Genomic DNA, 55,944 nt, shown 5'->3' with positions numbered 1-55,944 from the left:
GTCCCACGTCTTCCAGCGACGCGCGCGCGCCTTTCAGGATATGGGGCAGTTGCTCGCCCAGCAGCACGAACATCACGCCGTTCAGCGAAAATTGCACGGTATCCCAGACGGCGGAGCGCTGGATGCGGGTGGCCGCGTGGGCATGGCCGCTCAGTTCAACGTAGCTCATGGCGATGCCGGCCGCCACGGCGGCCAGGATGCCCGACGCGTGCACGTGTTCGGCCGCCAGGTACGCGCCGAACGGCATCAGCAGGTTGACGAGGATGGGCGAGCCGGGCGGTTCGCCGAAATGGCTGGTCAGCCAGCGCTGTATCCACGTGATGCCGGCCGTGACGGTCACGCCCATGGAAATCCCGCCCACCACCAGCCACACGAAGCTCAAGGTCGCGGAGGCCAGCGAAAATGCGCCCGTGGTGGCGGCCAGCACGGCAAAGCGGAAGCACACCAGGCCGCTGGCGTCGTTCAGCAGCGATTCGCCTTCGAGGATGTGCATCAGCCGCTTGGGGATGGGCGTGCGCGCGGCAATGGCGGACACGGCGATCGGGTCGGTGGGCGACACGATGGCGGCCAGCGCAAACGCGACCGGCATCGGCATGGCGGGGATCAAGAGGTGGATCAGCAGGCCGGCGCCAATGACAGTGAAGATGACCAGGCCCAGCGCCAGCTCCAGGATCACGGTCTTGTCGCGCAACAGGCCGGTCTTGGGGATGCGCCAGCCATCGAGGAACAGCAGGGGCGGCAAGAACAGCAGGAAAAAGAATTCCGGATCGAGCGCGATACCGTGGGTGGAAAAGGCGGCAATCCAAAAACCCAGGCCGATCTGCACCAGCGGCAGCGGGACGCCCACCGGCAGCAGCCGCACCAGGTACGCGCTGGCGACCACGGCCAGCAACATGGCCAGGACTGTTTCTATTGCATCCATTCTGTGTCGTGCTGGAAAAAGAAGCTTGCATTATAAAGGCAGCAAGCTTGCCTCGCCGCCAAACCCCAGCGGGGATATGCCGCACTGACTTTCATTTTGCTCTGGTAATTTTTTTCCGGCGCTGGCATAATGCGGCCTCCCAAGCGGGAGTAGCTCAGTTGGTAGAGCGCAACCTTGCCAAGGTTGAGGTCGAGAGTTCGAGACTCTTCTCCCGCTCCAGAATTTCATAAAAGGCAGCCTTCGTGGCTGCCTTTTTGCTTTTCCGTCACGCCGGTGTTGTGCGCGCGCTTCTCATCCATGGTGCAAAGGGGGGAAATGTTCCGTTACACAAGGCAATCTCGTTATACTGGAGCCCTGCCGCTATCAGTACTTGAGAGCCCCGACGGAGAAATCACACATGAATTCAGTTCAACAAGAAATTGACGAACGCAGTAACTTAACCAATTCCAACAAGTTTGAACTGCTGCTGTTTCGCCTGGGCTGCGACGCCAATGGCGATCATTCGGAGCTGTATGGCATCAACGTCTTCAAGATCCGCGAAATCGTCGCCATGCCGGAAGTGACGGCGGTGGCGGGTTCGTCGCCCCACATGCTGGGCGTCGTCAACCTGCGCGGCCAGATTATCTCCGTGATGGACTTGCCGGCGATTGTCGGCGTGAAGCCGAAGACGGGCCTGAACATCATGCTGGTGACGGAATTTGCCCGCACCACGCAAGCGTTTGCCGTGGAATCCGTCGATGAAATCGTGCGCCTCGACTGGGGCCAGGTGCTGTCCGCCGAAGGCAGCACGGCCGGCGGCATGGTAACGTCGATTGCCCGCCTCGATGGCGATGTCAACAACACCCGCCTGGCGCAGGTGCTGGACGTGGAAACCATCTTGCGCAAGATGATCCCGACCGAAGGCAAGGACGTCGATCCGGACACCATCGGTCCGAAACTGTTGCTGAAGCCGGGCACCATCATCCTGGCCGCCGACGATTCCGTGGTGGCGCGCAGCCTGATCGAACAGGGCTTGAACGCGATGGGCGCGCCATATGCGATGACCAAGTCCGGCAAGGAAGCGTGGGACAAGCTCAATCACATTGCCGATGGCTGCAAGGCCGAGGGCATCGGCATCGACGAGCGCGTCGCGCTGATCCTGACCGACCTGGAAATGCCGGAAATGGATGGCTTCACGCTGACCCGCCTGGTCAAGCAGGATGCGCGGTTCTCCAAGATTCCCGTGGTGATCCACTCGTCGCTGTCCGGCAAGACCAACGAAGACCACGTGCGCGGCGTGGGCGCGGACGCGTATGTCGCGAAATTCGTGGCGGAAGACCTGGCGGAAACCATCCGCAAAGTGCTGAACAAATAAAGAGCTTTCTTCTGCGATGAAAGGCGGTCAGGCGCGAGCCTGCCGCCTTTTTGCTTTTTATGCATGATTTTTCGCGCCGGGCTATCATGGTCCCGCTTGTCCAACCCTGATACCACCCTGATAGGAGATGACGATGGCTGCGAAAAAAATCCTGCTGCTGACCGGCGACTTTGCCGAGGATTACGAGACGATGGTGCCGTTCCAGGCGCTGCTGATGGTGGGCCATACCGTACACGCCGTGTGCCCGGGCAAGAAGAGCGGCGACAAGGTCAAGACCGCGATCCACGATTTCGAAGGCGACCAGACCTATACGGAAAAGCCGGGCCACCAGTTCGCGCTGAACGCGGATTTCGACCAGGTGGCTGTCACCGCCTATGACGCGCTGGTGGTGGCGGGCGGCCGCGCACCGGAATACCTGCGCCTGAACGAGAAAGTCATCGCCCTGGTGCGTGGCTTTGCGCAGGCGGGCAAACCGATCGCCGCCATTTGCCACGGCGCGCAATTGCTGGCGGCGGCCGATGTCATCCGTGGCAAGAAAATTTCCGCCTATCCCGCCTGCGCGCCGGAAGTCAAAATGGCCGGCGCGGAATATGCGGATATCCCCATCGACGGCGCCGTCACGGACGGCCAGTTCGTCACGGCGCCCGCATGGCCCGCGCACCCGCAATGGCTGGCCCAGCTGCTGCAAAAGCTGGGCACGGAAATCAAGCTGTAATTACGTTTCGAACGCGAGGTTTTGCGCGTGAAAACGTAAATGGTCTTCCATGTAAGTTGAAATGAAATAGTAGCCGTGGTCATAGCCCGCATGCCGCCGCAATTGCAGCGGCTGCGCGGCCGTGCGGCACGCTTCCTCGAACGCTTCCGGGTGCAATTGTTCGGCAAGGAATTTGTCGCCCAATCCCTGGTCGATCAGGATCCCGTGCGGGAACGGCGTCTGCCGCGACGCCATCAGCGCGCTGGCGTCATGCTGCAGCCATGCGCTTTCGTCGGTGCCCAGGTAACCCGTGAACGCCTTGCGCCCCCATGGGCAGCGCGCGGGCGCGGCAATCGGCGCGAAGGCGGAGACGGAACGGAACAAGTCCGGCCGCTTCAGCGCGATGGTCAGCGCGCCGTGGCCCCCCATCGAGTGGCCGAAGATGCCGACGCGCGCATCGTCGACCGGCAGTTCGCGCGCCACCAGTTCGCGCAATTCCAGGATATGGCTGTACATGCGGTAGTGCGTGCTCCACGGCGCCTGCACCGCATCGACATAAAAGCCCGCGCCCACGCCGAAGTCCCACGCATCGGCTTCGCCCGGCACGCCCGCGCCACGGGGGCTGGTATCGGGCGCCACCAGGATCACGCCCAGTTCCGCCGCGATGCGCTGCGCGCCCGCCTTGATGGCGAAGGTCTCTTCCGTGCACGTGAGGCCGGCCAGGTAAAACAGCGCCGGCAGGCGCGCGCCGTCCGCGTGCGGCGGGATGTACGCGGCAAAGCGCATGGGCAGGCCGATGGCCGTGCTGGCGGTCTGGTAAAAGCGCTGGACACCGCCAAAACACGCGTGTTCGCTGAGCAGCTGAAGCATGGGATTCCCTTTACGTTGAATGCAGGTTGGGATGGAATTCGCAGCGATTGTACAAGCGAAGCGGACCGGATGGCATGCCAACGGTGCGACACGATTGCCTTCGATCACCTACAGTTCAGTCAGATTTTTTTGCAAGGAGGGAACATGCCAGATATCCTGGTCTTGTCCGCCGAGCTTGCATGGCCGTTTGCAATTGCGCTGGCCTGGCTGGCTGGCGAAATCATTCACCGCTGGATCAATGTGCCCCGCATCAGTGTCTACGGCCTGGTCGGTTTCGCGGCCGCACAAGCTTTCCCGGACCTGTACGTCAGCGACAGTTCCAGCCCCGTCACATTGCTGGCCAATGTGGCGTTCGGCTTGATCCTGTTCGAGTTCGGCTACCGCATCAACCTGCACTGGCTGCGCATCAATCCGTGGATCACCTTGACCGCCGTGGCGGAATCGGCCGCCACGTTTGCCGTGGTCTATGCCTTCAGCCACGCGGCAGGCATGCCGCCGCTGACCTGTGCACTGCTGGCGTCGCTGGCCATGTCGACGTCGCCGGCCGGCGTGCTGCGCGTGATTAACGAACAAAACAGTTCGGGCCAGGTCACGGAGCGGGTGCTGCACATGGTCGCCATCAATTGCGTGCTGGCCGTGTTCGTGTTCAAGGTGGTGGTGGGCGTCTGGGTGTTCCGCACGTCGGGCAGCCTGGCGCAAGCCATTTCGCACAGCGCGATCGAATTGCTGGCGTCGGCCGTGATGGGCGCCGTGTTCGGCGTGATGGTGCCGGCCGTGCTGCGCCAGCTGGGGCAGGTGGGCCGCGAAGGGTCGGTGGCGTTCGCGCTGGCCGTGGTATCGCTGGTGGCGATTGCCCATGCGGCGAATCTGTCGCCGGTACTGGGCACGTTGACGTTCGGCCTGATGGCGCGCCACCGCCGCGTGGTGATTACCCGCACCGAGCGCAACTTCGGCGCCATCGGCGAATTGCTTGCCGTGCTGCTGTTCGTGTTCGCCGTCACGACCCTGGACTGGGACCGCGTGGTATCGGGCGCCGCGCTGGCCGCCGTGCTGGTGCTGGCCCGCTTCATCGTCAAGATCGGCGCCGTGGCGGTGTTCTCGCACCCGGGCGGCGTCTCGTGGCGCAAGGGGGCTTTGACCGGCGTGGCGATGGCGCCGATGTCCGTGTTCGTGATCCTGCTGCTGGAGCAGACCAAGTACATGGGCATCGTGCTGGTCGACGAGCTGGCGGCGCTGGCCGCGATGACACTGTTCATGGAAGTGCTGGGTCCGGTCATCACGCAATACGCGCTGGTGTGGGCGAAAGAAGCGTCCAGCAAGGACCATTGAGAAGGAGGGCACCATGCCATTGGAACCATTCAGTCTGTCCAATCCGCTGACCATGGGCGTCGAGCTGGAGTTGCAATTGATCAGTAATTCGGACTTCGACTTGTCGGCGTCCAGCCCGGACTTGCTGCACCTGCTGGCGCGCAAGCCATTCCCCGGCAACGTGACGCCGGAAATCACGGAAAGCATGATTGAAATTAACACCGACGTGCACACGAATTTCACGGAACTGGTGGCGCAACTGCGCCTGATCCGCGATACGCTGGTGCAGGCCTGTGAACACTTGAATATCGGCATTTGCGGCGGCGGCACGCACCCGTTCCAGCGCTGGTCGGAGCGGCGGATTTTCAGTAAGCCGCGATTCCGCGAAGTATCCGAACTGTATGGCTACCTGGCCAAGCAATTCACGATTTTCGGCCAGCACGTGCACATCGGTTGCGGCAATGGCGACGATGCGTTGTTCCTGCTGCATTCGCTGTCGCGCTACGTGCCGCATTTCATCGCGCTGTCGGCGTCGTCGCCGTTCGTGCAGGGCAATGACACGCTGTTCAATTCGGCCCGCCTGAATTCCGTGTTCGCGTTTCCGATGAGCGGTCGGGCGCCGTTCCTGCTGTCATGGGAAGAATTCGAACACAGTTATTTTTCCAAGATGGAGCACACGGGCGTCATCAAGAGCATGAAGGATTTTTACTGGGACATCCGGCCCAAGCCCGAATACGGCACCATTGAATTGCGCGTGTGCGATACACCGCTGACGGTCGAGCGCGCCGCCGCGCTGGCGTGCTACCTGCAGGCGCTGTGCCGCTACCTGCTGGAGCGCCATGAACCGATGCCGGCCGAAGACGATTACCTGGTCTATAACTACAACCGCTTCCAGGCTTGCCGCTTCGGCCTCGATGGCGCCATCGTGCATCCGAAGACGTATGAAAACCTGTCGCTGCGGGAGGATATCCTGACCACCTTGCGCAAGATGGCGCCCCATGCGGAAGCGCTGGGCGGCATGGCGGGGCTGGACCATCTGACGGCCGTCACGCACATGGGCAGCGATGCGCACTACCTGCGTGACCAGTACACCGCCAGCGGCAGCGTGGAAGGCGTGGTCGACGCGGCGATCCGGCGCTTCAAGGACTAGAACCGGCGGTCAGAACCGTGTTTCGCGGGCGACCCGCAGGAAATTGTCGAGGATCGCCGTGCAATCGAGCAGTTCCACGCCGCCCGCGCGGTGAAATTCCGGATGCCATTGCAAGCCCATGACAAACGGCGCCTTGGTATAGCGGATCGCTTCCACCATGTTGTCCGGCGAGGAGCGCGCTTCCACCACCATGTCGCGCCCCAGGTCCTTGACGGCCTGGTGGTGGATGGAATTGACCAGCGCCTGGCTGCCCTGGCTTTTCAGCATGCGCGCCAGCGACGACCCCTCGGGAAAGTGGATGACGTGGCGGTGGCGGTCGTAATCGTCGTGCACGTGCGCCATCGCGTCCGGCACGTCGGTGGCGATGTCCTGGTACAAGGTGCCGCCAAAGGCCACGTTGAGCAACTGGCATCCACGGCAAATGCCCAGCACCGGTTTGCCCGCCTGGATGAATTCGCGCAGCAATTCCAGTTCATAGCGGTCGCGCGCCGGATCGCCGCTCCATTCGGGACGGGTCGGCGTTTCCGCATAGCTTTGCGGCGACACATCCGCGCCCCCTTGCAGCACCAGCCCGTCCAGGTGTTCCGCATAATGGCTGAGGCGGATGTTCGACGGGTGGATCAAGCCTTCCGTGTTGACGGTGGGGATCATGAACACCAGCACGTCGCGCGTCATGACCCAGTGTGCGATGGATTCTTCCAGGTATTGCAAATTCTTGCTGCGCAGTCCCGTGGCGCCGGCTTCCGGGTGGAAAATACGGGCCGAAATACCGATGTGCAGCGGCCGTTGCATGACACGGCTGGCCAGCGACGCGGCAACGCGGCGGTAGCGCGCGGCGAGCACGCGGCCCCACAGGCTGAAGATGGTTTCACCGGGATCGAGATAACGGGGATTGCCGTGACGGTCGCGCTGGCGCCGGTCGGTGCGGCGTTTCTCTTCGTCGGTCATGCGTACTCCTGCAATGCTGCTGTGGCGATACCGAGCGTTTTAGCACAGCGGGCGCAATCCGGTCGCCCGCGTGACGGCGGGAAATTCAGGCCAGCCCGAAATATTGTTCGTGCAATTGCGCCAGGCACACGTCCGCCGCCCGCTGCGACAGCACGACTTTCCCGCTCTGCATCAGGTGCACGTGATCGGCGATGGCCACCGCCCGTTCCGTGTGCTGTTCCACCAGCACGATGGTCAAGCCTTCCTGCCGCAAATGCGCGAGGATGCCGAACAATTCGTCGACCACCACCGGCGCCAGCCCCAGCGACGGTTCGTCGACCAGCAGCACCTTCGGGTCGGCCATCAGCCCCCGCGCCAACACCAGCATTTGCGCTTCGCCGCCGGACAGCGAGCCGGCCAGCTGCCTGCGCCGCTCGCGCAATTTCGGGAACATCGCGTACGCCGCGTCCAGCCGGCGCAGCGCGTGGCGGCGCTGGTCCCGGGGAAACGCGCCGATCAGCAGGTTTTCTTCCACGCTCATCGCGTCGAACAGCATGCGGCCTTCGGGAATCAGCGCGATGCCCCGTTGCGCCAGCCGCCAGGTCGGCATGTGATCGAGCCGCTGCGCACCCAGCGCCACCGTGCCGGCGGTCAGCGGCAGCAAGCCCATGATGGCGCGCAGCAGCGTGGTTTTACCGGCGCCATTGGGGCCGATGATGGCGGTCAGTTCGCCCGGATTTGCCGTCAGCGACACGTCCCACAGCACATTGATGGCGCCATAGCCGGCGCGCACCTGGTTCACCTGCAGCGCGTCAGCCATGGGCTGCGCTCCCGTTTTCCGCCGTCCCGGTATAGCAGGCAATCACGGCGGGTTCGCGCAGCACCAGGTCCGGCGGGCCCTGTGCGATCAGCCGGCCGGAATCGAGCACGGCGATGCGGGGGCACAGGGTGCGGATCGCGGCGATATCGTGTTCGATGACGATGATGGCCACGCGGAAGTGCTGGTGCAAGCCTTGCAGCATCGTGATGAAGCGCAGCCGGCCCGCTGTTTCCAGCCCGGCCAGCACTTCATCGAGCAACAGCAGGCGGGGATGGGTGGCCAGCGCCTTGGCCACTTCCAGCGCTTTCAATTCGGCCAGCGCCAGGCTGGACGCCGCATCGGCGTCCGCCTTGTCCGCCAGTCCCGTCATGCGCAGGATCGCATCGAGGCGCGCCGCATCGGGTTCGCCGGCGCCATAGCGCTGCGCCACCACCAGGTTTTCCCGCACGCTCAAGCCGTGCAATGGTTGCGGCGCCTGGAACGTGCGGCCGATGCCGATGCGCGCGCGGCGGTGCATCGGCATGCGCGTGATGTCCTGTCCGTGCAGGCGCACCTTGCCGTCGGTCGCGCGCACCAGTCCGGAAATCGCGTTGAACAGCGTGGTCTTGCCGGCGCCGTTCGGCCCGATCAATCCCAGCACTTCGCCTTCGTGCACGGTCAGGGTCACGCCTTCGAGCGCGGCCAGGCCGCCGAAACACACGCGCAGGCGGTCCAGTTCAAGCATGGCCACCGCCTTTGCCCGCCGTACGCAATCGATGCAGCGCCGATACCGCCAGCGGCAGCATGCCGCCCGGGCTGGCCATGATCATCGCCACCAGCAGCACGCCCAGCAGGAACTGGTGGCCGACCGGCAGCCATTCCTTGAACAGCAACTGGTCCGCCAGCGACACCACCAGCGCGCCCGCCACCGGGCCGGCCAGGGTGCGGTAGCCGCCGAAGATGGCCGCCACGATCGGCAAGGTCACCCACATGGCGCCGAACGCGTAATCCGGTTCCAGAAAGCCGATGTAATGCACATTGAATGCGCCGACGGCGCCCGCCATGGCGGCGGACACCAGCAGCATCATGCCCTTCAGCAGCGTGCTGTTGACACCCAGTACGCGGGTGGCGTCTTCGCTGTGGTGCATGGCGCGCAGCGCCAGGCCCGCGTGGCTGGCGCGGATGGAACGGTAGGCCAGCGCAAAGGCCAGTACCAGCAGCGCCGCCAGCAGGCAGGCCGACGCTTTCGGTTGCAGTCCCGGGATCACGGGCAGCGGGGGAATGCCGGACAGGCCGGCGGCGCCGCGCGTGACGGACGTCCACTCGGTGGCGACGATGCGGAAGATATGCGCGTAGGCCAGAATGGCCAGCGCAAAGTACGGGCCGCGCAGCCGCAATGCCGGCAGCATGACCAGCGCGCTGGCTGCCGCGCCCAGCGCGCCCAGCACGATGCCCAGCGCCACCGGCACGCCCAGCTGCAACGTGCAAAGCGCCGACACATAGGCGCCCGCGCCGACAAAGGCGGCGTGGCCGAAGCTGACCATGCCGCCCAGGTTGCCCAGCAGCGCCCACGCCAGCGCCACGCCGCCCGTCATCAGCGCGGCAATGGTGATGCTCATGACATAGGGATTGCCGCCCCATGCCAGCAGCACAACCGCCAATGCGGCGAGGGTGGCCAGTACGCCGGCGCGGTTGCGCAGCCTCGTCATCCGCGCCTCAGCTTTGCGCCGAACAAGCCGTTCGGCATCACGAACAGCACCAGCAGGAACAAGACCATGCCGGTCAGTTCCTGCAACGCGGAACTGGCCAGGGTGACGGTCAGCGCTTCGCAGATGCCCAGCAGGACGGCCGCCGCCAGCACGCCGGGGATGGAACCCAGTCCCGCCAGCACGGTGATGATGAAAGCCTTGACGGTCAGCGCGCTGCCATACGCGGGCTGGATCACGCCGTAGCAATACAGCGCCACGCCGGCAAAGGCGGCCAGCGCGCCGGACAGCAAGAACGACAACAGTTCGGTGCGGCCCGGTGCGATCCCCATCAGCATGGCGGCGTCGCGGTTGGCCGCCACCGCGCGCAGCGCGCGGCCCTGCCAGCTGCGCGCCAGCCACCACCACAGGAGCGCCAGCAACACGACGCTGACGGCAAACGACAGCGCTTCGCTGTGCATGCTGTACAGCGGACCGAGCACCAGCGCATCCTGCAGCCACGGCGACGCCGCGCTGTGCACGTCCGCGCGCCACAGCAGCAGGAAGCCGTTGGCCAGCACCACGGCGAAGCCGAACGTCAACAGCAGCGAATTGATTTCACGGTCGGTGCGGATGCGCGACACGGTCCAGTGCATGCCCGCCGCCGCCACGCAGGTGGCGGGCAAGGCCAGCACGATCGCGGCCAGCGGATGCCAGCCCAGCGCGGATTCGGCCGTATAGGCCAGGTATGCCGCCATCAGCACCAGGTCGCCGTGCGCCAGGTTGATGACTTTCATGGCGCCGAACACCAGCGCCAGTCCCAGCGCGATCAGCGCATACGAGCCGCCTTGCAGCAAGCCGGAATACAGGGCCTGGAGCAGCAGTTCAATCATGGGTGCGCGGCCAGGCGTCCGTCACCATGGCACGCCGGGATAGACCTTGGTCCCGGTGGCGTACTGCTTCGGCCACACGATCACGACCTTCTTGTCCTGGTGCTGGCCCATGCGGTGCACGAAATGCGGGTTATCGCCGTTGGCGGCAAATTGCACGCGGCCGATCAGCGTGTCGCGGTCGGTCTTGCGCAATTCGTCGGCAATGCCGCCCTTGGCCAGGGTGCCCTTGTCGGCCGCGCGGGCAATGGCTTCGAACAGCAGCATGCCCTGCACATAGCCGAACTGGCCCAGGTAATCGGGTTCCTTGTGGTACAGGTGGCGATACGCTTCCGCAAACGCCTTGCCGTCGGCCGTGTCGAACGTGGCGGGGAAGGGCAGCAGCGCGGTGCCGTAGACGTGCGGCATCAGGTCGGGAAATTCCGCCGCCATTTTCGGCGTGGCCAGCGACCACACGCCCACCATGGCCTTGACCGGCGGCTTCAGCACGCGGGCGGCGCGCAGGATGCCGACGTAATCGTTTTCATAGCCGGCCATCAGGATCACGTCCGGCCTGTCCTGCAGGCGGATCTTGTTGATGATGGGCTTGAAATCCGTGATGGCGGGGTCGAACGAATGCAGGTCGGCGCGCACGCCGGACGCCGCCAGCGCTTTTTGCACGGACAAGGCGAGATCGGTGGTCGCATCCTTGGTCGAGTAAATGATGGAGACGGATTTTGCACCCATGTCGCCGATCAGGCCCAGCACGGCCCGTTCATACCCGGCCGTATTGTTGATGCGGAAAAAATTCTTGCGGCCGGCCGATACCAGGCTGTCGTCCACGCCGCCGGACGTCATGTACACCAGGTTCAGGCGGTTGGCCGCTTCCGCCGCCGGCGCGATATTGTTGGACCCGTAGCCGCCGGTGATGGCCACCACGCCCTGGCTGGCCAGTTTTTCCACCGCCGCGATGGCCTTGGCGGGCGTCGATTCGTCGTCCATGCTGACCAGGCGGATCTTGTGCTTGCTGTTGCTCTTGTTGAACACTTCCGCCGCCACATTGACGCCTTCGTGCATGCCGTTGCCGACGCGCGCCAGCGCCCCTGTCAGCGGCAATTCCGCGCCGACGAGGAATTCAGCGGCAAAGGCGGGGGAGGAGGCGAAGCTGCCGGCAGCCAGCAGCGCAGGGAGCAGGGTACGGCGCAGGGTACGGCGCAAGGTGCGGCGATTCGTCATGAGTTCCTTTTCTTAATTTTCCCGGCCCAGGTTGCAATTGATTTGGCGCACCAGCCGCACCAGCCGGGGGCCCAGGTCTTCTTCCAGGCGTTCGCGCGGCAGCAGGTAGGACGGGCCGCCGCAATTGAACGACATCGGCTGTTCGCCGCCGATGCCGGCCACCGGCACGCCGACCGCGTGCACGTCGCCCTGCCATTCGCCGGCCGACATGCAAAAGCCCCGCTCCTGGTAATCGCGCTGGGCCTGTTCGAAACCGGCCCGCACCAGCGGCCAGTTGTTGGGGTCGCGCTGGCGCACGTGGTCCATGATCTGGTCGCGTTCCGCCTCGGGCAACACGCACAGCAGCGCCTTGCCCATGGCCGTGGTGGCCAGCGGGATGCGGGCGCCCACGTCGAGGCGCAGGGTGATGTGCGAGCTGCTGCGGCAGGTTTCCACGTAGACCATGCTGAGGCGGTCGCGCGTGCCCAGCGACACGGTGGCCTGCGCATGTTCCGCCAGCTCCTGCATCAGGGGCCGGGCCATGGTGCGCATGTCCAGCGACGACAGCATGCGGTAACCCAGCGCCAGCACGCCGGCGCCCAGCTGGTATTTGCCGGTCGATTCGGAATAATGCAGGTAGCCGAGGCGGGTCAGCGTATAGGTGAGGCGGGAAATGGTGGGTTTGGGCATGCCGGTGCGGCGCGCCAGGTCGGCATTGCTGAGGGAAATGTCGGCCGGGCCGAAACAGCGCAACAATTCCAGCCCGCGCGCCAGCGCATTGACAAACTGGCGGTCCTTGCTGTCGTCTTCGTTTACGTGGACATCGTCCTGCATGGCGCGCCTCCCCGGAGTCGTCAAAAGCAAGTTTGACGATTTGCTTACTTTCTGTCAATGATCGGATGGGCCGTGTGTCGGCCCCGCACCATGCGGATGGCGTCGTCCTCGTCCACCTGGGGGAAGTCGCGGTAAAACTGCCCCACGGCATGAAAATCGGCCGGCGCATGCAGGCAGACCACGCGGTCGGCCAGTGGCGTAATCAAGTCCAGCGCTTCCTGCGATGCGACCGGGGCGGCGGCAATCAGCGCCAATGGCAGCGCCTTGCGCGTGGCGCGCAGCGCGGCGGCCATAGTGGCGCCCGTCGCCAGGCCATCGTCGACAATGATGACGGTGCGCCCCCGTGGATCGGGCAGCGGACGGCCCGCGCCAAAGATGTCGCGCCGCCCCCGCAACACCGCCAGCTGGCGCGCGCTTTCTTCGCGCACCCACGCGGAGTCCGGGTCGGTTCCCGCCGCCAGTTCCACGTGGCCTTGTTCATCGATGGCGCCGATCGCAAATTCGCCGTTGAAGGCGGCGCCCAGCTTGTGCACCAGCACCACGTCCAGGTCGCCTTGGAGCGCATCGGCAATCACAGCGCCGATCGGCACGGCGCCACGGGGAATGGCCAGCACCAGCGGATTGTGCAGGCGTAATGGCAACAGTTGTTCCGCCAATTGTCGAGCGGCATCGAGCCTGTCGTCAAAGAAAATGGGAGAAGAAAAATACATGGTGGCCTCCATGTGAGGACCGATGCCACCAGCATAGCGCAGCGGGTACCGTGCGTCAGGCTTTTATGTCGATCAGTGTGCCGACCCGTTCATTTTCGAACTGGATGACTTTGGCGTTCAGCGCGAAGCTTTGCTTGTAGACCAGCGAATTGGTGAGGTCGGTGGCCAGGTCTTCGCTGTTCAAGCCTTCGGGCCGGGCCAGGCCGCGGCCTTCGACCGACAGCGTGACGCCGCTGCCGGCCGGCTGCGCTTCGTGGAAGCTGGCTTGCTGCGGCTGGAAATTTTGCGTGCTGGTGTTGGCGATGTTGTGCGCCGACACGCCCAGCGCTTGCTGGTTCGCGTACAGGCCGGACAATCCCGCGGTCGTGCTCATGCTATTTCCTTGTGGTAATGCCCGCAGTTTACTATGGAATAGCGCCGTGTGAGCGTTATTGCCGCCATGGCTGTTGTATCTGGCGCTGTTGTCCTTGCTTCAACATTAATCGCTGCGCTACCCTTGATGGTCACAAAAGGAGGGGCAATGCCCGATGACTTGCACACCGATCCGTCGAAGCTGGGCGCGCTGCTGATGGCGACAGCGGGGCGTGACGCGCATGCGTTCCGTGCGCTGTATGACGCCACGTCGGCGAAACTGTTTGGCTATGCGCTGCGTATATTACGTAAGCGGGAGCTGGCGGAAGAAGCGTTGCAGGAAGGATTCGTGTCGATCTGGCACGGCGCCGCCGGCTATCACGGCCACCTGGCCGCCCCGATGACGTGGATGACGACCGTGGTGCGCAACAAGGCGCTCGATATCCTGCGCCGCAGCGTGGCGGCCGCCGATGGCGATGCCGTGCCTTTTGATGGCGATATCATGGATGCAATGCAGGATTCAACCTCCGGGCCGGACGGCCAGTTGCAACTGAGCAGCGATGCACAGGCGCTGGCGCGCTGCATGGCGCGGCTGGAAGGCTTGCACCGGCAAGCAGTGGGGCTGGCGTTCTTCCATGACCTGTCGCACGGCGAAGTGGCAAAACAGCTGGCGCTGCCGGTCGGCACCGTGAAAACGTGGATACGGCGCAGCCTGGAAAAACTCAAGGCTTGCCTGGCGCACGGAGGGTTGCGTTGAATATCCGGGACAATGCGCCGTTGCGCGACCGGCTGGCCGCCGAATATGTGCTGGGCACGCTGAAGGGCGGCGCGCGCCGCCGCTTCGAAGGGTGGCTGCGGCGCGACGCGGCGCTGCGCCGGATCGTGGATGAATGGCAGGGCCGCCTGGTGCCGATGGCGGAATTCGCCACGCCGGCCACGCCGCCGCCAGCCGTGTGGGCGGGCATCGAGCAACGCCTGCGGCTGGCGCCCGCGCCGGACGCGGACAACACGCTCTTGCCGGACTGGCTGGCCCGCATGGTCGATTCGCTGGCGTTCTGGCGCGGCCTGAGCCTGGCTTCCGGCGCGGTGGCGGCGATCCTGGCCGTCACGGTGGCGCTGCGCTCGCCGGTCGCTCCGGTCACCATGGTCGACCAGGTGGCCACGCTGTTGGACGACAAGGCGCAGGCGGCGCTGGTGGTGACGGCCGATACCGCGAAACGCACGATGGCGGTGCGGCTGCTGGCCGGTGCGCCCGTGGCGGACGACAAGACCTTGCAATTGTGGGCCATCACGAAGGCCGGCAAGCCCCGTTCGCTGGGCATCTTGCCGGACAACCGCAGCGCCGCGCTGGCGCTGACGGCCGCCGCCATCGGCGACGACGTCGCGCTGCTGGCTGTCAGCCTGGAACCAAAGGGCGGATCGCCGGACCCGAACGGCCCGACCGGGCCGGTGCTGTACAAGGGGACGTGGGTTAAAGTAATGTGACCGGCAGCCGGATATCGAAGGCGCGCTCGGTCAGCCACACGGCGGCCAGCAGCGCGATCGCCACCGACCCGCCATGCAGCGCGAGCCTGGTGTACCAGGGGCGGGTGCGCCAATACCAGGCAAGCGGCACGAACAGCGCAACGATGGCCAGCTGGCCCAGTTCCACGCCGAGGTTGAATCCGGCCAGCGCCAGTGCCCGTGCGCCGGGCGGCAAGCCCAGGTCCGCCAGCACGCCGGCAAAACCGAAGCCGTGCAACAGGCCGAACCCGCATGCCAGCGCCCAGCGCCGTCCGTGCACGATGGCGAATACGTTGTTGAGCGCGGCGGCGATGACGGACGCGGCGATGGCTGATTCCACCCAGCGCGACGGCGGCGACACGAAGCCCAGCGCGGCGGCGCTCAGGGTGACGGAGTGCGCGGCGGTAAACGCCGTGACGGTTTTCATCACGTCGGCCAGCGCGGGGCGCAGGCCCGGTATCGCTTGCCATCCGCGCGGGCCGCGCGCCAGCACGGCGGGCAACAGCAGCGACAGTAAAAATAAAATGTGATCGTAGCCGATCCAGATGTGCCAGGCGCCGTGCGCCACATAGGCGCCGAACTCGCGCCAGGGCGCCGGTGTGGCGAGTGCGATCGCCTGTTCCGGCTGGTCGGCGCCAAACAGGGCGGTGCGCACCGTGCCGCCATGTTCGAGGCGCAGCAAGCCTTTGTGCTGCGGGTCGATATCGGCGAAAGCACCATAGCGGATGTGCAGCGTGTGCAGCGGCGCCGTGCAGGCGGCGGTCAAGCGCAGCACCGTGTAGGCGCCGTCCGTGTGGTGGTCGATTTGCTGTTCATGCGTACTGGCGGTGATGGGGCAGGGCGCGCCGCTGCCGTCGGCCAGTCGCAGGCGCGCCAGCGCATAGGCCGCAATCGCGCCGTGGCGGGCGCGCAATTCCTCCCAGGTCAGCTGGCCGTCGCCATCGCCATCGAGGCCGATGGCATCGTCCAGGTCGCGCAGCGCGAGGTCCCACTGGCCGTCGATGCGGTTACCGTCCACGCGCAGCGCCAGGTAACTGTCGCTGGGTTTGTGGGCGGACGCGGGCAGGCTGGCGCAGCCCAGCACCAGCAGCACGGCCAGCATCAGCCGGCGCAGCCATGCGTGTGGGGTGCTCATGCCGGCCTCTTGAACTGATTGGATAATGCACGCAGCCGCTGGTCTTCCAGCCCGGTGCGCATTAACCATTGCTGCACCGTATCGGCGGCGCCGGCGTCGCGCGTGGCCAGCGCCGCTTCCAGCAGGATGCGCGTATCGGCCGCTTCCTTTTGTACCGCCCAGTTTTCCCGCGCCAGCGCCAGCGCGGTGGGTGCATCGCCCAGCAAGTGCAGCGTGTACATGGCTTGCTCGCGCTGGTGCACGCGGTCGCCCCGGCGCTGCGCCGCGTCGAAGCGGGCCGCCAGTTCCGCGATGTCGGCGCGCAGCCGCGGGTGGAGGGAGGGGCCAAGCTGTTGCAGCGCCAGCGCGCGCCGCAACAGCAGCGCGTCGGTGCGCGCGTGGGCGTCGACCAGCGCCAGCGCTTCGGCGGGGCGGCCGCGGGACAGCAGGAAATCGGCGCAGGCCGCCAGCAGGTAGGTGTCGGCGGGCGCGGTGGCCAGCGCGGCGCGGTAGCGTGCATCGGCCGCGTTGGCATCGCCGCGCCGCTCCGCCAGTTCCGCCCACGCCGTTTGCGCCCATGCCAGTTCGTCTGCTGTCACATCGCCGGCGCGCGCCAATGCCGTCCCCAGCAAGCGCTCGCTGGCGGCCACCTGTCCCGCCGGCCCGGCGCTGCCGGCCAGGCAAGCGGCCGTCGCCAGTTCGCCGGCCATCGTGGCCAGGTGGGCGCAACTGGCCGTGGCGGCGGCATGGCTGCCCGTGACGGCCAACACCGTGGCGCGCGTCAGCCACGCCTGGACATTGCCGGGATCGGCGCGCGTGATGGCGTCGAGGTCGGCCAGCGCTCCGCCGTAGCGGTGCGCGGTTTGCAGCAAGGTGGCGCGCAGCAGGCGGATCGCGGCCGGCGGCGCGGGTTCGTTCCACCACGGCGCCAGCGCCGCCTGCGCCTGGCCAAAGTGGCGGGGATCGGCCTGCGCGCGGCCCAGCACGATGTGCTGTTGCGCCAGTTGAGCCGCCAGCGCCGCGTTGCGCGGGTTGGCGGCCAGTTGCGCGCGCAGCGCCTGCAACGCCTGCCGCTGCGGGTCGGCGCGGCGCGGCAGTGTCGTGATGATGTCGCCGCCGTTGGCGGGTGTATAGGGCGCCGCGCCGGCGGGCAAGGCCGCACAGAGCAGCAGCAAACTCAGCAGCAATGTGATGGGCTTCATGATGGGCTTCCAGGCAAGGCGCGCGGCAATAGCGCCGCGCGCCGGTTCGGTTACTCGACTTTTTCCGGCTCCGTGTTGTCCGGCCCGGTGACGGCGACAGCGGCGATGTCGGCCGGTTCCTGGTCCTCGGACGCCATGCCGATGGCGCCTTGCACCGCCTTGAAGAAGGCGTCCAGGGTCACGATGGGCGGTGTCACCACGGGCGGCGTGGTGCTCATGTCCTTGCCGGAACCGCCGCCTCCGCAGGCGGCCAAGGCCAGCAGGGCGCCGGCGGCAATCAAGTGTTGGATTTTCATGGCGGCCTCCGTTATTGCTGCGGCGAACCGGGCAGCGGGGTTTTCAGGTAGGGGAAGGCGGCCGTGAACGCGCTGTCATCGAGGTAAGCGCCATCCGTGAAGCGGATCGCGCCGGCCGGCGCATCGGCCGGCGCGCAACCCAGGTTCAGCGTGCACAGCTTGCCCATCACCACGCGCAGCGCGATGTCGACCACGTCGTCGCCGGGGCGGCGGCCGTTGGGGAAGCCGGCATTGTCGCCATCGATGACGCCCAGCCGTTTTTGCGCGCCCATCGCCACCGGGGCGATCGATGTATTGAGGCGCAGCATTTCCGACGGTGTGACGGCGGCCGGCTGGTTCAAGCCCTTGACGCCTGTGAGGAACGCCGCCACCAGGTCGTTGCGGGGGAAGTTGGTCGGCGCTTTCGCCCCGGCCGAACCGTACAGCACCTCGACCAGCGCCGGCAACGTCGGGTTGGTCACGTAGTCGGCAAATTGCGCGTCGCCGGATGGCTTGCTGTGGTTGAAGCGGTCCTTGTCTTTCAGGCCGATCACCACTTCATTGACCAGCGGCATGCCCAGCCGCGACACTTGCGTCCACGCGCCACCTTCCTTCGACGCGCCCGCCGTGGCCGACGGTGTCGGGTTCAGCAGCCGCCCCTGGCGCAGGCTGGCCGTGGTCCAGCCGCCGATCACGGGGTCGTTGCCGCCGGACGCGGTCAGGCAGCTGGCCGCCACTTCCAGCGCAATGGTGGTGACGTTCTTGTCGGCGAGGTCGTCGCGCGCGGCGCGCTCGGCGTTGGCGGCAAATTCCACGGCGGGCGCCTTGATGTTAATCAGGTCGAACGTTTCGCCCAGGTTGACGGCGAACGGATCCTTGCGCTGGCCGACAAACATGCGGGCCGGCTTGGCGCAGCCGGGAATGTTGACGTCATATACGTGCTTGTTGGCATAGGCGGCGTAGTTGGGGATGGCCTTGTTGCCGATATTGTCGAGCGGCTTGTCGAACGTGGTGGCGCCGCCGCTGGCGTTGGTGACGGCGCCGCGCGTGCCGCCGCGGCGGTCGCCCCGCACCGCGGTGACGCTGTAGGTTTCCCGCACGTTGGCGCCGGCGGCGTTGACGTCGGCCACGGCGCCGCCATTGATCACCAGCGGGATCGACACTTTCTTGCCGCCCACGGTGAGTTGCGCATCCTTGTTGGCATTATTGAAGCGGAACTGGAAGGTCAGGTCTTCCTTCGCGTCGCCATTGTTGTCGATGTGGATTTCATACAGGGCGTCCGGGTCCAGTTGAAAGTAATTCGGTCCGCCATATGCATCCTGCAGCGGTGCGTAGTTGGCGATCAGGGTCACGTAATCGGCGCGGCCTGGCTCGTAGCTGCGGAACATGTAAAAGTCGGTGGCGTCGGTTTTCGGGTGCTTCGTGATGAATGGCGCTTCGCGGTGGCTGGAAGCGATGGCTGCCGGCGCGCAGACGGCGGCCAGCAATGGGGCGAGCAGCAGGGCCCGCGCGGTATGACTGGTCATTTCTACCCCCATGTCGGTGTGTGGTTGCAAAGGACTGCACCTGCTTAGACGCGGCATGGGCGGCAGTGGATTCAAAAAACGCAAAATTATTTTTCAGGCATGCGGCATGTGCGTTGCGGAAAAAATTTTGCGGAAATTTCCCTTCTGGTATTGCCTTGAAAAAAGGCAGACGGCATCATCGGGATTCTCTGCCTCAATCAATTTCCGGAGCGAATCACCGACATGTTTGCCGCCATCCGACGCTTAGCCGCCGCCCTGGCCACGTTGTCCGCTGTCCCTGCGATTGCAGCATTGCCGCTGACGTTGCCTGTGACGCATTTGAACGAGGAAGTGATCCGCGTACCGGCCGGACCGACCCTGGCGGTGTCGCTGGAAACCACGGTGTATAAACCGGATGGTCCCGGTCCGTTTCCCTTATTGGTGATTAACCACGGCAAGGCGCCGGGTGATCCGAAATTGCAGTCGCGCGACCGCTTCGTCTATATGGCGAGCGCCTTCGTGCGGCGCGGCTATGCCGTCATGGTGCCGATGCGCACGGGTTTTTCGAATTCCACCGGTAAATATGTCGAACATGGCTGCAACATGACGGCCAATGGTTATACGCAAGCCAACGACGTGCGCGACGTGATCCGCTACGCCAGCCGACAGGACTGGGTCGATGCGCAACACATCGTGGTGGCGGGCCAATCGTATGGCGGCCTGGCCACGATGGCATTGGCCACGCAACCGGTGGCCGGCGTGCGCGGCGTGATGAATTTCGCCGGTGGCCTGAAAATGGTCGGCGGCAATTGCGACTGGCAGGAAGCGCTGGTGCGCGCGTTTGGCGAATATGGCCGCCGCGGCAAGGTGGCCAGCCTGTGGATGTATGGCGCCAATGACCAGTATTTCCCGCCCGCATTGGCGGGCCGCCTGCACCAGGCGTATACGGGCGCGGGCGGCCGCGCCGAGCTGGTCGCGTTCGGCCCATTCAAGCGCGACGCGCACACCATGCTGGCCAGCCGCGATGGCGAAGCCGTGTGGCTGCCACAGGCGGCCCGTTTCCTGGAAAGCATCGGCATGCCATTCCAGGAACGCTACGCGCTGGCCGATCCGGGCGTGCAGGCGCCCAGCCAGTACGCCGCGCTGGAAGACGTGTCCGCCTTGCCTTACCTGCAGGCCAATGGCCGTGCCGCTTATAAAGACTTCCTGAACCGGCAAATGCCGCGCGCCTTTGCCGTGTCGGCCAGCGGCGCCTGGGGCTGGGCGGAAGAGGGCGAAGACCCGCGCCACAATGCGCTGGCCGCGTGCCAGTCCAAGAGCGCGCAGCCATGCCAGCTGTACACGGTCGATGACGCCGTGGTGTGGCAGGGCGCCGGCCGCACCGATTGAATCTCCGTGTCCGTGGCATGCTGCTATGATGGCAACATGTGCGGACGCTTCGATCAAAACGATATCGCGCGGCGCTTTGTCGCCGCGTTCGGCTGGGCCGATGCGGCGATCCGCAGCGACGCCGCGCCGACCGTCAATGCCGCGCCCGGCACATACCGCCCCATCATGCACATGGAAGACGGGCAATTGGTGGTGGACGATTTGTACTGGGGCTACCGGGCCCGCTGGGCCGCCGAGAAATTGCCGGTCGCTTACAACGCGCGGCTGGAAAAAATCACGAACAATTACTGGGGCCGCCTGCTGAAGACGGGACGGGCGCTGGTGCCCGCCTACGGCTGGTATGAATGGACCGGCGAAAAGGGCCACCGCCAGCCGTGGCATATCCACCGCAAGGACCGCGAACCCATCTTCATGCTGGCGCTGGCCAACTTCGGGCCGTTCAAGGAACACAAGGCGGAATCAGGCTTCGTACTGGTCACGGCGGACGCTTCCGGCGGCATGGTCGATATCCACGACCGCCGCCCCGTGTGCCTGAATGCGGCCGATGCGGCTGTATGGCTGGACCCGGCGCTGTCCACCGAACAGGCGGAAATGCTGGCCCGTTCGATGGCGCTGGGGCCGGAAGCGTTCGAGTGGTTCAAGGTCAGCCCGGAATTGAACCGGGCGGGGAATGAAGGCGAGTACCTGATTGTGCCGCTGGCGGAGTGATACCTCTGCCAGCGGCAGTACGTCACGCTTTTCCCATGTTTTGCGTGATGGTCGATTCCAGGTCCTTCATGCTCCCTTGTAGTAATTGCAACGTGTTGCACAGGTCGGCGTAGAACTGAAAAATTTCCCGAGTTGTTTTCGTGCCCTTCACGGACATTTGTGTCATGGTACCCAGGACCGCGGGACCGCTGAGCGTGGTAATGGTTGAATTAAGGAAGGGCGTCATGTCGCGTTGGGTGGCATAGACGCTGGAATAGCGTTGCAGTGCGGCGGTATCGATCCAGCTGGCGGCCTGGCTTGCCACGGCAACTTCCCACGCCTCGCGCCGCAGGACGGGGGTGCCGACTTTCAGATCGAAGTGGCCCCGCGTTTTTTCCTTGTGTCGGCGGTTCAGTTCTGCGGTAAATGCCGCTTTGTCCTGTCCGGTTTTATCGTCGCCCTGTTCGATGGCGTCGCGCATCAATTCGCGGAGTTCGCTGAATTTTTTAATTTCAAGCTCGTTCCTTGCGATGTTCTTACGTAACTCCGCGAGGTTATAGGCTATTTCCGCCTTGATGCGGTCTTCCGCCTCGTGCGCCTGGTGCTTGCGGTGCCAGCTGGTCGCCGCGTGTTCCAGCGCCAGCGCCGTCAGGATACTGACGACAATCATCGCGTACTCGGCAGCAAACGTTTTCAACGACGCCAGCGCGCCTTTTTTCGGTACTTCTACATGCATCTTCCGACCCTGATTGTTTCTGCTCGACAATGAGCGGAAACAATCTTACACGAAAAGCATGCAAATTAAGTAACCTTGTATCGAAATAACAGGCCGCCGTTGCGGCGGCCCCACGGGTGTCAGTATTTGGCCGGCTGATTGGCGGCCGGCAAGGTCGAGCGGATAAAGTCGCGCAAGTCGTCGGTGGATTTGGCCAGGTCTTCCGATCGCAAATACATCATGTGGCCGCTGCGGTAACCCTCGAAGCGCAGGCGGTCGCGCATCTTGCCGCTGGGGTCCAGTTGCCACATCGTGTATTTCGCATCGAAGTATGTGGTGGCGCCATCGTAATAGCCGGATTGCACCATGACTTTCATGAACGGGTTCATGGCCATGGCCTTGCGCAGGTTTTCCCCGGTGGTGTCGTTCTTGTTGTCCCACGGGTGCACGGAGCCGAACACGTTGTACTTGATGTCGGTCTTGTATTGCAGCACATCGCGCAGGTAGTGGTTGATCGCCGGCGTGAACGAATGCAGCCATGACGTGAGTTCCGCGTTGTAATCGACCTTGTCGCCGGCGTCGGTCCGGTCGATACCCTTGTAGCGGGAATCGAGGCGGCCCACCGTGTAACCCTGGTCGCGCAGCAATTCCTTCCAGAAGAATTCGGTGGGGACCACGAGGTTGTGCTGCAATACGGCTTTTTCACTGATGCCGGCATAGCGCGCGACCTTGGCGGCCATCAGCGCTTTCTTTTGCGGATCGAGGAAGCCGCCCTTGGCCAGCGCGGGGATCAGTTCATCCACCGTGAACGCTTCCGCTTCGGGCAACACGTCCTTCAAGTCCCTGGCCTGCAAGTCGGCCGGCAGCTTTTTCTGGTACCACGCGGTGGCCGTGAAATACGGCAGGTTCAGCGCATCGCCGACAATGCCGTCGCGTTTCAAACCCAGCTCGGTGGGCGAGACCAGGATCACACCGTTCAGATACATCCAGTGCGCATTCTGCAATTCCAGCGCCAGGCCCGCCACGCGCGTGGTGCCATAGCTTTCGCCGATCAGGTATTTGGGCGACGTCCAGCGGCCTTCGCGCGAGACAAAGGTATTGAGCCACTCGGCCAGGTAGGCCACGTCGGCATTCACGCCAAAGAAGGTGGCGCGGTCGGCCTTGGCGTCGAGGATGCGGGAAAAGCCCGTGTTGACGGGGTCGATGAAGATGATATCGGCCACGTCCAGGATCGAATGAGGATTGTCGCGCACACCGTACGGTTGCAGCGGGTAGCCTTCGTCATCGATGTTCAGCATTTTCGGGCCCGTGTAGGCGACGTGCATCCACACCGAGGCGGAACCGGGACCGCCGTTGAACGACAGCACCAGCGGCCGTTTCGCCTTGTCCGCCACGTCGCTGCGCTGGTAATACGTGTAGAACAGCGAGGCGATGACTTTGCCATCCTTGTCCCACACCGGCTGCGTGCCGGCCGTGACTTTATACGGCACCACCTTGCCCTTGATGGTCACCTGGCCCGTTTTCGTCACCGCCGATTCCGCTTTCAGCGCCCGCTCGAACTGGGCCGGCGCCGCGGGTTTGGCTTCCGCTTTGACATCGGCCTTGGCTTCGGCTTTGGCGTCGGGACCCTGCTGCGCATACGCGGTGGACAGGGCCAGCATCAACATGGGGGCGAGGCGGGTAAGCGGTTTCATCGGTGAGAAACTCCTGATTGTGAAGCCGCATAGTTTTCCACAAAAGCAACTGTAAAAGTTGCCGGGTTACAAACCCGATACATTTCCGTAGTATCGCCATCCATCGCTGTTTCGCTCCCCGATTTCCCGCTTTCGTCGCACGCGGGTGGCCGGCGCGGGGCGCCGCAGGCACAGTACGTCCATCGCAACCCACTACACGGAGATCACCATGCTGCAGCAAATCGTCAGCCACACCCCGGTTTATGTCTGGGCCATCCTCGCCTTCCTCATCGTGCGTGGCGTTGCATCGAGCCGCGACCGCGTGGTGTCGTACCGCAGCCTGTACATCATGCCGGCCGTGATGCTGGTGCTGGGCCTGACCAGCATCGCGGGCCGCTTCGATGGCGGCGCCACGGTGCTGGCCGCGTGGCTGGCCGCCATGGCGGCAGGCACGGCGCTGGCGTGGCGTCTGTCGGACGGCCAAATGGCCGGCGTCGACCGCGCGGCCCGCACCGTGCAATTGCGCGGCAGCTGGACACCGCTGGCGCTGATGATGGCGGTGTTCCTGGGTAAATACGTGGTGGCCGCCGCGATGGGCATGCAGCCGGCGCTGGCCCATAACACGGATTTCGCGATGGCGGCGTGCGCGCTGTTCGGGCTGTGCAACGGCGTATTCAATGGCCGCCTGCTGCGCTGCATCACCACTTACCACGGCGCCGGCGTGGCGGCAGTGCCCGCCGTGTAAGACGGCGACACGCAGGCCCGCGCTGCCGGGCCCGCATTTCTGTTACATTGGCGGCATTTTGTAACAGGAAGATGATTGGCCATGGAATCACAAGTCCCCGACAACCTGCACATCGTTTGCCCCCATTGCGACGCCGTCAACCGGGTGCCCGCAGTCAAGCTGTCCCATACCCCCGCGTGCGGCGCGTGCCATCGCGAACTGTTTGCCGGCAAGCCGGTGGACTTGACCAGCGCGCGGTTCGACAAGCACATCAGCCGCAGCGATTTGCCCGTGCTGGTGGACTTCTGGGCGCCGTGGTGCGGCCCGTGCCGGCAGATGGCGCCATTCTTCGAGCAGGCGGCCATGGGGCTGGAACCCATGTACCGTGTCGTCAAGGTCAACACGGAAGAAGCGCAAGACCTGGCGGCCCGCTACGCGATCCGCAGTATTCCCACGCTGGCGCTGTTCAAAGGGGGACGCGAAGTGGCGCGCCAGCCGGGCGCGATGGATGCGCGCAATATCATGACGTGGGCGCAGCAAGCGAACGGCCAGCACTGAAGCCAACCTTGAAGCGCCCTAACATATCTTCATCAAAAATGCATCTTTGCAACATCCATGACCACAAATGGATGCTTGTAAGCAACAGTTGACACCCATTTCACGCATTACCGTGTAACATGCATTCGCTTGCGGCGGTCCGGCCTGCAGCCCGGCCGCCGATGTGACACTGCATCGTGTGCATCGATGCGGGCAGATCACAGGGCCGCCAGCTTTCCGCAAACCCTGAAAGAATGGTTATGGTCACGAGGTTGCACCCTTTGCGAGCCGCCCGACTGGCGCTCGCTGTCGCCGCCGGCGCGGTTACCACATGCGCTGCTGCTGTTCCCATTCCCCCGCAGAAAATCAATCCCGACAGCGGTAGCGATGAACTGGCCGTGCTGCCGCTGGAGCAATTACTGGAATTGCAGGTCGTCACGTCCCCGTCGCGCTTTGCGCAGGCGATCGCCGATGCGCCGTCCGCCGTCGTGGTGCTGACGGCGCAGGATATCCGCGACCATGGCTGGCGCACACTGGGCGATGCGCTGGCGTCGCTGCCGGGCCTGTACGTCACCAACGACCGTAACTACAGTTACCTGGGCGCGCGCGGCTTCCTGCGTCCCGGCGATTACGACAGCCGCTTCCTGTTGCTGATCGATGGCATGCGCACCAACGATGCCGTGTATGACCAGGCGATGGTCGGCACCGATGGCTTGCTCGACATGGACCTGGTGCAGCGCATCGAATATGTGCCGGGACCCGGCTCGGCCGTGTATGGCGCCAATGCGCTGTTTGGCGTGATTAACGTCATCACGCGCACGGGCAGCAGCAAGACCGGCACGCAGGTGGCGGTGGCGGGGGCCGGCTTTGGCGAAAAGCGGGTGCGCGTGACGCATGGCTGGCACGGGCAGAATGGCGCCGACGCGGTGCTGTCGGCCAGCGCATATACGCGGCGCGGCCAGGACTTGTATTTCCCCGAATACGATACACCGGATCAAAACCATGGCGTGGCGCGCGGCCTCGATTACGACCGCAGCCACAGCCTGTACGCCAAGGGAACATATGGCGGATGGACGGTGTCGGCGGCCTATGTGGCGCGCACCAAGGGGATACCGACCGGTTCGTTCGGCGCCGTGTTCGACACCCCCAATTACACGCGCGATACGCAAAGCTTCGTGCGCGCCGGCTATGCGGGCGAACTGGCGCCGGACCTCGGCGCCATGGTGCACGCCTTTTGGGGCCGGGCCGATTATTTCGGTATCGGCAGTTATCCGGATGATGCCGGCTTGCCCCGGGCCAGCGGCGACGGCGACCATGCGGCGTGGTATGGCGCCGGCGCGCAGCTGACGTGGAGCGGGCTGCCGTCGCAAAAGATCGTGGCGGGCCTGGACGTGCAGCGCAACCGGCGGCGCGACCAGTTCAATTACGATTTCCCTTACAGCGTGCAACTGGACGACCACCGCGCCGATGCCCGCGCGGGCCTGTTCATCGAAGACGAAGTGCAATTGGCGCCGGGCTGGATCCTGAACGCGGGCCTGCGCTACGACTGGGACGATACCACCGGCGCCAACACCAACCCGCGCGTGGCGCTGATCTGGCACGCCAATGCCAGCGACACGGCCAAGCTGATTTATGGCACCGCCTATCGGGCCCCCAACGCGTACGAGCTGTATTACGCGTTTCCCGGCGAAGGGGGGCAACTGGCCAATCCCGCCCTGCACGCCGAGCACATCTCCACGCGGGAATTGATCCTGGAACACCGCTATGGCGACCCCGGCTTTGCCCGGCTGGCGCTGTTCCGCTACAGCACGCGCGACTTGATCGCCCAGCAAACGCTGGACGACGGCATGCTGCAATTCCTCAATACGGACCACGCCACGGCCAATGGCGCGGAATTGTCGATCGAACGGCAGGTGGGCAACGGCTTGCGCCTGCGCGCCAGCCATTCGTGGCAGCGGGTGCGCGACAGCGGGGGCGCGGCGCTGGTCAATTCGCCGCAGCGGCTGTTCAAGCTGAATGCCGCGATGCCGCTGCTGGGCTACCGTGCGCGCCTGGCGGGTGAAATCCAGTGCATGTCGGCGCGCCGCACCGAGAACGCCATGACGGGAGGGTATTGCGTCACCAACGCCACCCTGGGCTCGATCCGGCTGGCGCAGCACACGGACCTGTCGTTCAGCGTCTACAACCTGTTCGACGCGCGCTATGCCGACCCGGCCGGTCCCGCGTTCCGCCAGGAAGCATTGATGCGCCAGAGCCGCACGCTGGCGCTGAAACTGGTGGGAGGCTTTTGATGGTCACGGCCACCCGGCACACCGCTCGCCTGGCGCGCCCGCGCGCGCCGGGAGCGTGGTGGCATAACGGGTGGAATGCGGGGTGGCTGGCCCTGGCTTGTATATTGTCGCCTGCAAGCCACGCCCAGGCGCCGGTACAGGGCGGGGCGCTGAAGGCAGCGTATATTTACAATATCGCGCTGTTTACCACGTGGCCCGGAAGCGCCGCGCCGGACCGGCCCTTCGCGGTCTGCGCCCGTCCGGCCCACGCCTTGTGGGACAGCTTGCGCAAGCTGGAGGGCAAGCCGGTCAACGGACGGCCGTGGACACTGTATGACGCGGCAAGTGCACCAAAAGTGTGCGACATCACGGTGCTGGCGGTGGAGGTGGCGCCCAGCCGCGCGCCGGAACCCGTCGCCACGCTGTACGTGGTGGACGGCAATGCGGCTGGCAAGTATGCGGGCGCGGTGACCTTGGTGGACGAGGAGGAACATGTACGATTCGATATCGACACGCGGGAGGCGGCGCGCATGGGATTGAAGTTCAGTTCGCGCTTGCTGCGGCTGGCGAGGAATGTGCTGTGAAACATAAAGAAAAAGAATCGCTGCAACTGACGTCGATATTGGGCGCCGGCCAGATGCTGGCCGCTTCCACCGCCGTGGTGGTGGCATGCTGCATCTTGCTGGTTTATCAATTGCTGTCGCAGCGCCAGGCGCTGGTGACGGAAAGCCACGTGCAGGCCGCCATCGTGGCCGATAATATTTCCGCCTCGCTGATGTTCCGCGACCGCGACGCGGCCGCCGACATGCTGCGCGCATTCCGTTCCGCCCCCAACCTGTTGCAGGTGGCCGTCTACGACGCCGGCGGCGACCTGTTTTCCGAATACAGCGTGGAAGGCCATGAAGCGCCGCCGAAACTGGCGCCGCAGGGCGAACCCACTTATGGCGAAGTGCGGGTGACGTCCGACATCGGTTACAAGGCCACGCGGCTGGGCAAGGTGGTGCTGGTCAACAGCACGCAAGGTATCCGCGACACGATGGTGCGCTATATCGGCCTGATGCTGGCCGCATCGGTCGGCGCGCTGTTCGTGGCGCAGCAATTGATCCGCAAGACGCGGGCCCGGGTGGCGCAGGCGGAACGGGCGCTGGACAACCTGGCGCACACGGATTCCGTCACGGACTTGCCGAACCGGCGCGCCAATTACCGCATCCTGGAACAGCGGCTGGCGCAGCAGCCCACGTCAGGCGGCAGTGTGGCGCTGCTGCTGATCGACCTGGATAATTTCAAGGTGGTCAACGATACGGCCGGCCATCACGCGGGCGATGAATTGCTGCGCAAGGTGGCGGCCGAACTGACATCGCTGGTGCGCGACAGCGACGTGGTGGCGCGCATCGGCGGCGACGAATTCGCCATCGTGCTGTCGCCGGTGCCGCAGCGCGAGGTGGCGCGCCAGCTGGCCGGGCGCGTGACGGAAGCGCTGCGCAAGCCGTTCCATATCGAAGGCAGCGATATCTTCGCCACCGCCAGCGTCGGCATGTGCCTGTATCCGGACGATGCGGCCACGCGCGAAGAATTGGTGACGGGCGCCGACACGGCCCTGTATCACGCCAAGAAAACCGGCCGCAACCGGCTGGCCGAGTACGTGCCGGAAATGACGCTGCGCACGCAGCGCCGCATCCGCCTCGAGCGCGAATTGCGCCGCGCGCTGGAAAGCGGCGGCCTGGAAGTGCATTACCAGCCGCAGTTCGACTGCGGCACGGAACAACTGGTGGGGGCGGAAGCGCTGATGCGCTGGCGCCACCCGGAACAGGGTTTTATCTCGCCCGCGGAATTCATCCCGGTGGCGGAAGACAGTGGCCTGATCGTCGCGCTGGGCGAATGGGTGCTGCTGCAGGCGTGCACCGAGGCTGCGCGCTGGATGCGCATGGCGGAAGAAGCGGGCATCCCCCCGCCCAGCATCGCCGTCAACGTGTCGGCGCGGCAGTTGCGCGAAAAGGGTTTCCTCGACGTGGTGCTGCGCACCCTGGCCGCGACCGGCTTGCCGGCCATGCAGCTGGAACTGGAACTGACGGAAAGCATGCTGATGGAAGACGTGGAATCGGCCGTGCAATTCATGCGCGAAGCGCGCGGCAAGGGTGTGCGCCTGTCGATCGACGACTTCGGCACCGGGTATTCGTCGCTGGCCTACCTGCAGCGTTTCCCGATCAACCAGTTGAAGATCGACCGCAGCTTCACGTGTTCGCTGCCGGACGACGGCACCACCATCGTCAGCGCCGTGATTTCACTGGCGCGCGACTTCCAGCTGGCCGTGGTGGCCGAAGGCGTGGAAAGCCGCGAACAGCTGGAGTGGCTGCGCCGGGCCGGCTGCACCTATGCGCAGGGCTACTTGCTGGGCAAGCCCATGCCGCCGGAAGCGCTGCGCCAGCTGATCGAAGCGCAGCGACAGCCCGTGCATTGAAGCGCCGGACGCGTCGTCAGCGTTTCAGGGTGGCCAGCAAGTCGGCCGGATCAGCCATGCGGACTTGCGTCAGGGTTTTCACCAGCACGAGCTCCCGGGTGGTGTCGGCGCCCGGCCATGCCTTCCACGCGACGGCGTCGCCATTGGGGAACATGATTTCGCCGTCCAGCGGCAAGCCGTGTTCCGGGCCGGACAGCAGCGCCAGCCCGGCCTGGAGCTGGTGGCGGCTGACGGGGCGCAGCAGGATGTCGATGGTCGATGCCGGCGTGATGATAGGCAGCGACGTCAGCGCCTGCCACGCCAGCGCGCCATAGACGCGCAGATCCAGCCCCACCGCCAGTTCCTGCAGGCGCGTATAGCCGGGCCGCCAATCGGCGGGCAGGGCGGGGCGCGCCGCCTTCAGTGTCAGCGGCGGGCCGCTGCGCTCCACGCACGAAGTTGGAACGCGCCAGCCGATCCGTTGTTGGCGTCCTTGCGCATCGGGCGGCAGCGACAGGCCCACGCAGACTTCCTGCCCGGGATTGATGCCGGCATCATGGCGGCGCACCGCCACCGGCCATTCCTCGTCGCGCCAGTAGGAGAAAACAGCCAGGTGTTCGGGATGGCCGTCGAGCGCGGCTTGCCAGCCGGCCCGGGTCAGCCACAGCAAATCATGGCGCTTGTACATGGCGGCCCTCCACGATGGCGTCGATGATGGCGGCGGCCAGTTTGCGCCCGCCGCGCTGCGCGCCCTGTGCGGCGCGGAAATCCAGCCGGGGGCAATCGTGCAGCGCCATCGTCAGTGCGATGTGCATGGCCGACCCTTCCCAGATCGCCGCCAGGCCGCCCATGCGCAGGTAATTTTCCGGGCCCGGGGCAAACACCGGGTGGCCGGTTGCCAGCTGTTGCAGGCGCTCCAGCGGCACCCTGGTGATGCGCGACATGGCGGGCAACGCCATCACGCGGATGGCCGCGTCCGGCAATGCATAACAGGCATTGGCCATCAGGCCGCTGGTGACAAAACCGCCCGACAGCGCCTGGCCGTAGACCAGCGCCACCACCTTGTGGCCACGGCGGCGCGCCAGGTCGATGCATTTGCCGAGGTGCGCCATGTAGCGGTTAATTCCCAGCATTTCATCGCGCCGGCGCAGGCGCTGGCCCTGCGTATCGACTAGCAGGATGATGGGGCGGCCCGGATGGTCGCGCATCGCATCGAGCACGGCGCGGGCTTGCGCCAGCGCGACTTCAACGCCGATGGCCGCGTGGCCGCAGGTGCCGACGACGGCCACCGGCTGGCCGTTCAAACGGGCGCTGCCGCTGAGCACCGCGCCTTGCCGCACGATGCCGTGTCCTTGCGGGAACAGTTGGCCGGCCACGGCTTGCCAGTTGTCGCCGCCATCTTCCCGGGACTGCATACCGTCCTGCAGCGCACCTTCAGGCAGCGGGGGCAGCGCGGCGGCCATCGCGTTGAAGGGCGCCGTCTCCAGCGCCGGCACGGCGGCCGGATCGGGGACGCCCCGCGCAGCCCAGATGTCGATCGGGTCGGACAGGGCGCCGAAGCGCGCGATGCGGCCTGCCAGCAGCGCCTGTTCGTATTCCAGCGCGGCCGCCGACAGCGCCGCGCCGCCCGCCGTGGCGATAGCGGCAACCGCGTCCATGGCGGCCGCGCGGAACGCCGCCACGTCGTCGTCGACCAGCGCCTGGCAATCGCCCAGCAGGCGGCGGTGCTTGCCGCCCGTGACGCGCCATACGAGCGCGCGGTCGCCCGCATCGAATTCCTCCTCGCCGTGCGCGGTGGCAATGACGTCCGGACCCGACATGGCCAGGCGCGCCGGTTCCGACATGATGACGGCGTTGGCGCAGCAGGCCGCGATACCCATGCCGCCAAACGCGCCGCAGGCGCCGCCCACCAGCGCCATCACGGGGATGCCGGCCGCGCGCACGTCGAGCATGGCGCGCAGCACTTCGGCCACGCCGATCAGGCCCGCGTTGGCTTCATGCAGGCGCACGCCGCCGGAATCGATCAGCAGCAGCACCGCTTGCGGACGTTCCGCCACGGCGCGGCGCAGCATGCCCGTCAGCTTGGCGCCATGCACTTCGCCCACCGTGCCGCCCATGAAGGCGCCATCCTGGGCGGCCACGAACACGGGCATGCCGCCGATGCGGGCCCGGCCCACGGCGATGCCGTCGTCCGGCGACGTGGGCGCATCCAGCAGCGCCAGGTGCGGACTGGCGGGATGGTGGCCGGGACCGGCAAATTCGTCGAAGGTGTCCGCATCGCACAGCTGGCGCAGCCGTTCGCGCGCGGAGGCTTCCAGGTAACTGCTCATTCGGACTCCGGGATAGGAACTGCCAACAGGTTAGCACGGCTGGCCGCCCGCCAGCATGGCCCCGCTACCGTGCGGGCGGGCGTGGTTTAGTCCGATTGCTCGAGGATATCGCGCACGCGCTGCAATGCCGTGCCGATATCGAGCGTGTCGATCGCGCCGTAGCCCAGCATCAAGCCTTCGCGCGGCGGCTGGCTGCAATAGAATTTGCCCAGCGTGTACAGGCCGACGTCGGCGCGCCGCGCCAGGCGCAGCAACTGGTCCATGTCCACGTCGCGGCGGCAGTGCGCCGCCATGTGGAAACCCGCCGTGGCGGGCAGCAGGTCGAACCAGGGCGCCAGCCATTGCGCGAAACCGGCGCGCAGGTGCTCGCGCCGCTGCGCATAGACGGCGTGGCAGCGGCGGATGTGCCTGAGCAGCGCGCCTTCGCTGATAAAGCGCGCCAGCGCATGCTGCGGCAGGGCGGCGGTATGCCAGTCGCTGTAATGCTTGGCATTCTGCACTGCATTGAGCAGCGCATCGGGCGCCACCATGAAGCCGATGCGCAATTCCGGCGTCAGCACTTTGGAAAACGTGCCGACGTAGGCGACGATGCCGTGCTTGTCCATGCCGGCTAATGAATCGGTGGGGCGGCCCTCGTAACGGAACGCGCTGTCGTAATCGTCTTCGATGACGATGGCGCCGATGGCCCTGGCCCGGGCCAGCAAGGCGCGCTTGCGCGCCACGCTCATCGGCATCCCCAGGGGAAACTGGTGCGCCGGCGTGACGTAGACCAGGCGCGCGTTGGCGGGAATCAGGTCGGGGAGGATGCCGTCGTGGTCGACCGGCACGCCCACCACCTGCGCGCCCTGGCCGGCAAACAACATGCGCGCGGCCGGGTAGCCGGGATCTTCCACCGCTGCCACGCAGCCGGGCTCGAGCAGCACGCGGCCCAGCAAATCCAGCGCCTGTTGTGCGCCATTGGTCACCACCACCTGGGCCGCCGTGCACACCACGCCGCGGGTAAACGCCACGTGGCGGGCAATCGCGTCGCGCAGCGCGGGTACGCCTTCGGTTTCAACATAGCGGCCGCGCGCGTTCGCTTCATCGCGCATGCCATGCAGCACGCAGCGCCGCCAGTCTTGCTGGGGAAACAGGCTGGCGGCCGGGCGGCCTCCGACAAATTCATAGCGCGCGCGGCCTTCCGGCGCGGGATGGCGCAGCGGCGCGGGCAGGGCGTCCCAGCGCGCCACGGTGCTGGCCGCCGCCAGCGGCGCGGCTTGCGCGCGGGGCGCGCCGCGCCTGGGCGGCGCCTGCACGAAGCTGCCGGCGCCGACTTTGCCCACCACCAGCTTGTCCAGTGTCAGGCGGCTGTACGCTTGTGCCACGGTCTTGCGGGACACGCCCAGCTGTTCGGCCAGCAGCCGCGATGGCGGCAATTGCTGGCCGTGGGCGAGGCGGCCGCTGCGGATGGCGTCGCCGAGCTGGCGGTACAGCTGGCCGGCCAGGTCTTTACGGCCTTCGATGACGATATGCAATTCCATGGACCGCTAGGCTGCCCGTTTTCGCTCAGGTTGGCAACCTTGGCCCCGGCGTTTTTGCGGGAATTGGCATCCTCGGGCGGTGGTGGCGCTTCCTACAATGGCGCCATCCACCAACCCGACAAGGAGCGACACCATGCAAGCCCATACCCCCCGCATCGATTTCTACGCGGCCGCGCCGGATGCCATGAAAGCCATGATGGCCATGGAAGTGGCGGTCGGCAAACTGGGACTGGAACCGGCGTTGATCGAACTGATCAAATTGCGCGCCTCGCAAATCAACGGCTGCGCCTATTGCGTCGACCTGCATGCCGGCGACATGCGTAAGCAGGGCGAAAGCGAGCGCCGCATCACCGGCGTGTCCGTCTGGCGCGAAACACCATTCTTCACGCCCCGCGAGCGGGCCGCGCTGGCGTGGACCGAAGCGCTGACCCTGCTGGCGCAAAGCCACGCGCCGGATACTGATTACGCTGCGCTGGCGGAACAGTTCACGCCGGCGGAAATGGTGGCGGTGACCATGGCCGTCAACGCCATCAACAGCTGGAACCGCTTCGGCGTCGGGTTCCGCAAGTTGCCAACCCTGTAACGGGAGCCGGCCACAGGGAAAATAAGTAAACAAAAGTATTTACATATTGATGGGTGGCGCGTATATTTCAACGATCTTGTTGAAAATATACGCCTATGAAACATGCCCTGCTGATTGCCGCCGCCTGCCTGCTGGCCCTGCTGTCCACCATCGGGGCGTCGCTGTCGTACCCGATCCTGCCGCCGCTGTTCGCCGCCGGCGCGGAAAACGGCTTGAATCAATTCCTGGGGTTGCCGCCCAAGCTGCTGTTTGGCGTGGCGCTGATGGTCAATCCGCTGGGCCTGCTGATCGGTTCCGCCGTGCTGGGTTCGATGTCGGACCGTTACGGCCGCCGTCCCGTGCTGCTGGCGACGGGCCTGGGCGCCGCGCTGGGCCACGCCGCGACGGCGCTGGCGATGCTGGCCGAATCGTATCCGCTGTTTATCGTGGCCCGCTTTGCCACCGGCCTGTTGGAGGGTAACGGGGCGGTGGCGCGCGCCATGCTGGCCGAGCGGCTCGACGGGCCGTTGCGCCTGCGTGCCCTCGGGTGGCTGAACGGGGCGTTCCACCTGGGCTGGCTGGCGGGGCCGCTGCTGGGCGGCGTGACCGTCGGGTTCGGCGTGACGGTGCCGTTCTGGATCGCCGCCGTGGCCATGCTGTGCGTGGCGCTGCTGGTGGCCTGCGTGTTGCCGCGCGACGCGGGCCAGCCTGGCGCGGACTCGTGGTGGCAGGTGGCGCGCGAGCGCCATGCGCTGAACCTGGTCCGGCACCCGGAATTGCGCAAGTTGTTCGTGCTGCACCTGGCCATGATGTGCGGCGTCACGGCGTTCTACGAATTTTATCCGCTGTGGCTGGTGGAAATTGCCCATTACGATGCGCAAAGCATTGCCGCCGCCAATGTGGGCCTGTGCGGTGTGATGACGGTGGCGGCCGTGATGGCGGGCCGCAGCGCCGAGACGGCGCCGATGCGGCGCGCCGGCTGCCATGCGCTGGCGCTGGCGTGCGCCGTGGGCTTGCTGGGTGTCGGCCAGCTGTGGATCGGCCTGGCGGGTATCGTGCTGTTCGGCATTCCCAACGCGTTTTACAGCGCCACCGTGCAGCACTGGGCGGCGGGGCGCTTCGGTGCGCACGGCCAGGGCGCCGTCATGGGCTTGCTGTCGACGACGTTCTGCGTGGCGAATATACTGATGGCGCTGGCCGGCTCCGTGCTGACCCTGGCCGATACGCGGCTGATCCTGGTGCTGGGCGCCGCATTGGCGGCCTGGTCCGGATGGAACTGGCTGGCGTGGGGAAAGCAGGCGCTGCCACCCACGTCCGGCATGGCGCCCGCGCCGACTGAATGATTGCACCATGAACACCTTTGACCACGTCCTGTATTTACTGAAAACACGCGGGCCGCAAAGCGCGCAAACGCTGGCGGACTTGCTGGGCCTGACGTCGATGGGCGCGCGGCGCCAGCTGGAAGCGGCGCAGGAAAAGGGCCTGGCGGCCTTCGATGACGTGGCCGACAAGGTGGGGCGCCCGTCGCGCCGCTGGCATTTGACAGCGGCCGGCCATGCCCGCTTCCCCGACCGCCACGCGGATTTGACTTTGCAAATGATTACGCAGGTGCGCGCCTTGTTCGGCGAGGCGGGGCTCGACAAGCTGATCGCGGCGCGGGAACAGGACAGCGAAGCGCTGTACCGCGCCGCGCTGGCAAAGGCGCCGCCGGCGCTGGAAAGCCAGGCGGCGGCCCTGGCGGCCGTGCGGGAAACGGAAGGCTACATGGCCGAAGTGGCGGTGCAGGACGATGGCAGCCTGCTGCTGATGGAAAATCACTGCCCGATCTGCGCGGCGGCCACCGCCTGCCAGGGTTTTTGCCGCTCCGAACTGCAAGTATTCCAGCGCGTGCTGGGCGATAACTGCACAGTGGAACGGGCTGAACACTTGCTGTCCGGGGCGCGCCGCTGCGTCTACCGGATCCGTCCGGTGCGCTGAGCTTTCAGGGGCCGTCGTACACTGCGGCTGAACCCTTACGCAGGAGGCCAGCATGCTGGAAGAACAGATACGCCGTCAATTCATCGGCGAAGTGTGGCGCCGCTACGAAGAATTGCAAAACTGGGCCATTGCCAACTGGCCGGACCAGGAAAACCCCCTCAGCACGTCTGATTTCGTCGAAGGCCGCAAGGAAATCCTTGCGCTGGGCCAGGGCCGTGCGCGCTGGCGCCAGGCTACGCAAGAGGGCGACGCGCCGGAGCATGGCGGCAAGCAATACGAGCAAGTGACGCCGATGCCGTGGCCGTGACCGGGCGCCCCGTTAGACCGCGCGCAGGATGGCGTGAAACGGCGCCAGATAGTCGGCAGGAATCCTGACCTGGCTGGCCGCCATGGCGGCCACGATGGCCACGCCCGCCGCCGTGCCCGCAGCGCATGCCATGCGCATGGCGGCTGTGCGCGCCGCCGGCGCGCGGATGCCCAGCCGGGGCGCCAGTGCGCTGCCCAGGTGCACAAAGACCGCCACCACGGCCAGCAGGTAGTGCAGCACAAAGTACGGCGCGAAGGGCCACACGTGCAAGCCGGCGGCGGCGAAATACAGGTTGGTGTCGAGATTGAGCAGGCTGCGCGCGCTCAGCACCGCCAGCGTATGGACCGCAAGAAAATACAGCAAATACAGGCCGGCGATGCGGGCCGGCGTCCAGCCGCCTGCCGCCGCGTTCCGCCGCAGACGCGCCACGCCGGTCACCACCTGCACCACGACACACGCCAGCAGCAGCGCTTCGACGGGCGGCCAGCGGTAGGCCAGCCGCAGCGCGTCCATGGCTTGCCGGTGCAGGGCCTGGCTATATAACAGCAGCAGGTGGTTGACGAGGTGGATTGCTATGAACGAGCCCAGCAGGGCGCCGGAACAACGGTGCAGGCGGGCGATGGCGGCAGGCGGCAAAACAGGCATGATGGGTCCTCGATGGCGGTTAATCTGTTAATCTTCAGGCAAGCATAAATCGCCCGCTGATGGCCGTCTTGAACAATTCCGACATTGCCCATGCCCGAAACCCACGTGATTCTGCCACCCGCCGCCTTGCATGGCTGCGTGCGCGCCTTCATTGCGCGTGATACGACGCAGGGCGGCGCGCCGTCCACGCCCGCGCTGAACCATTTCCCCGCTGCGCCGTTTTGCGCCGTCACGTGGTTTATCGACGGCCGGGCGCACGACGGGGATTCCGACGCCGCGCCGCCCATGGACCGGGTGGTCGTCAGCGGGCCGCTGAGCCGCCCGCGGGTGACGTGGAATCCCGGACCGGTCCACGCGTTCATGGTGATTTTCTATCCGGACGCCTTTCACGCGATGACGGGCGCAGCGCTGCCGGCCATGGCGGACCGGTTAGTGCCGTTGCACGCGGTGCTGGGCAGCCCGTGGCAGGCATTTGCCGACGCCATGCTGGCCGCCGGCGGCGATGGCGAACGGTTGCGGATGGCCGATGCGTTCTTGCGGACACAATGGCAACCGGCGCACCATGCGGAGCCGCATGGCGCATCGTGGCTGCGTACGCTGCGGCAGCGGCTGGCCGGCGTACAGCGCGCCATCGGCGAACGGCAGTTCGAACGCAAGGTCAAACAACTGACGGGGCAATCGATGCGGGCCTTGCGCGGCACCGACAGGCTGGAAGCGGCGCTGCTGCAGGCGCGCGCGCTGGCGGGTGACGGCGCGCTGGACTGGTCGCGCGTGGCCGGCGACGCGGGCTATGCGGACCAGCCGCATCTATGCCGGGAAGTACGCCGGCTGGCGGGTGTGGCGCCAGGCGAACTGCTGCGGCGCAGCAGCGAGGATGACGACTACTGGCTGTACCGCTGCTGGCGGTAGTGGGTCAGTTGGCAACTGCCCCACCAGCTCACGTCATGTGGATCACGGCGCCCAGCTTGTGGCGCGCGGCAAAGGCGGCGAAGGCCTGGAATTCCGTGTAGCACTCTTTGAGGCAGGTTGCCACTTCGTTGCTGCCCGATTCCCACACGTCGCCCAGGTAGACCCCCTCGAAATTCGCTGTCTTCAGCGCCGCCACCACCTGCGATTCGTCGATGCCGGCGCAGGCTTCGGCAATGCGCGCCATGGCGGACGCGCGGTGAAACAGGGCGGGGCCGTAACCGACGTCGATGTGGCCCAGCGGCTGCGCATCGTCGAAGAAGCAGGGCATGCGCGGTGCGCACGTCCTCAGGCAGGCGCCCAGGCCGTCCCACAGGCGGTCCAGGTCCAGCAGATAGCGCTCGTGGCCGGTGTAAACCAGGGTCGGCACTTCCGGCGCCAGCGGACTGTTTTCGTAGCCGATTTCAGCGAGGTACAGCCCCGCATCTTCCGGCTCGACCAGGCGCCACACGAGGGGCGGGTCGGCCAGCACCCGGCGGATATTGCCATCGCTGACGGCATAAGCGACACAAGAGATTCCCATACAGAAATCGTAGCACGGCCTTTATGTTCCTGTGGAAATCTCTTCGCCGTGTTGCGCAATTCCCCACGCTATCAGGCTGATAGCCAGGCAGGCCAGCACGCCGCAGGCCAGCTTGAATGCGCTGTCGAACAGCAGCGGCGCCAGCAGGCCGGACACCAGCGCAAACAGGATCATCTGGATAAACGATTGCATCGATGACGCCAGGCCGCTGTTATTCGGGAAATGGTTCAGCGCAATCAGGGTCATGGGCGGCATGGAAATCGCCAGCGCAAACGAATACAGGAACAGCGGCAGCACGGCCCACGGCACTTCCGCCGCGAACATGTAGTTATAGGCCACGTTGGCAATGGCGGCCACGGCCATCAAGCCATAGCTGATCCAGATTTGCGTGCTTTGCGCGTAGCGGTGGGCGAATTTCGACGCCAGCGCGGAACCGATCACCATGCCGCTGATCAGCGGGATGAACAGCCACGCGAACGCGGTTTCCGGCAAGTGCAGGATATTCATGATGAAGTACGCGGCCGAACCGATGTACAGCGCGAAGCCGCCGAAGGCCATGCCGACCGCCACCGACAGCAGCAGGAACTGGCGGTGGCACACGACTTTCCAGTAATTGCGGGCGATGGCGCCGAAGTGGAACGGATGGCGCTGCTGCACCGGCAAGCTTTCCGGCAAGCCCCGGTGCACGGCGGCGATCATCAGCACGCCAAAGCCGGTCAGGAACCAGAAGATCGAGCGCCAGCCGAACGATACCTGCAGCCAGCCGCCCAGGATGGGGGCGATGGCGGGCGCCAGGCCGAACACCATCATCACGTTGGCCAGGATTTTTTGCGCGTCCGCGCCGCTGAACCGGTCTTGCACGATGGCGCGGCCCACCACGGAACCGGCGCCGGACGACAGGCCCTGCACGATGCGGCACGCCAGCAGCACGCCGAACGTGGGCGCCAGCGCCGCACCCACGGAGGCGATCACGTACAGCACCAGCGACCACAGGATCACGGGCCGGCGTCCGAACGAATCGGACAGGGTGCCGTAAAACAGCATCATGAAGGCAAAGCAGAACAGGAACAGCGACAGCGTTTGCTGGATCGCCATCGGGCTGGCGCCAAAGGTTTGCGCAATGGCGGGGAACGAGGGCAGGTAAGTGTCGATGGCCAGCGGACCCACCATGGTCAGCCCGGCCAGCAGCACGGTCAGCAGAATATTCATCGGGAGTGTATCGTTGTCGGACCGGTATTTTACGTCAGCAGCCCGTTATGCGCTTTTCGCATATGAAAGAATGAAATTATTCTTTCGCGTGGCCCCACCGGCTAATTAAGCTGATCAATTGTCTGTTTTTACTTGTTTTCATATTTGCCATGACCATCGACACCTTTGACGGCACCGGCGTGCGCGCATCGCACTGGAACCTGGGCCCTGTGATTGAACAGCTGCGCATCTCGCGTGAAGCGACCCACAATATCCGTCACCAGGGCAAGGTGCGCGAATTGCCTTCGCGCGAAGCGCTGGTGGCGATCGTCGACGGCATTTCCGCCGTGCTGTTTCCCACCCATTACGGCCGCCCGAACCTGACTGATGAAAGCATCGATTACTTTGTCGGCGACACCCTCAACACCACGCTGAACCGCATGACGGAACAGGTGCGGCGCGGCTTGCAGTTCGCATCGGAATTCGACGGGTTCGATGAGGAAGCGCTGACGCAGAAAGCGTATGCCATCACGCGCGAATTTGCCGCCGGCTTGCCGCAAGTGCGGGCGCTGCTGGTGTCCGACGTGCATGCGGCCTTCGCGGGCGACCCGGCCGCCACGTCGATCGCGGAAATCATGCTGTGCTATCCGGGCACCATCGCGATCCTGCATTACCGCATTGCGCACTTGCTGCACAAGCTGGGCTCGCCGTTCATCGCGCGCCTGATTGCCGACATCGCCCACACCAAGACCGGTGTCGATATCCACCCGGCCGCCACCATCGGCGCCAGCTTCTTCATCGACCACGGCACCGGCGTGGTCGTCGGCGAGACGGCGATCCTGGGGCAGGGCGTGCGCCTGTACCAGCACGTGACCCTGGGCGCGAAACGCTTCCCGGCGGATGCCAGCGGCGCGCTGATCAAGGGGACGCCGCGCCATCCGATAGTCGAGGATGATGTGGTGATTTACGCGGGAGCGACGGTCCTGGGGCGCATCACGATCGGCGCCGGTTCCACCATCGGCGGCAACGTGTGGCTGACGCAGAGCGTGCCGCCTGGTAGTAATGTGTCGCAGGCACAGATGCGCAACGACTGCAAGTAAGTATCGATTTTTTCGATTGTAATGCGGGAAATTTTCCGTTTTACAATCGAATTTTCGATGGTCATAATCACTCCCACGTAAATCGTTCCCAATTTCTTAACTGGAGTGAATATGAAGAAAATCGTTGCCCTGCTGATCGCCGCCGGTATCTCGATGGCGGCCACCGCCGCGCCGGAAACCTATGTGATTGACGGCACCCACACTTTCCCGCGCTTCGAATACAGCCACTTCGGCTATTCGAACCAGGTCAGCCGCTTTGACACCACCACCGGCAAGATCACCATCGACAAGGCCGCCAAGACCGGTTCGGTGGACGTGACCATCGACGCCAAGTCCGTCAACACGGGCTACGCCACGTTCAACAACCACATCCAGGGTGAAGATTTCCTCAACACGGCCAAGTTCCCGACCATCACCTACAAATCCACCAAGGTGAATTTCAATGGCGACAAAGTCGCGTCCGTGGATGGCAACCTGACCATCAAGGGCGTGACCAAGCCGGTGACCCTGACGGTCACGTCGTTCCAGTGCATGCCGCACCCGATGCTGAAGAAAGATGCGTGCGGCGCCAACGCCGTGGCGAAAATCCTGCGTTCGGACTTCGGCGCCGGCAAATACGCGCCCCACGTCAGCGATGAAGTGACCTTGTCGTTCGCAATCGAATCCGTCAAGGAATAAGGCGTACAGCCACCCTCAGACCAGCTGGAACCATCCCAGCACGGCGCCGGCGCCCAGCAGCCACAACAAGTGGAGGTTGGTGCGCCAGATCACCACGCCGGCGGCAAAGGACAGCGCCCACAGCGGCCAGTGCTGCACGGTTTGGGCGCTGGCCGTGGCCAGGATGATGCCGGTCGAGACCAGCATGCCCACCACCACGGGCGACATGCCCTGCTTGAAGGCGCGCACGCCGCGCTTTTCGCGGTTGCGGTGCAGCCATTGCGACGCCATGTAGGTCAGCGTGGTGCTGGGCAGCATGATGCCCGTCATCGTCACTGTCACGCCCAGCACGGCCGCCGGATAGCTGCCGGCGTTCATGCCCACTTTCCATCCCATCAGCGCGACGAACAAGACGTTCGGTCCCGGCGCGGCCTGTGCCAGCGCAATGGCGTCGTTGAATTGCTGCGGCGTCAGCCAGTGGTGCTGTTCCACCAGGAAGCGGTGCATTTCCGCCGTGGTGGAAATCGCGCCGCCCACCGACATCAGCGACAGCAGCAAATAATGGGCGAACAGGTTGAACCAGTCGGCCCACGTCAGGACGATGGTGGCGGTCAACGGTTGAGCCTCCGGTAAGTCAGCAGGCAGCACAGGCCGCCGAGGCCGCCCAGCACGTACAGCAGCGGCAGCCGCAGCCACACCAGCAGCACCACGGCCAGCACGCTGATGCCCAGGCCGAACGCCAGCGGCAGCGGATGGCGCTTCAGCGACGCCGCCAGTTTCACGCCGGTGGCGGCAATCATGCCGGCCGAGACGGCCGCCATGCCGCGCAAGGCGCCCGCCACGCCGGGATGGTCGGCAAATTGCGAATGCACCAGCGCCAGCGCAATGATCAGCAGCAGGGGGATGGCCAGCATGCCGGCCAGCGCGGCAGCCGCGCCCGGCATGCCGAAATAGCGGGCGCCGATCACCAGCGACAGGTTGACGACATTGGGGCCGGGCATTACTTGTGCCACGGCAAGTTCTTCCGTGAATTCCTCCTGTGTCAGCCACCGCTTGCGCTCGACCAGTTCGCGCTGCACGACGGCCAGGACACCACCGAAACCCTGCAACGCCAGGATGGTGAAGGAAAAAAACAGGTCAGCCAGCGATTGCGGCCGCCGACGGATATCGGCAGGATTGTCTTCAGGAATCATCCCGCTATTATCCTTGACTTCGCGATTTATTGTTCGATACTCCCTTCACGGCCGTCAGGGGCCAATCACAGTGAAGGAAAAGCAATGGAAGCACACACCGTTATCGACCGGCCCGTGTCGGCCATGCAGCAATCCGGGCAGCAGCGCACCGATGCGCGTTGCAGTGAAATCGTCAATAAAGGGATCGCCGTGCAGGATTGTTTCTCGACGCTGTGCGCCATCGAGTATTTAAAGTCGAATAACGTGCACCCGGATGTGATTGAAAGGGTGCTGTTGCACCCGGATTTGCGGCGCCGCATTTCCCACTGACCGGGACGCCAGGTCAGCCGTACTTATGCACATTTCGCGTGGAGCCTGCAAAAAATTTTCGCGATGATTTCAGTGCTGTTGTAAGTGCTTGATTTTAAAGGCGGGGTTTTCTGCCATTTGAACGGGCAGTTTATTGAAACCCGCATGGTTGCAGGCCGTGCGGGCTGTCAAGAGGGGCTTTTCCACAAAGATATCCACACTGTTTGTGGATATCATAAAAAGCGCTTATCAATCCGCCACTTAGCGTGTCCGGCAAAGCGGATGACGGCACGATGCCGTAAAAATCGCGGCAAAATCGCCGCAGATAACTACTGTATGCGTATCCAGTGTTTTGCCGGCGCGGCATTGGCGGCGCTGTCGACATCATTTGGCGCCACCGCGCTTACCTGTCCACCAACGAGCTCTTCGCGCGCCACGCCCAGCAGCGCGGCGGCCCGGGCATTGGCGTCAACGATGCGGTTCTCGCCATCGAGCGTGAAGCCGACCTGGCGCGCCAGTTGCGTCTGCAGCGCCACAATGCGCTGTTCCGCATCCATCAACCCCGCATAACTGCGCAGCGATGAAATCACCGTGGTGAACAGCTTGCGCGTCGTCAGGTCGCTCTTGCACCAGAAATCGTTGATGTCGTAATCAAGGATGATGCTGTGTTCCAGCGCCTGGCCCGGCTGCCCCGTGCGCAGGACAATGCGCACCAGCTTGTTATGCAAGTCATCACGGATCTGGCGCGCCACCTTCAATCCCGCTTCGCTGGTTTCCATGATCACATCCAGCAACACGAGCGCCACGTCGGGGTTATTTCGCAACACCGTCAGCGCTTCATCGCCGCTATAGGCGTGCAAAAAGCTGAGCCGGCGGCCCTGGAAGCAGGCATTGCTGAGGGAAAACTTCGTCACCACATGGACGTCGACATCGTCATCGACAATCAGCACCCGCCACGGGGCGGGGACGGCAGCGCCATTCGGGTCCGCGCCGGCGGGCGCATCCTCTTCAATCATCCAGTCGGGGCTGCTATCTTCTTTCACGTTCATGCACATTCCTGTGGCTAATCTGTCGTCGGCGTGCACTGTATCAAGACACGGGCCGCCCATTCGTGCATCCGCTTCAGCAACACTATTCCTCGGCCGAATATTTGTCAAAGGGTTCCGGCGGCGCTTCGGCTCCGGCATGCCCGTTCTGCAAGCAAACGCCGAATATTTTTTTCAATCGGCAAAAAATAATTTTTGGTGCTGCATCAAGCGATTTGCAAGTAATTGATTTTCTTGATGAAAATTTTTGCCTGCGAAATCAGCAAAGTGTTGAAACCCGCTTAAATACTGCGTTCCCGGCCTGTCAAGAGGGTCTTTTCCACATGCTTATCCACAGACGATGTGGATAAGGCTGAAAAGCGCTTTAAATCCACCCTATTAGAACACGTTGATCAAGTTGGTTCTGCAGACTGGCTTTATAGCAGTTGTTTCAGTTTATATAACATTTCCAGAAAGCGCTCGCATGCCAGCGCCGGTGGCCACGGTTCCCATGGCCGGCCGCCATAGACTGCTTGCAAGGGATCGGTTTCCAGCGGCTGCGTCCGGATTTTCAGCGTTTGCCGCACTTCCTGGGGCGACCAGCCCACCACGTGCACTGCTTCGCTGGCGGCGGCAAGGCGGTCGGCCCGCTTGTGGATACGGTGGCCGTCGCGGGTCCAGCGCGGCAAGCCATAACGCAGGAACACCGCTTGCTCCAGTCGCCGGCTCAATTCCCTGAATTGCTCGCCCAGGAAGGGTTTTAAGACGGAAATACAGTCGAAGCCCAACAAGCCTTCTTCCGCATCGTGCAGTAATTCGCGTAATTCCAGTTCCACCGGTAACGTGGCGCCCGCCTGCGCGGCCCAGTCGCGGCGCAGCTGCATCACCGTCAGCGAATGTTGGGCCACGGACAACGGCAGCGGCCACGCCGAATGGCCGCCCCAGCGGTAGGTGCGCGCCAGGCCCAGCGCCAGATCGGCATCGTCCCAGTCGAACGGAGTCGGGTCCAGCAAATCCAGCCGCTTTCCCGAAGGCATGCGGACCCAGGCCCGCGTTTCGCCGCGCATTCACTTCCTCTTCATCACGCAATTCATACATTTGGTCGGCATTGTATTACAAGCATGATAGCCACTCCAAACTGGTGGAAAATTCTATTCTTATGAGCAACATTATCGAAATTTGAAATACACTAGCCGGACGCATTCTTATCTTACGGAGACTCCATGGCGACACGTCCTTCCTACCTGTACCCCGGTGGTTCAGTGATGATGCATTCACCGCTGCAATTGAAGAATTCCGAAATGTACGGCTACTTCGTCAAGGGCGATGTGGCCAAACTGCAGCATACCCTCGATACCAGCCTGAATGCCGTGGCGGGGCAGCGCATGCGCTTCAAGGCGCTGTCGCCGTACGTGATGATCACGTTTACCCGTGTCAACCACGCGGACTCCGCGGCGCCGGTGGACCATGCGAAGGGCTGGATCACGGAAATCGACATCGTCACGTGGGTCATGACGGGCGCCATGGACGCCGACGGCAAGCTGGAGCATATCTATTGGTATCCATGCCATATCTTTGTCGACGATGCGATGGCGCTGATTAATGGCCGCGAATTGTTCGGCTATCCGAAGTACCTGTGCGAATACGAAATTCCCCATGAAGGGCAGCCGCCGCTGCGCTGTTCCGTGTCCGCCAAGGGCTTTAAACAGTTTTCGCCGGAAACCCGGATCGCGCTCAATCCGCTGCTGGAAGTCAACGCGGTCAATCCCAACCAGCAGGAAAAAGTGCTGGACGATATCGGCGACCTGATCGAGGAAGCCATCCAGCTGTTCCTGTCGGTGCCGGACTTCTTCAACATGGACAAGGAAGGCTGGGAAGATATCGTGTCGCTGCTGCGCAACCCGCGCATCGACCAGATCTTCCTCAAGCAATTCCCGGACAGCGCCGGCATCAAGGCCGTGTACCAGGCCATCGTCGCGGCCCCGGCCACCATCGACAAGCTGCACAGCGTGAAATTGCTGGGCTACGACTACGAAGCCACGCTGCACGCGTTCGACAGCTTCCCGCTGAACGAGACGCTGGGCTTGCAGCTGGGGACGCAGCAGGCGATCCTGCCATTCCACGTGAATTTCGATTTCACGGCGCAACCGGGCGAAGAGCTGGTCGACAACTCGCAGGTGAACCCGGAAAAAATCGCCATCCTCGGCGGCGGCGTCGGCTCGATGACGACCGCGTATTACCTGACCAGCCAGCCGGGCTGGCAAAACAATTACGAGATCACGGTCTACCAGCAGGGCTGGCGGCTGGGCGGCAAGGGCGCCAGCGGGCGCAATGCGGAACTGGGCCAGCGCATCGAAGAACACGGCTTGCACATCTGGTTCGGCTTTTATGCCAACGCGTTCAAGATGATCAAGGAAGCCTATGCGGCCCTGGGACGTCCGCCGGGTTCGCCGTTGGCCACGTGGGAAGACGCGTTCAAGCAGCAGGATTACGTGGCGCTGTCGGAAGACGTCAATGGCGAATGGCGCAACTGGTCAATCGTGTTCCCGACGTTGCCGGGCGAGCCGGGCACGGGCACGGAACAGATCACGCTATGGCAAATGGCGGTGGCCATGATCGCGTGGATCGAGCAATGGCTGAAAAAACTGCACGAAATCGCGGACGACCTGGAGGAAAAGAAGGCGCCTGAACATGCGAGCGGCCCGGGCGGCTGGCTGCGCCACCTGGCCCATGAAGTGCGCGAAGATATCGCGGACCTGGCCGAAGACGTCGTGGTGTCGGCCGGCGCGCTGGCCGCGCTGGTGGCCAACCTGGCGCCGGATTCGTCCACGCACCAGGCTTCGGAACACGAGATGCTGGCCGGCACCCTGGGCGGCATCCGCCAGTGGCTGCATGCGCGCTACCGCGACCGGATCATCGGCAACGATGACTTGCGCCACATGTTCATTTGCCTGGACCTGGGCATCACCGTCATGAAAGGCATGTTCGAAGACGGCGTGTTCCGCCACGGTTTCGACGTCATCAACGATATCGATTTCCGCGACTGGCTGCGCAAACATGGCGGCGATGAAGAGTATTGCGTGAATTCGGCGCCGGTGCGGGGCTTCTATGACCTGGTGTTCGCCTATGAAAACGGCGAGTACGACAAGCCGAACGTGGAAGCGGGCACGATCCTGCGCTCGATGATGCGCATCGGCCTGGCTTACAAGGGCGGCATCATGTTCAAGATGCAGGCCGGCATGGGCGATACCATTTTCACGCCGATGTATGAGGTACTGAAAGCGCGCGGCGTGCAATTCAAATACTTCCACAAGGTCGATGAACTGGTGCCGGACGGCGACACCATCGGCAGTATCCGCATGACGCAACAGGTGGCGCTGGCCGGCGCGGATTATCAGCCGCTGGTCGACGTCAAGGGCCTGGCATGCTGGCCGTCCGCGCCGTTGTACGACCAGATCGACCCGGCCCAGGCCGCGCTGCTGCAACGGGAAAACGTCAACTTGGAATCGTTCTGGACCAACTGGCCGGAACTCTACCGCGAAGCGTTCGGTAAACCGCTGCCAAGCGTCACCCTGAAAAAAGGCGTGGACTTCGACAGGGTGGTGTTCGGGATTTCCATCGGTTCGCTGCCCGCGCTGTGCCCGCAATTGCTGGCGAAAAGCGACAAGCTGCGCACGGCGTCGGAAAAGGTGCAGACCGTCGCCACCCAGGCGTACCAGGTATGGCTGAACAAGGACCTGGCGCAAATGGGCTGGACGTACCAGCCGGAAGGCCAGCAGCCGGTGCTGTCGGGCTTTACGGAACCGTACGACACGTGGGCGCCGATGGACCAGTTGCTGTGCCGCGAAGACTGGCCGCCCGCCATCGATCCGAAAAACGTGTCGTACTTCTGCAGCGCCTTGCCGGTGGCCGCCTATCCGCCGCCATCGGACCACGCTTTCCCGGACCAGATGAAAGCCGTGGCGAAAGAGGGCGCCGTCAACCAGTTGCGCAATCAAATCGCCTACCTGTGGCCCGCCGCCGGCCCGGCCGGCGCGTTCCCGTGGAACTGGCTGGTCGATCCGGCCGAAGGCACCGGCGAAGCGCGCTTCGATGCGCAATACTGGCGCGCCAACGTGGATCCGTCCGAGCGCTACGTGATGTCGGTGGTCAACTCCACGAAATACCGGCTGGCGACCGACGAATCGGGCTTCGACAACCTGTTCCTCACGGGCGACTGGATCAAGACCGGCCTCAATGCCGGCTGCGTGGAAGCGGCCGTGATGGCGGGCATGCAGACGTCGCGCGCCATGACGGGGTATCCGCAAGTGATCCAGGGCGAGAAGGACTTTTAAAGGTTCAACCAGGGGCGCGCATCAGCTCCCCCGCAATTGCCGGGCTTCGTATGCCACGAAGTCCGGCCGCCGCCGCGTCAGCGGCGCGGCATCAGCCGCCGCAGTGACAGGATGGCGGCGCCACCGGCGCTGACGGCCAGCGTGACGGCGCCGATCACCGTGCCCAGGTCCCAGCGGTCGGTGAAATCGGCCGCCACCGTCAGCACGATGGCCGCCACCAGTTGTCCGGGCAGCAGCTTGCGCAGCAAGCCATACTGGCCGTACACGCCTTGCGCGAGGTAGCGGTTGGCCAGCCAGATCACGGGTCCCCACAGCACGGCCAGGAACGCCAGCACGGCCAGTGCCAGGATCACGATCCTCATGCCGGGTCCTTTGGTTCGCGCGGCGTGGTGGGCAGGCGCAGCAGGTAGACGGTGACGGCGCAGGCGATCGCGGCCAGCACGAATTTCACGGCCAGCGTGACTTTCCAGATCGAATACAGCATCGACGTCCACATCATGACCAGCGCCAGGATCTTGCCGCGCAGGGGAATGCCGCGCCCATCCTCGAAATCGCGCAGGTATTTGCCGAACACCGGGTGGTTGCGCAGCCACAGGTGCAGGCGCGGCGAACCGCGCGCATAGCAGGCCGAGGCCAGCAGCAGGAATGGCGTGGTGGGCAGGAGCGGCAGGAAGACGCCCAGGACCGCGAGGACCAGGGCGAAGCTGCCGAGGATGTTGGCGGCGATTCTCATGGGACTATCATACCCTGCATTGCGTGTTCGATTGCAACAGTCTGGCAGGCGGTCTATGCTGGCCGGATCGGAATACCCTCGGAGGTGATGCATGCGGATCGTCCTGATAGGCGGGACCGGCCATATCGGCAGCTACCTGGCGCCCCTGCTGGTGCAGGCCGGCCATGACGTGGTGGTGGTGACGCGCGGCCACAGCGCGCCGTATTATGCCGATCCCGCCTGGGACAAGGTGGCGTGGCGCCACGCCGACCGCGATGCGCTGGACCAGGCCGGCGCGTTTGGCGCGCTGGTGGCGGGGTTGCGGCCGGACGCCGTGATCGACCTGGTGTGCTTCATGCCGGACAGCGCCCGCCAGATGCTGGCCGCGCTGCACGGCAGTGGCGCGCATTTGCTGCATTGCGGCTCGGTCTGGGCCTACGGTCCGCGCGGCGGCGCGCCGCACGATGAAACCGCGCCGCGCCGGCCTTATGGCGTGTACGCGGAGTGGAAGGCGCAAATCGAAGCGCTGTTGCTGGAACAGGACGCGGTGGACGCCACCGTGATCCACCCCGGGCAGATCGCGGGACGCTGGTGGTGGCCCGTCAACCCGGCGGCCAACCTGCATGCGGGGGTGTTTGCGCAACTGGCGCGGGGCGAGCCGCTGGCCTTGCCCGAGGGCGGCAAGGCCACCTTGCACTTTGCCCACGCCAGCGATATCGCCGAGGCGTTCGTGCGCGCGGTCGAGGCGCGCGGCATCGCGGCGGGACAGGCGTTCAACGTGGCGTCGCCGCAGCCGGTGTCGCTGCGCGATTATGCGCAGGAAGTGGCGACATGGCATGGCACGCACTGGCAAAGCGCGCCGGGCGACTGGCGGCAGTATTACAGCCCGCAGGACGTGCAGTTCGCCGAGTATTTTGTCAAGTACAACACGGCGTGCGATTGCGGCAAGGCGCAGCGGCTGCTGGGCTGGCGCGCCGCCTATGACGGGCTGGAAGCGGCAGGCGAGGGCATATTGCACTTGCTGGCGCCGCGCGCCTGAAGCCCTATCGGGTTTGCAGCAATGCCAGCAGCGCCTGTTCTTCCGGCGCCAGCGCGTACGGCCCGGCCGTGGCCGACGGCGGGGAGGGCGGGGAAGCGGCCGCGCCGCCCAGGTAAGCGTCGATGACGGCCGGATGCACATAGCACTTGCGGCACACGGCGGGCGTATTGCCCAATCGCCGCGCCACGGTTTCGATGGCGCGCACGACATTTTTCTTCGCTTCGGCCACGCTGGCGGCCGGCCCGCAGGCCAGCAGCGCCTGCGCCGCCAGCACGCTGCCATGCCAGGTGCGGAAATCCTTGGCCGTGTAATCGTCGCCGCTAATGCCGCGCAGGTAAGCGTTGACATCGCCCGAGCCGATGCTGCGCAGGTTGCCGTCGTCATCGATGTACTGGAACAAGTCCTGGCCAGGCAGATCGCGCGTGCGGCGGATGATGCGCGCCAGGCGGCGGTCGCTGACGGCGACATCATGTTGCACGCCGCTTTTGCCACGGAAGCGGAAACGGACCTTGCTGCCATCGATGTGCACGTGGCGGTTGCGCAGCGTGGTCAAGCCATATGAGCGGTTGTCGCGCGCATATTCTTCATTCCCGATCCGCATCATGGTCGATTGCAGCAGGTACACCACGGTCGCCAGCACCTTGTCGCGGGGCAGGCCGGGCAGCGCCAGCGCCGCGTCGACCTGGGCGCGGATGGCCGGCAACGCCTGGCCGAACGCCAGCATGCGTTCGTATTTGACGTCATCGCGCACGGTGCGCCAGCGCGGATGGTAGCGGTATTGCTTGCGGCCCCGCGCGTCGCGGCCCGTGGCTTGCAAGTGGCCGTTGGCGGTCGGGCAAATCCACACGTCGCGCCACGCGGGCGGGATGGCCAGCGAACGGATGCGATCCAGCGTGGCTTTGTCGCGCACGGGTTTGCCGTCGGCGTCCGTATAGCGGAACCCGGATTTGGTGGCGATGCGGCGCAGGCCGGGGCGGTCGTCGTGCACGTGGCGCAAGCCGGCCGCGCTGGCGTCGGCACGGGCATCGCGGGCATCGTGGCTGTTGGCGCCTTCAACGATACGGGGCAGGTCGCGTTTCATGCGCCAAGCTTACGGGCGCATGGCGGCGCGCTCCGTTGCCTGCCGCACCGAGCGCGTCAGTTCGCCGCCAGGCTTGCTTCCGCCGGCTGGGGAAGGCCGCGCAAGTCGTTGCACGCCTGCGCCAGCGCTTCCTGCAATTCCGGCAGGCCGGCCGTGACGTCGTCCAGTTGTCCGGCCGCCGCCAGCTTTTCCATCCGGTGGCACAAGGTGTGCAGGTGCGTCGAGCTGAGGTAGCCGGCGCTGCCTTTCAGCGCGTGGAAAGCGGCGGACGCCGTGCTGGCTTTGCCGGCCGCCACGGCGGTACGCGCCAGTTCCAGCCGGCGCGGCGCCTCATCCAGGAATGCTTGCGTGATGCGCTGCATGTGCTTTTGTGACAAGCCGGCCAGCGGCAGGATATGGATTTTGCCATCGTTGTTGACGGGCGGTGCGGCCGCATCCAGCGGGGCGACGCCGAACTGGGCCGCCAGGTCCGCATCCGTTGGCGTGGCCGGCGGCGTCCCGGCGGGCAGGGCGGCGCTGTCATTGGCGGCGAAGCCGGACGCTTCCGCGCCCGCCTGTTCCGCGTCGCCGGGCTCGACAAATTGCAGCGTGCGGCCACGCGATAGCAACTGGGCAATGGTTTTTTCGATCTGGTCGTACAGCAAGCGTTCGTCGACCGGCTTGCTGAGGAAGCCATCCATGCCGACCGCCAGGTAGCGCGCGCGGTCGTGGTCGCTGGCATTGGCCGTCAGGGCAATGATGGGCACGCTGGTATCCTTGACGCGGTAATCTTCGCTGCCGCCACGGCGGATCAGGCGCGCGGCCTGTTCGCCATCCATGGTCGGCATGCGGCCATCCATCAGCACCAGGTCGAATTCCTCGTGCGACAGCGCGGCCAGCGCATCGACGCCGTTTTCCACCAGCACCACCTGGTGTCCCATGCTTTCCAGCAAGGTGCTGATGATGATCTGGTTGGTGCGCACGTCTTCCGCGCACAGGATGTTCAGGCGGTACGCGTGACGGGCTTCGCGCGGCAAGGTCATCAAATCGTTTTCCGGCGGCATGCCCAACGCCAGCGGTAGCGTAAAGTGGAAGTTCGACCCCACGCCCGGCGTACTGTCGACGCCAATCACGCCACCCATCAATTCCACCAGTTCCTTGCAGATCGCCAGGCCCAGGCCGGTGCCGCCGAAGCGGCGGGTGGTGGAAATATCGGCTTGCTCGAACTTCTGGAACAGGCGCGCCAGGGTCGACGCCGGGATGCCGGGTCCCGTGTCGCGGATATTGAATTGCACGTGCGTCAGGCCGTTGCGGCCCGGCTTGGCGGATGCTTCCAGCCGCACTTCGCCCCGGTCCGTGAACTTGATGGCGTTGCCGAGCAGGTTCAGCAGGATTTGCCGGATGCGGGTCGGGTCGCCCTGCACATAGCGGGGCAAATCCAGCGCCAGGTCGACTTTCAGCAATAAACTCTTGGCGTCGGCCTGCGCCTGCAGGATGCCGACCGCTTCATCGATCAGCGTGCGCAAGTCCACGTCCACGGTTTCAATCGACAGCTTGCCCGCGTCGATCTTGGAAAAGTCCAGGATATCGTTGAGGATGGCCAGCAGCGCTTCGCTGTTTTGCAAGCCGATGCGCAGGTATTCTTCCGTGCGGCCACGGACCGTCTGGTCGCGCAGCGCGAATTTCAGCATGCCGATCACACCCGCCAGCGGCGTGCGGATGTCGTGGCTCATGGCCGACAGGAAATCGATGCGGTGGCGGCTGACGATTTCCGCGTGTTCCTTTGCTTCCGTCAGCTCGGCCGTGCGCTCCTGCACCCGCTGTTCCAGGTGGTTGCGCAGCAGGCGGATCTGGTCGGCCAGTGCGAACGCCAGTAGCACGCCGTCCACGGTGCCGCCCAACAAGGTGAACAATTGTGCGTTCTCCACGGCGGCCGGGATCAGGCCCACATTGGCCGGCAGGATCAGCACGCCCGGCAGCATCAGCGCGATAAAGCCCAGGATAAAGAAGCGGGCCGGCTGGTAACCGTTGCGCCAGACCACGATGCCGCTGACCAGCGCCAGGGTCATCCAGACGGAAATAACGATGGTGGCCAGCGTGTGCGCATACGGCAGCGCGACGAAGCAGCTGGGCAGCAGCAACAGCGGCAAAATAAAGTTGATGTTGCTGGCCTTGTGCAGCCGTGGCGCGTTGTCTTCCAGGCGCAGGAAGGAGCGGTAAAACAGCGTACTCAAGACCGGCAGCAGGAAAAACGGCACGTAATGGAAGCGCAGGTCGTGCCAGTCGAACAGGTCGGCGGGCAGGTGGAACGTCAGGCCCCAGCCGGTCGCGTAGCACAGCACGTACAGCGAGTAATACAGTGGCGAGCGGTCGCGCGTGTACGTGTAAATGAAGAAATTGAAGATGGCCAGCGCCACCAGCGCGCCGATGGAGCCGATGATGATGAAATTTTCGCGGGCCACCAGCGTGCGGTAGGCGTCTTGCGGTGTCACGGCAAACACGGGCGTGCGCGCGTAATACGGGCTGGAGAAGCGGATCAGCACGTCGTAGCTTTCACCCGGTTGCAGCGCCACGTCCTTGCCGTAATGCAGCAGGTATTCATGCGGCGCGCGGTAGCCGGTGGACAGGTGCTGCAGCGCCGTGTCCGGCCCGTACAGCCGGGCCTCGACGCGGTCGATCAGCGTATCGTTGGGATCGATGACCCAGCCCGACTGGCGCGTATCGTTGCGCAGGCGTGCATGCAGCCAGTAGCCGCCACCCAGCAAATCCACCTTGCCCGCGGTTTTCAGCGACGCCAGGAAGGCGGGCAGGTCGGCCGGGTCGGAAGGGAAGGCCTGGCCGTCGTCCCGGTACAGCGCACCGTGTTTCAGCAAATCCAGCGTGGCAGCCCTGGTCAGGACGGCCTGGCCCGCGCGCGTGTCCGCTTCCGGCGCCGCGTGCGCCGGCGCGCCGGCCAGCACCAGCGGCAGCAGCATCAGCAGGTGAGCAAGCACACGGCGGGGCACGCTGGCGAACAGGGCGATGAATGGTAGGAACATCGTGTGTACCGGACTTGTTTGCCGTTGTACGGCAGCGTAGTGATAGTAAAATGTGGGGCTTGCCATATTCTAATCGACTCCTGACGGAATCCCTACCTTGCTGATCTCACCTGAACAATTCTTTGGATTTCTCGCGGCCGCCGTTCTGATCACGGCATCGCCGGGGCCGGACAACCTGATGGTGCTGGGCGTGGGCATGTCGCGCGGCCGTGCACGGGGCATCGCCTTCGGCCTGGGCTGCGCGCTGGGCTGCCTGACGCACACGGTGCTGGCCACGCTGGGCGTGAGTGCACTGATCGCCGCGTCGCCGGCCGCATTCACGGCGCTCAAGGTGTTTGGCGGCCTGTACCTGATCTGGCTTGGATGGGGGGCGCTGCGCAGCAAGGGCGGCGCGCACGTGGCCGCCGATGGCATGCCGGACGAATCGCTGGCGAAATTGTTCGGCAAGGGCTTGTTCGCCAACAGCATCAATCCCAAGGTGGTGCTGTTCTTCCTGTCGTTCCTGCCCCAGTTCGTGGTGGCGGAACGGGGCGGCGTCAGTTGGCAGACCGCGCAACTGGGCCTGATTTTCACGTTGCAGGCGTGCGTGCTGTTTGGCTTGCTGGGTTATTTTTCCGGCGCCATCGGCAAATGGATCAACCGCAGCCCCCGCGCAGGTTTGTGGCTGGACCGGATCGCCGGCACGATCTTCGTCGGTCTGGGCGTGCGCCTGATCGTGGCCCGCTAGGGCCGCGCGGGTTGTGCGGCAGCGGGGGCGGCGCGGATCGCAAAGCGCAGTTCCAGCGTATCCTGCACGGCCAGCGCGCCGCCCAGCACGGCAAATGGCGTGATACCGAAATCGCTTTGTTTTAACGTGAACTGGCCGCTGGCGGCGATGCCGCCGGCGTCCTGCCCGATGCGGGCCGGGATCGTATAGCGGCGCGTGACGCCGTGCAGCGTGATGTCGGCATTGAGCGCGCCGGCGCTGCTTTGTTCGGCCTGTACCAGCACTTCCGGATAGCGTTCCGCTTCCAGCACTTTGACCAGCATATTGTGGCGCGTGCCGGCGATCGCGTCGGCCGGCGGCGTATTGGTCAGTCCCGCCTGCGTGCGCAACGCGTCGTCGTCCACCACCATCGCATCGAGCCGGAAGCTGAAGACGGCCCGCGCCGGTTCCGGCCCTTTGCCGGGATAGGCCCAGCCGTTCAGCACGCGTGCGGCCACCACGTGGTCGTGGCCGAGGCGGGCGAGGGCGCCGCCGCGCCGCACGGTCACCGCGATCAGTGAATCCCCGGTAATTTTCCATTTATCCGCCATCCGGGCCGGATCCGGCCAATTGCTGCGTACGGCCGCCACAGGCGCCGGCATAGGTGTTGCATTTTCTGCCATGGGTGTTGGTAATCGTACACACGCACTGAGCAGCAACAGCGTGGAAATACCGGTTAGTCGCGAAAATTTACACATTGTGATTATTGGTGAGAATTGGGTGTATTTCTTTGTACTAATCTAGGTCCTGACAGCAAGGATTTCGGAGCACCACCAAAGCAGCATGGGACTGTCATCAGGCAGTCATCAAGCAGTGCGATGATGATACCGCTCTTTCAAATCTCTCCCGATTTGAATCCCTTCGCCCGCGAGCTATCGCGGGTTTTTTTTTGGTTCTTCACGGATTGCCGGGATGAGCATGCCGTAAACGCAAGAGAGCAGTAAGGAAGAGTTATTGTGTTTGTGCGACCAAACCCAAAAACTAATCCACTGCTCTCATGGCAAATCATAGTCTCA

At 64.7% G+C, this 55,944-nt stretch carries 56 protein-coding genes and 1 tRNA gene (1 of these 57 only partly in view); 25 read left to right on the top strand and 32 right to left on the bottom strand.

Going from position 1 to position 55,944, the window contains the following annotated elements; translation table 11 throughout:
* Positions 1-922, bottom strand: partial view of a Na+/H+ antiporter gene (locus GJ700_RS21595; protein WP_154377755.1) — the 5' portion only. It extends 710 nt beyond the left edge of the window; the window shows 922 of its 1,632 coding nt (coding positions 1-922); it begins with the start codon at positions 920-922; its stop codon lies beyond the left edge, outside the window.
* Positions 923-1,065: 143 nt separating this feature from the next.
* Between GJ700_RS21595 and GJ700_RS21590 the strand changes: the two genes are divergently transcribed.
* The 3 genes from GJ700_RS21590 (at position 1,066) to GJ700_RS21580 (ending at position 2,991) form a co-directional block, all read left to right on the top strand.
* Positions 1,066-1,141 (top strand) — tRNA-Gly (locus GJ700_RS21590).
* Between the two features lie 178 nt (positions 1,142-1,319).
* Entirely contained in the window at positions 1,320-2,276 is a 957-nt protein-coding gene (locus tag GJ700_RS21585) for a chemotaxis protein (RefSeq protein ID WP_154377754.1), read from the top strand.
* A 133-nt stretch (positions 2,277-2,409) separates the two neighbouring features.
* Positions 2,410-2,991 carry a DJ-1/PfpI family protein gene (locus GJ700_RS21580; protein ID WP_154377752.1) on the top strand — a complete coding sequence of 194 codons (582 nt, stop codon included), beginning with the start codon at positions 2,410-2,412 and terminating at the stop codon, positions 2,989-2,991.
* On the opposite strand, the gene fghA is transcribed toward GJ700_RS21580, so the two are convergent.
* Positions 2,992-3,840 (bottom strand): S-formylglutathione hydrolase, encoded by an 849-nt coding sequence (gene fghA, locus GJ700_RS21575; RefSeq protein WP_154377750.1) that lies wholly within the window; start codon positions 3,838-3,840, stop codon positions 2,992-2,994.
* Between the two features lie 144 nt (positions 3,841-3,984).
* Between fghA and GJ700_RS21570 the strand changes: the two genes are divergently transcribed.
* Entirely contained in the window at positions 3,985-5,169 is a 1,185-nt protein-coding gene (locus GJ700_RS21570; RefSeq protein WP_154377748.1) for a cation:proton antiporter, read from the top strand.
* Positions 5,170-5,182: 13 nt separating this feature from the next.
* On the top strand, positions 5,183-6,298 hold the full coding sequence (locus GJ700_RS21565; RefSeq protein WP_154377746.1) for a YbdK family carboxylate-amine ligase: 1,116 nt from the start codon (positions 5,183-5,185) through the stop codon (positions 6,296-6,298).
* Between the two features lie 9 nt (positions 6,299-6,307).
* Here the strand turns inward: GJ700_RS21565 and GJ700_RS21560 are convergent, their stop codons facing one another.
* From GJ700_RS21560 to GJ700_RS21520, 9 genes are all read right to left on the bottom strand, one after another.
* Positions 6,308-7,246: a gamma-glutamyl-gamma-aminobutyrate hydrolase family protein gene (locus tag GJ700_RS21560; protein ID WP_154377744.1), complete on the bottom strand. Its 939-nt coding sequence runs from the start codon at positions 7,244-7,246 to the stop codon at positions 6,308-6,310.
* A gap of 85 nt (positions 7,247-7,331) precedes the next feature.
* Positions 7,332-8,045, bottom strand: a complete 714-nt coding sequence (locus tag GJ700_RS21555) for an ABC transporter ATP-binding protein (protein WP_154377742.1) — start codon at positions 8,043-8,045, stop codon at positions 7,332-7,334.
* Positions 8,038-8,769, bottom strand: a complete 732-nt coding sequence (locus GJ700_RS21550; protein ID WP_154377739.1) for an ABC transporter ATP-binding protein — start codon at positions 8,767-8,769, stop codon at positions 8,038-8,040. Before GJ700_RS21550 ends, GJ700_RS21555 begins: the two co-directional genes overlap by 8 nt.
* Positions 8,762-9,733: a branched-chain amino acid ABC transporter permease gene (locus GJ700_RS21545; RefSeq protein ID WP_154377737.1), complete on the bottom strand. Its 972-nt coding sequence runs from the start codon at positions 9,731-9,733 to the stop codon at positions 8,762-8,764. The genes GJ700_RS21550 and GJ700_RS21545 overlap by 8 nt, the downstream gene beginning before the upstream one ends.
* On the bottom strand, positions 9,730-10,602 hold the full coding sequence (locus GJ700_RS21540) for a branched-chain amino acid ABC transporter permease (RefSeq protein WP_154377735.1): 873 nt from the start codon (positions 10,600-10,602) through the stop codon (positions 9,730-9,732). Before GJ700_RS21540 ends, GJ700_RS21545 begins: the two co-directional genes overlap by 4 nt.
* 21 nt (positions 10,603-10,623) lie before the next feature.
* A complete protein-coding gene (locus GJ700_RS21535; RefSeq protein ID WP_154377733.1) occupies positions 10,624-11,814 on the bottom strand; it encodes an ABC transporter substrate-binding protein in 1,191 nt (396 codons plus the stop codon).
* Between the two features lie 12 nt (positions 11,815-11,826).
* Positions 11,827-12,627, bottom strand: a complete 801-nt coding sequence (locus tag GJ700_RS21530) for an IclR family transcriptional regulator (protein WP_154377731.1) — start codon at positions 12,625-12,627, stop codon at positions 11,827-11,829.
* A gap of 44 nt (positions 12,628-12,671) precedes the next feature.
* Entirely contained in the window at positions 12,672-13,337 is a 666-nt protein-coding gene (locus GJ700_RS21525; protein ID WP_154377729.1) for a phosphoribosyltransferase, read from the bottom strand.
* Between the two features lie 55 nt (positions 13,338-13,392).
* The gene (locus GJ700_RS21520; protein WP_154377727.1) at positions 13,393-13,710 is read right to left on the bottom strand and encodes a hypothetical protein; all 318 of its coding nucleotides are present in this window, start codon (positions 13,708-13,710) and stop codon (positions 13,393-13,395) included.
* Between the two features lie 147 nt (positions 13,711-13,857).
* Here GJ700_RS21520 and GJ700_RS21515 point away from each other — a divergent pair, with 147 nt between their 5' ends.
* Together GJ700_RS21515 and GJ700_RS21510 are read left to right on the top strand one after the other, a co-directional pair.
* Entirely contained in the window at positions 13,858-14,445 is a 588-nt protein-coding gene (locus tag GJ700_RS21515; protein ID WP_154377725.1) for a sigma-70 family RNA polymerase sigma factor, read from the top strand.
* Positions 14,442-15,173 (top strand): anti-sigma factor, encoded by a 732-nt coding sequence (locus tag GJ700_RS21510; RefSeq protein WP_154377723.1) that lies wholly within the window; start codon positions 14,442-14,444, stop codon positions 15,171-15,173. The genes GJ700_RS21515 and GJ700_RS21510 overlap by 4 nt, the downstream gene beginning before the upstream one ends.
* Here GJ700_RS21510 and GJ700_RS21505 read toward each other — a convergent pair.
* From GJ700_RS21505 to GJ700_RS21490, 4 genes are read right to left on the bottom strand one after another with little or no spacing between them, the layout of a single operon-like run.
* Entirely contained in the window at positions 15,160-16,326 is a 1,167-nt protein-coding gene (locus tag GJ700_RS21505) for a HupE/UreJ family protein (RefSeq protein ID WP_154377721.1), read from the bottom strand. The two genes, GJ700_RS21510 and GJ700_RS21505, sit on opposite strands and share 14 nt — an antisense overlap.
* Positions 16,323-17,507 carry a tetratricopeptide repeat protein gene (locus tag GJ700_RS21500; RefSeq protein WP_154377719.1) on the bottom strand — a complete coding sequence of 395 codons (1,185 nt, stop codon included), beginning with the start codon at positions 17,505-17,507 and terminating at the stop codon, positions 16,323-16,325. Before GJ700_RS21500 ends, GJ700_RS21505 begins: the two co-directional genes overlap by 4 nt.
* Before the next feature lie 50 nt (positions 17,508-17,557).
* Entirely contained in the window at positions 17,558-17,803 is a 246-nt protein-coding gene (locus GJ700_RS21495) for a hypothetical protein (RefSeq protein WP_154377717.1), read from the bottom strand.
* Between the two features lie 11 nt (positions 17,804-17,814).
* Positions 17,815-19,308 carry a DUF4331 domain-containing protein gene (locus tag GJ700_RS21490; RefSeq protein WP_154377715.1) on the bottom strand — a complete coding sequence of 498 codons (1,494 nt, stop codon included), beginning with the start codon at positions 19,306-19,308 and terminating at the stop codon, positions 17,815-17,817.
* Between the two features lie 222 nt (positions 19,309-19,530).
* Here GJ700_RS21490 and GJ700_RS21485 point away from each other — a divergent pair, with 222 nt between their 5' ends.
* Complete coding sequence (locus GJ700_RS21485; RefSeq protein WP_154377713.1) at positions 19,531-20,676, top strand: alpha/beta hydrolase family protein; 1,146 nt, start codon at positions 19,531-19,533, stop codon at positions 20,674-20,676.
* A gap of 36 nt (positions 20,677-20,712) precedes the next feature.
* On the top strand, positions 20,713-21,384 hold the full coding sequence (locus tag GJ700_RS21480) for an SOS response-associated peptidase (RefSeq protein WP_154377711.1): 672 nt from the start codon (positions 20,713-20,715) through the stop codon (positions 21,382-21,384).
* 22 nt (positions 21,385-21,406) lie between these two features.
* Here the strand turns inward: GJ700_RS21480 and GJ700_RS21475 are convergent, their stop codons facing one another.
* Positions 21,407-22,060: a hypothetical protein gene (locus GJ700_RS21475; protein ID WP_154377709.1), complete on the bottom strand. Its 654-nt coding sequence runs from the start codon at positions 22,058-22,060 to the stop codon at positions 21,407-21,409.
* Positions 22,061-22,218: 158 nt separating this feature from the next.
* Positions 22,219-23,772, bottom strand: a complete 1,554-nt coding sequence (locus GJ700_RS21470) for a S10 family peptidase (RefSeq protein WP_229507157.1) — start codon at positions 23,770-23,772, stop codon at positions 22,219-22,221.
* Positions 23,773-23,980: 208 nt separating this feature from the next.
* Between GJ700_RS21470 and GJ700_RS21465 the strand changes: the two genes are divergently transcribed.
* From GJ700_RS21465 to GJ700_RS21445, 5 genes are all read left to right on the top strand, one after another.
* A complete protein-coding gene (locus tag GJ700_RS21465; RefSeq protein WP_154377707.1) occupies positions 23,981-24,496 on the top strand; it encodes a DUF6622 family protein in 516 nt (171 codons plus the stop codon).
* Between the two features lie 81 nt (positions 24,497-24,577).
* Positions 24,578-25,033, top strand: coding sequence for a thioredoxin TrxC (gene trxC / locus GJ700_RS21460; protein ID WP_154377705.1), 456 nt, complete (start codon positions 24,578-24,580; stop codon positions 25,031-25,033).
* Positions 25,034-25,293: 260 nt separating this feature from the next.
* Positions 25,294-27,303, top strand: a complete 2,010-nt coding sequence (locus GJ700_RS21455; protein ID WP_229507156.1) for a TonB-dependent receptor plug domain-containing protein — start codon at positions 25,294-25,296, stop codon at positions 27,301-27,303.
* Entirely contained in the window at positions 27,303-27,866 is a 564-nt protein-coding gene (locus GJ700_RS21450) for a YfiR family protein (RefSeq protein WP_154377703.1), read from the top strand. Before GJ700_RS21455 ends, GJ700_RS21450 begins: the two co-directional genes overlap by 1 nt.
* On the top strand, positions 27,863-29,740 hold the full coding sequence (locus tag GJ700_RS21445) for a putative bifunctional diguanylate cyclase/phosphodiesterase (protein ID WP_154377701.1): 1,878 nt from the start codon (positions 27,863-27,865) through the stop codon (positions 29,738-29,740). Before GJ700_RS21450 ends, GJ700_RS21445 begins: the two co-directional genes overlap by 4 nt.
* Positions 29,741-29,756: 16 nt before the next feature.
* Here the strand turns inward: GJ700_RS21445 and mdcG are convergent, their stop codons facing one another.
* The 3 genes from mdcG to pdxR all read right to left on the bottom strand — a co-directional run bounded on the left by mdcG (position 29,757) and on the right by pdxR (position 33,569).
* Positions 29,757-30,407 carry a malonate decarboxylase holo-[acyl-carrier-protein] synthase gene (gene mdcG / locus GJ700_RS21440; protein WP_154377699.1) on the bottom strand — a complete coding sequence of 217 codons (651 nt, stop codon included), beginning with the start codon at positions 30,405-30,407 and terminating at the stop codon, positions 29,757-29,759.
* A complete protein-coding gene (locus GJ700_RS36135) occupies positions 30,391-32,049 on the bottom strand; it encodes a biotin-independent malonate decarboxylase subunit beta (RefSeq protein ID WP_308700701.1) in 1,659 nt (552 codons plus the stop codon). The genes mdcG and GJ700_RS36135 overlap by 17 nt, the downstream gene beginning before the upstream one ends.
* Positions 32,050-32,135: 86 nt before the next feature.
* Positions 32,136-33,569 carry a MocR-like pyridoxine biosynthesis transcription factor PdxR gene (gene pdxR, locus GJ700_RS21425; protein WP_154377697.1) on the bottom strand — a complete coding sequence of 478 codons (1,434 nt, stop codon included), beginning with the start codon at positions 33,567-33,569 and terminating at the stop codon, positions 32,136-32,138.
* 133 nt (positions 33,570-33,702) lie between these two features.
* Here pdxR and GJ700_RS21420 point away from each other — a divergent pair, with 133 nt between their 5' ends.
* The 4 genes from GJ700_RS21420 (at position 33,703) to GJ700_RS21405 (ending at position 36,415) form a co-directional block, all read left to right on the top strand.
* Positions 33,703-34,152, top strand: coding sequence for a carboxymuconolactone decarboxylase family protein (locus GJ700_RS21420; protein WP_154377695.1), 450 nt, complete (start codon positions 33,703-33,705; stop codon positions 34,150-34,152).
* A gap of 95 nt (positions 34,153-34,247) precedes the next feature.
* Positions 34,248-35,474 carry an MFS transporter gene (locus GJ700_RS21415; RefSeq protein ID WP_154377693.1) on the top strand — a complete coding sequence of 409 codons (1,227 nt, stop codon included), beginning with the start codon at positions 34,248-34,250 and terminating at the stop codon, positions 35,472-35,474.
* 7 nt (positions 35,475-35,481) lie between these two features.
* Positions 35,482-36,108: a helix-turn-helix transcriptional regulator gene (locus GJ700_RS21410; protein WP_154377691.1), complete on the top strand. Its 627-nt coding sequence runs from the start codon at positions 35,482-35,484 to the stop codon at positions 36,106-36,108.
* A gap of 52 nt (positions 36,109-36,160) precedes the next feature.
* On the top strand, positions 36,161-36,415 hold the full coding sequence (locus GJ700_RS21405; RefSeq protein WP_154377689.1) for a hypothetical protein: 255 nt from the start codon (positions 36,161-36,163) through the stop codon (positions 36,413-36,415).
* 12 nt (positions 36,416-36,427) lie between these two features.
* Here GJ700_RS21405 and GJ700_RS21400 read toward each other — a convergent pair whose 3' ends face one another.
* Entirely contained in the window at positions 36,428-37,060 is a 633-nt protein-coding gene (locus GJ700_RS21400) for a hypothetical protein (RefSeq protein WP_154377687.1), read from the bottom strand.
* Positions 37,061-37,150: 90 nt separating this feature from the next.
* On the opposite strand from GJ700_RS21400, the gene GJ700_RS21395 reads away from it, so the two are divergent.
* Positions 37,151-37,969: a helix-turn-helix domain-containing protein gene (locus GJ700_RS21395; RefSeq protein WP_154377685.1), complete on the top strand. Its 819-nt coding sequence runs from the start codon at positions 37,151-37,153 to the stop codon at positions 37,967-37,969.
* Between the two features lie 28 nt (positions 37,970-37,997).
* Here GJ700_RS21395 and GJ700_RS21390 read toward each other — a convergent pair whose 3' ends face one another.
* Both GJ700_RS21390 and GJ700_RS21385 read right to left on the bottom strand, forming a co-directional pair.
* Positions 37,998-38,549, bottom strand: coding sequence for a DUF1877 family protein (locus GJ700_RS21390; protein ID WP_154377683.1), 552 nt, complete (start codon positions 38,547-38,549; stop codon positions 37,998-38,000).
* Between the two features lie 21 nt (positions 38,550-38,570).
* On the bottom strand, positions 38,571-39,758 hold the full coding sequence (locus GJ700_RS21385; RefSeq protein ID WP_154377681.1) for a multidrug effflux MFS transporter: 1,188 nt from the start codon (positions 39,756-39,758) through the stop codon (positions 38,571-38,573).
* Positions 39,759-39,907: 149 nt separating this feature from the next.
* On the opposite strand from GJ700_RS21385, the gene epsC reads away from it, so the two are divergent.
* The gene (epsC, locus tag GJ700_RS21380) at positions 39,908-40,837 is read left to right on the top strand and encodes a serine O-acetyltransferase EpsC (protein WP_154377679.1); all 930 of its coding nucleotides are present in this window, start codon (positions 39,908-39,910) and stop codon (positions 40,835-40,837) included.
* A 111-nt stretch (positions 40,838-40,948) separates the two neighbouring features.
* Entirely contained in the window at positions 40,949-41,515 is a 567-nt protein-coding gene (locus GJ700_RS21375; RefSeq protein ID WP_154377677.1) for a YceI family protein, read from the top strand.
* Positions 41,516-41,530: 15 nt separating this feature from the next.
* On the opposite strand, the gene GJ700_RS21370 is transcribed toward GJ700_RS21375, so the two are convergent.
* Both GJ700_RS21370 and GJ700_RS21365 read right to left on the bottom strand, forming a co-directional pair.
* Entirely contained in the window at positions 41,531-42,109 is a 579-nt protein-coding gene (locus tag GJ700_RS21370; RefSeq protein WP_260117382.1) for a chromate transporter, read from the bottom strand.
* The gene (locus tag GJ700_RS21365) at positions 42,106-42,687 is read right to left on the bottom strand and encodes a chromate transporter (RefSeq protein ID WP_154377675.1); all 582 of its coding nucleotides are present in this window, start codon (positions 42,685-42,687) and stop codon (positions 42,106-42,108) included. Before GJ700_RS21365 ends, GJ700_RS21370 begins: the two co-directional genes overlap by 4 nt.
* 84 nt (positions 42,688-42,771) lie before the next feature.
* Between GJ700_RS21365 and GJ700_RS21360 the strand changes: the two genes are divergently transcribed.
* On the top strand, positions 42,772-42,996 hold the full coding sequence (locus GJ700_RS21360; RefSeq protein WP_229507155.1) for a hypothetical protein: 225 nt from the start codon (positions 42,772-42,774) through the stop codon (positions 42,994-42,996).
* Positions 42,997-43,304: 308 nt separating this feature from the next.
* Here the strand turns inward: GJ700_RS21360 and GJ700_RS21355 are convergent, their stop codons facing one another.
* Entirely contained in the window at positions 43,305-44,024 is a 720-nt protein-coding gene (locus GJ700_RS21355; protein ID WP_154377673.1) for a response regulator, read from the bottom strand.
* Positions 44,025-44,437: 413 nt separating this feature from the next.
* Positions 44,438-45,037, bottom strand: a complete 600-nt coding sequence (locus GJ700_RS21350; RefSeq protein WP_154378007.1) for a phosphohydrolase — start codon at positions 45,035-45,037, stop codon at positions 44,438-44,440.
* A 186-nt stretch (positions 45,038-45,223) separates the two neighbouring features.
* On the opposite strand from GJ700_RS21350, the gene GJ700_RS21345 reads away from it, so the two are divergent.
* Positions 45,224-48,334: an NAD(P)-binding protein gene (locus GJ700_RS21345; protein WP_154377671.1), complete on the top strand. Its 3,111-nt coding sequence runs from the start codon at positions 45,224-45,226 to the stop codon at positions 48,332-48,334.
* Positions 48,335-48,411: 77 nt separating this feature from the next.
* Here GJ700_RS21345 and GJ700_RS21340 read toward each other — a convergent pair whose 3' ends face one another.
* Both GJ700_RS21340 and GJ700_RS21335 read right to left on the bottom strand, forming a co-directional pair.
* Positions 48,412-48,696: a hypothetical protein gene (locus GJ700_RS21340; RefSeq protein WP_154377669.1), complete on the bottom strand. Its 285-nt coding sequence runs from the start codon at positions 48,694-48,696 to the stop codon at positions 48,412-48,414.
* Positions 48,693-49,067: a YbaN family protein gene (locus GJ700_RS21335; protein WP_154377667.1), complete on the bottom strand. Its 375-nt coding sequence runs from the start codon at positions 49,065-49,067 to the stop codon at positions 48,693-48,695. The genes GJ700_RS21340 and GJ700_RS21335 overlap by 4 nt, the downstream gene beginning before the upstream one ends.
* Before the next feature lie 91 nt (positions 49,068-49,158).
* Between GJ700_RS21335 and GJ700_RS21330 the strand changes: the two genes are divergently transcribed.
* Positions 49,159-50,085: an NAD-dependent epimerase/dehydratase family protein gene (locus tag GJ700_RS21330; RefSeq protein WP_154377665.1), complete on the top strand. Its 927-nt coding sequence runs from the start codon at positions 49,159-49,161 to the stop codon at positions 50,083-50,085.
* Positions 50,086-50,089: 4 nt separating this feature from the next.
* Here the strand turns inward: GJ700_RS21330 and GJ700_RS21325 are convergent, their stop codons facing one another.
* The gene (locus GJ700_RS21325) at positions 50,090-51,166 is read right to left on the bottom strand and encodes a DNA topoisomerase IB (RefSeq protein WP_154377663.1); all 1,077 of its coding nucleotides are present in this window, start codon (positions 51,164-51,166) and stop codon (positions 50,090-50,092) included.
* A 56-nt stretch (positions 51,167-51,222) separates the two neighbouring features.
* Positions 51,223-54,183 (bottom strand): hybrid sensor histidine kinase/response regulator, encoded by a 2,961-nt coding sequence (locus GJ700_RS21320; protein WP_229507154.1) that lies wholly within the window; start codon positions 54,181-54,183, stop codon positions 51,223-51,225.
* A 97-nt stretch (positions 54,184-54,280) separates the two neighbouring features.
* Here GJ700_RS21320 and GJ700_RS21315 point away from each other — a divergent pair, with 97 nt between their 5' ends.
* Positions 54,281-54,910 carry a LysE family translocator gene (locus GJ700_RS21315; protein WP_154377661.1) on the top strand — a complete coding sequence of 210 codons (630 nt, stop codon included), beginning with the start codon at positions 54,281-54,283 and terminating at the stop codon, positions 54,908-54,910.
* On the opposite strand, the gene GJ700_RS21310 is transcribed toward GJ700_RS21315, so the two are convergent.
* A complete protein-coding gene (locus tag GJ700_RS21310) occupies positions 54,907-55,479 on the bottom strand; it encodes a YceI family protein (RefSeq protein ID WP_229507153.1) in 573 nt (190 codons plus the stop codon). The two genes, GJ700_RS21315 and GJ700_RS21310, sit on opposite strands and share 4 nt — an antisense overlap.
* Between the last annotated feature and the right edge of the window lie 465 nt (positions 55,480-55,944).

The sequence above is a fragment of the Pseudoduganella rivuli genome (assembly GCF_009674485.1).
GTDB lineage: Bacteria > Pseudomonadota > Gammaproteobacteria > Burkholderiales > Burkholderiaceae_D > Rugamonas > Rugamonas rivuli_B.
Note: the sequence above shows the minus strand (reverse complement) of the source record. Positions and strands in the feature narration are given on the sequence as shown.

Coding starts and splice junctions, on each gene's coding strand:
- GJ700_RS21335 (WP_154377667.1), bottom strand. CDS start 49,067: ATGAGAATCGCCGCCAACATCCTCGGCAGCTTCGCCCTGGTCCTCGCG.
- GJ700_RS21375 (WP_154377677.1), top strand. CDS start 40,949: ATGAAGAAAATCGTTGCCCTGCTGATCGCCGCCGGTATCTCGATGGCG.
- GJ700_RS21340 (WP_154377669.1), bottom strand. CDS start 48,696: ATGAGGATCGTGATCCTGGCACTGGCCGTGCTGGCGTTCCTGGCCGTG.
- GJ700_RS21420 (WP_154377695.1), top strand. CDS start 33,703: ATGCAAGCCCATACCCCCCGCATCGATTTCTACGCGGCCGCGCCGGAT.
- GJ700_RS21515 (WP_154377725.1), top strand. CDS start 13,858: ATGCCCGATGACTTGCACACCGATCCGTCGAAGCTGGGCGCGCTGCTG.
- GJ700_RS21400 (WP_154377687.1), bottom strand. CDS start 37,060: ATGCCTGTTTTGCCGCCTGCCGCCATCGCCCGCCTGCACCGTTGTTCC.
- GJ700_RS21360 (WP_229507155.1), top strand. CDS start 42,772: ATGGAAGCACACACCGTTATCGACCGGCCCGTGTCGGCCATGCAGCAA.
- GJ700_RS21395 (WP_154377685.1), top strand. CDS start 37,151: ATGCCCGAAACCCACGTGATTCTGCCACCCGCCGCCTTGCATGGCTGC.
- mdcG (WP_154377699.1), bottom strand. CDS start 30,407: ATGTACAAGCGCCATGATTTGCTGTGGCTGACCCGGGCCGGCTGGCAA.
- GJ700_RS21535 (WP_154377733.1), bottom strand. CDS start 11,814: ATGACGAATCGCCGCACCTTGCGCCGTACCCTGCGCCGTACCCTGCTC.
- GJ700_RS21495 (WP_154377717.1), bottom strand. CDS start 17,803: ATGAAAATCCAACACTTGATTGCCGCCGGCGCCCTGCTGGCCTTGGCC.
- GJ700_RS21415 (WP_154377693.1), top strand. CDS start 34,248: ATGAAACATGCCCTGCTGATTGCCGCCGCCTGCCTGCTGGCCCTGCTG.
- GJ700_RS21470 (WP_229507157.1), bottom strand. CDS start 23,772: ATGAAACCGCTTACCCGCCTCGCCCCCATGTTGATGCTGGCCCTGTCC.
- GJ700_RS21405 (WP_154377689.1), top strand. CDS start 36,161: ATGCTGGAAGAACAGATACGCCGTCAATTCATCGGCGAAGTGTGGCGC.
- GJ700_RS21525 (WP_154377729.1), bottom strand. CDS start 13,337: ATGTATTTTTCTTCTCCCATTTTCTTTGACGACAGGCTCGATGCCGCT.
- epsC (WP_154377679.1), top strand. CDS start 39,908: ATGACCATCGACACCTTTGACGGCACCGGCGTGCGCGCATCGCACTGG.
- GJ700_RS21555 (WP_154377742.1), bottom strand. CDS start 8,045: ATGGCTGACGCGCTGCAGGTGAACCAGGTGCGCGCCGGCTATGGCGCC.
- GJ700_RS21385 (WP_154377681.1), bottom strand. CDS start 39,758: ATGAATATTCTGCTGACCGTGCTGCTGGCCGGGCTGACCATGGTGGGT.
- GJ700_RS21450 (WP_154377703.1), top strand. CDS start 27,303: ATGGTCACGGCCACCCGGCACACCGCTCGCCTGGCGCGCCCGCGCGCG.
- GJ700_RS36135 (WP_308700701.1), bottom strand. CDS start 32,049: ATGAGCAGTTACCTGGAAGCCTCCGCGCGCGAACGGCTGCGCCAGCTG.
- GJ700_RS21520 (WP_154377727.1), bottom strand. CDS start 13,710: ATGAGCACGACCGCGGGATTGTCCGGCCTGTACGCGAACCAGCAAGCG.
- fghA (WP_154377750.1), bottom strand. CDS start 3,840: ATGCTTCAGCTGCTCAGCGAACACGCGTGTTTTGGCGGTGTCCAGCGC.
- GJ700_RS21365 (WP_154377675.1), bottom strand. CDS start 42,687: ATGATTCCTGAAGACAATCCTGCCGATATCCGTCGGCGGCCGCAATCG.
- GJ700_RS21325 (WP_154377663.1), bottom strand. CDS start 51,166: ATGAAACGCGACCTGCCCCGTATCGTTGAAGGCGCCAACAGCCACGAT.
- GJ700_RS21310 (WP_229507153.1), bottom strand. CDS start 55,479: ATGGCGGATAAATGGAAAATTACCGGGGATTCACTGATCGCGGTGACC.
- GJ700_RS21580 (WP_154377752.1), top strand. CDS start 2,410: ATGGCTGCGAAAAAAATCCTGCTGCTGACCGGCGACTTTGCCGAGGAT.
- GJ700_RS21485 (WP_154377713.1), top strand. CDS start 19,531: ATGTTTGCCGCCATCCGACGCTTAGCCGCCGCCCTGGCCACGTTGTCC.
- GJ700_RS21545 (WP_154377737.1), bottom strand. CDS start 9,733: ATGACGAGGCTGCGCAACCGCGCCGGCGTACTGGCCACCCTCGCCGCA.
- GJ700_RS21410 (WP_154377691.1), top strand. CDS start 35,482: ATGAACACCTTTGACCACGTCCTGTATTTACTGAAAACACGCGGGCCG.
- GJ700_RS21390 (WP_154377683.1), bottom strand. CDS start 38,549: ATGGGAATCTCTTGTGTCGCTTATGCCGTCAGCGATGGCAATATCCGC.
- GJ700_RS21560 (WP_154377744.1), bottom strand. CDS start 7,246: ATGACCGACGAAGAGAAACGCCGCACCGACCGGCGCCAGCGCGACCGT.
- GJ700_RS21530 (WP_154377731.1), bottom strand. CDS start 12,627: ATGCAGGACGATGTCCACGTAAACGAAGACGACAGCAAGGACCGCCAG.
- GJ700_RS21585 (WP_154377754.1), top strand. CDS start 1,320: ATGAATTCAGTTCAACAAGAAATTGACGAACGCAGTAACTTAACCAAT.
- GJ700_RS21565 (WP_154377746.1), top strand. CDS start 5,183: ATGCCATTGGAACCATTCAGTCTGTCCAATCCGCTGACCATGGGCGTC.
- GJ700_RS21330 (WP_154377665.1), top strand. CDS start 49,159: ATGCGGATCGTCCTGATAGGCGGGACCGGCCATATCGGCAGCTACCTG.
- GJ700_RS21550 (WP_154377739.1), bottom strand. CDS start 8,769: ATGCTTGAACTGGACCGCCTGCGCGTGTGTTTCGGCGGCCTGGCCGCG.
- GJ700_RS21500 (WP_154377719.1), bottom strand. CDS start 17,507: ATGAAGCCCATCACATTGCTGCTGAGTTTGCTGCTGCTCTGTGCGGCC.
- GJ700_RS21490 (WP_154377715.1), bottom strand. CDS start 19,308: ATGACCAGTCATACCGCGCGGGCCCTGCTGCTCGCCCCATTGCTGGCC.
- GJ700_RS21480 (WP_154377711.1), top strand. CDS start 20,713: ATGTGCGGACGCTTCGATCAAAACGATATCGCGCGGCGCTTTGTCGCC.
- GJ700_RS21540 (WP_154377735.1), bottom strand. CDS start 10,602: ATGATTGAACTGCTGCTCCAGGCCCTGTATTCCGGCTTGCTGCAAGGC.
- GJ700_RS21350 (WP_154378007.1), bottom strand. CDS start 45,037: ATGCCTTCGGGAAAGCGGCTGGATTTGCTGGACCCGACTCCGTTCGAC.
- GJ700_RS21345 (WP_154377671.1), top strand. CDS start 45,224: ATGGCGACACGTCCTTCCTACCTGTACCCCGGTGGTTCAGTGATGATG.
- trxC (WP_154377705.1), top strand. CDS start 24,578: ATGGAATCACAAGTCCCCGACAACCTGCACATCGTTTGCCCCCATTGC.
- pdxR (WP_154377697.1), bottom strand. CDS start 33,569: ATGGAATTGCATATCGTCATCGAAGGCCGTAAAGACCTGGCCGGCCAG.
- GJ700_RS21465 (WP_154377707.1), top strand. CDS start 23,981: ATGCTGCAGCAAATCGTCAGCCACACCCCGGTTTATGTCTGGGCCATC.
- GJ700_RS21505 (WP_154377721.1), bottom strand. CDS start 16,326: ATGAGCACCCCACACGCATGGCTGCGCCGGCTGATGCTGGCCGTGCTG.
- GJ700_RS21320 (WP_229507154.1), bottom strand. CDS start 54,183: ATGTTCCTACCATTCATCGCCCTGTTCGCCAGCGTGCCCCGCCGTGTG.
- GJ700_RS21355 (WP_154377673.1), bottom strand. CDS start 44,024: ATGAACGTGAAAGAAGATAGCAGCCCCGACTGGATGATTGAAGAGGAT.
- GJ700_RS21570 (WP_154377748.1), top strand. CDS start 3,985: ATGCCAGATATCCTGGTCTTGTCCGCCGAGCTTGCATGGCCGTTTGCA.